The 49,151-nt window shown below is 40.7% G+C and carries 47 protein-coding genes; 11 read left to right on the forward strand and 36 right to left on the reverse strand.

Going from position 1 to position 49,151, the window contains the following annotated elements:
- Nucleotides 1-2: 2 nt before the first annotated feature.
- Nucleotides 3-1,052: a mechanosensitive ion channel domain-containing protein gene (locus F7734_RS32540; protein ID WP_347566326.1), complete on the forward strand. Its 1,050-nt coding sequence runs from the start codon at nucleotides 3-5 to the stop codon at nucleotides 1,050-1,052.
- A 37-nt stretch (nucleotides 1,053-1,089) separates the two neighbouring features.
- The gene (locus F7734_RS32545) at nucleotides 1,090-1,860 is read left to right on the forward strand and encodes a hypothetical protein (protein ID WP_155748726.1); all 771 of its coding nucleotides are present in this window, start codon (nucleotides 1,090-1,092) and stop codon (nucleotides 1,858-1,860) included.
- A gap of 56 nt (nucleotides 1,861-1,916) precedes the next feature.
- Here F7734_RS32545 and F7734_RS32550 read toward each other — a convergent pair whose 3' ends face one another.
- From F7734_RS32550 to hpnA, 4 genes are all read right to left on the reverse strand, one after another.
- The gene (locus F7734_RS32550; RefSeq protein ID WP_347566327.1) at nucleotides 1,917-2,816 is read right to left on the reverse strand and encodes an S-layer homology domain-containing protein; all 900 of its coding nucleotides are present in this window, start codon (nucleotides 2,814-2,816) and stop codon (nucleotides 1,917-1,919) included.
- Between the two features lie 456 nt (nucleotides 2,817-3,272).
- Nucleotides 3,273-4,409 (reverse strand): glycosyltransferase, encoded by a 1,137-nt coding sequence (locus F7734_RS32555; RefSeq protein ID WP_155748686.1) that lies wholly within the window; start codon nucleotides 4,407-4,409, stop codon nucleotides 3,273-3,275.
- 116 nt (nucleotides 4,410-4,525) lie between these two features.
- Nucleotides 4,526-5,542: an adenosyl-hopene transferase HpnH gene (hpnH, locus tag F7734_RS32560; RefSeq protein WP_155748687.1), complete on the reverse strand. Its 1,017-nt coding sequence runs from the start codon at nucleotides 5,540-5,542 to the stop codon at nucleotides 4,526-4,528.
- 224 nt (nucleotides 5,543-5,766) lie between these two features.
- Nucleotides 5,767-6,759, reverse strand: a complete 993-nt coding sequence (hpnA, locus tag F7734_RS32565) for a hopanoid-associated sugar epimerase (RefSeq protein WP_155748688.1) — start codon at nucleotides 6,757-6,759, stop codon at nucleotides 5,767-5,769.
- A 128-nt stretch (nucleotides 6,760-6,887) separates the two neighbouring features.
- On the opposite strand from hpnA, the gene F7734_RS32570 reads away from it, so the two are divergent.
- Genes F7734_RS32570 through F7734_RS32590 form a run of 5 tightly spaced genes read left to right on the forward strand, consistent with a single transcriptional unit; the run spans nucleotide 6,888 to nucleotide 10,144 of the window.
- Nucleotides 6,888-7,532, forward strand: a complete 645-nt coding sequence (locus F7734_RS32570; RefSeq protein WP_155748689.1) for a Uma2 family endonuclease — start codon at nucleotides 6,888-6,890, stop codon at nucleotides 7,530-7,532.
- Between the two features lie 35 nt (nucleotides 7,533-7,567).
- The gene (locus F7734_RS32575) at nucleotides 7,568-7,888 is read left to right on the forward strand and encodes a DUF433 domain-containing protein (protein WP_155748690.1); all 321 of its coding nucleotides are present in this window, start codon (nucleotides 7,568-7,570) and stop codon (nucleotides 7,886-7,888) included.
- Nucleotides 7,889-7,896: 8 nt separating this feature from the next.
- On the forward strand, nucleotides 7,897-8,250 hold the full coding sequence (locus tag F7734_RS32580) for a DUF5615 family PIN-like protein (RefSeq protein WP_155748691.1): 354 nt from the start codon (nucleotides 7,897-7,899) through the stop codon (nucleotides 8,248-8,250).
- Nucleotides 8,251-8,269: 19 nt separating this feature from the next.
- Nucleotides 8,270-9,010 (forward strand): phosphorylase, encoded by a 741-nt coding sequence (locus F7734_RS32585; RefSeq protein ID WP_166482294.1) that lies wholly within the window; start codon nucleotides 8,270-8,272, stop codon nucleotides 9,008-9,010.
- Nucleotides 9,011-9,040: 30 nt separating this feature from the next.
- Nucleotides 9,041-10,144, forward strand: a complete 1,104-nt coding sequence (locus F7734_RS32590) for a CHASE2 domain-containing protein (RefSeq protein WP_155748692.1) — start codon at nucleotides 9,041-9,043, stop codon at nucleotides 10,142-10,144.
- Between the two features lie 93 nt (nucleotides 10,145-10,237).
- On the opposite strand, the gene F7734_RS32595 is transcribed toward F7734_RS32590, so the two are convergent.
- From F7734_RS32595 to F7734_RS32730, 27 genes are all read right to left on the reverse strand, one after another.
- A complete protein-coding gene (locus tag F7734_RS32595; protein WP_155748693.1) occupies nucleotides 10,238-10,873 on the reverse strand; it encodes a hypothetical protein in 636 nt (211 codons plus the stop codon).
- Nucleotides 10,874-10,924: 51 nt separating this feature from the next.
- Complete coding sequence (locus F7734_RS32600) at nucleotides 10,925-11,965, reverse strand: formylglycine-generating enzyme family protein (RefSeq protein WP_155748694.1); 1,041 nt, start codon at nucleotides 11,963-11,965, stop codon at nucleotides 10,925-10,927.
- Nucleotides 11,966-12,018: 53 nt separating this feature from the next.
- Complete coding sequence (locus F7734_RS32605) at nucleotides 12,019-12,363, reverse strand: hypothetical protein (protein WP_155748695.1); 345 nt, start codon at nucleotides 12,361-12,363, stop codon at nucleotides 12,019-12,021.
- Between the two features lie 239 nt (nucleotides 12,364-12,602).
- A complete protein-coding gene (locus F7734_RS32610; RefSeq protein WP_155748729.1) occupies nucleotides 12,603-13,937 on the reverse strand; it encodes a serine/threonine protein kinase in 1,335 nt (444 codons plus the stop codon).
- Nucleotides 13,938-14,231: 294 nt separating this feature from the next.
- A complete protein-coding gene (locus F7734_RS32615; protein WP_155748696.1) occupies nucleotides 14,232-15,332 on the reverse strand; it encodes an ARC6/PARC6 family protein in 1,101 nt (366 codons plus the stop codon).
- A 297-nt stretch (nucleotides 15,333-15,629) separates the two neighbouring features.
- Nucleotides 15,630-16,019: a hypothetical protein gene (locus tag F7734_RS32620; protein ID WP_155748697.1), complete on the reverse strand. Its 390-nt coding sequence runs from the start codon at nucleotides 16,017-16,019 to the stop codon at nucleotides 15,630-15,632.
- A 1-nt stretch (nucleotide 16,020) separates the two neighbouring features.
- Nucleotides 16,021-16,965 carry an RDD family protein gene (locus F7734_RS62320; protein WP_207714271.1) on the reverse strand — a complete coding sequence of 315 codons (945 nt, stop codon included), beginning with the start codon at nucleotides 16,963-16,965 and terminating at the stop codon, nucleotides 16,021-16,023.
- A 33-nt stretch (nucleotides 16,966-16,998) separates the two neighbouring features.
- Nucleotides 16,999-18,042 carry a GUN4 domain-containing protein gene (locus F7734_RS32635; RefSeq protein WP_155748698.1) on the reverse strand — a complete coding sequence of 348 codons (1,044 nt, stop codon included), beginning with the start codon at nucleotides 18,040-18,042 and terminating at the stop codon, nucleotides 16,999-17,001.
- Complete coding sequence (locus tag F7734_RS32640) at nucleotides 18,039-19,238, reverse strand: hypothetical protein (protein WP_155748699.1); 1,200 nt, start codon at nucleotides 19,236-19,238, stop codon at nucleotides 18,039-18,041. Before F7734_RS32640 ends, F7734_RS32635 begins: the two co-directional genes overlap by 4 nt.
- Before the next feature lie 36 nt (nucleotides 19,239-19,274).
- Complete coding sequence (locus tag F7734_RS32645; protein ID WP_155748700.1) at nucleotides 19,275-20,612, reverse strand: PrsW family glutamic-type intramembrane protease; 1,338 nt, start codon at nucleotides 20,610-20,612, stop codon at nucleotides 19,275-19,277.
- 56 nt (nucleotides 20,613-20,668) lie between these two features.
- The gene (locus F7734_RS32650) at nucleotides 20,669-21,646 is read right to left on the reverse strand and encodes an FHA domain-containing protein (RefSeq protein ID WP_155748701.1); all 978 of its coding nucleotides are present in this window, start codon (nucleotides 21,644-21,646) and stop codon (nucleotides 20,669-20,671) included.
- A 167-nt stretch (nucleotides 21,647-21,813) separates the two neighbouring features.
- Entirely contained in the window at nucleotides 21,814-22,173 is a 360-nt protein-coding gene (locus F7734_RS32655; RefSeq protein WP_155748702.1) for a TerY-C metal binding domain-containing protein, read from the reverse strand.
- A gap of 29 nt (nucleotides 22,174-22,202) precedes the next feature.
- Nucleotides 22,203-23,462 (reverse strand): PP2C family serine/threonine-protein phosphatase, encoded by a 1,260-nt coding sequence (locus F7734_RS32660; protein ID WP_155748703.1) that lies wholly within the window; start codon nucleotides 23,460-23,462, stop codon nucleotides 22,203-22,205.
- A 12-nt stretch (nucleotides 23,463-23,474) separates the two neighbouring features.
- Nucleotides 23,475-24,179, reverse strand: a complete 705-nt coding sequence (locus F7734_RS32665; protein WP_155748704.1) for a VWA domain-containing protein — start codon at nucleotides 24,177-24,179, stop codon at nucleotides 23,475-23,477.
- Between the two features lie 304 nt (nucleotides 24,180-24,483).
- Nucleotides 24,484-24,933 (reverse strand): hypothetical protein, encoded by a 450-nt coding sequence (locus tag F7734_RS32670; RefSeq protein WP_155748705.1) that lies wholly within the window; start codon nucleotides 24,931-24,933, stop codon nucleotides 24,484-24,486.
- 55 nt (nucleotides 24,934-24,988) lie between these two features.
- Nucleotides 24,989-26,722 (reverse strand): Hsp70 family protein, encoded by a 1,734-nt coding sequence (locus F7734_RS32675; protein WP_155748706.1) that lies wholly within the window; start codon nucleotides 26,720-26,722, stop codon nucleotides 24,989-24,991.
- Nucleotides 26,723-26,749: 27 nt separating this feature from the next.
- Entirely contained in the window at nucleotides 26,750-29,290 is a 2,541-nt protein-coding gene (locus F7734_RS32680; protein WP_155748707.1) for a WG repeat-containing protein, read from the reverse strand.
- Nucleotides 29,291-29,336: 46 nt separating this feature from the next.
- Complete coding sequence (locus F7734_RS32685) at nucleotides 29,337-29,906, reverse strand: hypothetical protein (RefSeq protein ID WP_155748708.1); 570 nt, start codon at nucleotides 29,904-29,906, stop codon at nucleotides 29,337-29,339.
- A 10-nt stretch (nucleotides 29,907-29,916) separates the two neighbouring features.
- Complete coding sequence (locus F7734_RS32690) at nucleotides 29,917-30,609, reverse strand: hypothetical protein (RefSeq protein WP_155748709.1); 693 nt, start codon at nucleotides 30,607-30,609, stop codon at nucleotides 29,917-29,919.
- 24 nt (nucleotides 30,610-30,633) lie between these two features.
- Nucleotides 30,634-31,338 (reverse strand): nucleotide exchange factor GrpE, encoded by a 705-nt coding sequence (gene grpE / locus F7734_RS32695; protein WP_155748710.1) that lies wholly within the window; start codon nucleotides 31,336-31,338, stop codon nucleotides 30,634-30,636.
- Between the two features lie 36 nt (nucleotides 31,339-31,374).
- Nucleotides 31,375-32,937, reverse strand: a complete 1,563-nt coding sequence (locus tag F7734_RS32700) for a dynamin family protein (RefSeq protein ID WP_155748711.1) — start codon at nucleotides 32,935-32,937, stop codon at nucleotides 31,375-31,377.
- Nucleotides 32,930-34,918 (reverse strand): dynamin family protein, encoded by a 1,989-nt coding sequence (locus tag F7734_RS32705; RefSeq protein WP_155748712.1) that lies wholly within the window; start codon nucleotides 34,916-34,918, stop codon nucleotides 32,930-32,932. Before F7734_RS32705 ends, F7734_RS32700 begins: the two co-directional genes overlap by 8 nt.
- A 61-nt stretch (nucleotides 34,919-34,979) precedes the next feature.
- Nucleotides 34,980-35,564 (reverse strand): hypothetical protein, encoded by a 585-nt coding sequence (locus tag F7734_RS32710; RefSeq protein ID WP_155748713.1) that lies wholly within the window; start codon nucleotides 35,562-35,564, stop codon nucleotides 34,980-34,982.
- A 114-nt stretch (nucleotides 35,565-35,678) separates the two neighbouring features.
- Nucleotides 35,679-36,947: a hypothetical protein gene (locus tag F7734_RS32715; RefSeq protein WP_207714272.1), complete on the reverse strand. Its 1,269-nt coding sequence runs from the start codon at nucleotides 36,945-36,947 to the stop codon at nucleotides 35,679-35,681.
- 165 nt (nucleotides 36,948-37,112) lie between these two features.
- On the reverse strand, nucleotides 37,113-38,156 hold the full coding sequence (locus F7734_RS32720; protein WP_155748714.1) for a serine/threonine-protein kinase: 1,044 nt from the start codon (nucleotides 38,154-38,156) through the stop codon (nucleotides 37,113-37,115).
- Nucleotides 38,157-38,566: 410 nt separating this feature from the next.
- Complete coding sequence (locus F7734_RS32725) at nucleotides 38,567-39,019, reverse strand: YbjN domain-containing protein (protein WP_155748715.1); 453 nt, start codon at nucleotides 39,017-39,019, stop codon at nucleotides 38,567-38,569.
- A 52-nt stretch (nucleotides 39,020-39,071) separates the two neighbouring features.
- Nucleotides 39,072-40,340, reverse strand: a complete 1,269-nt coding sequence (locus F7734_RS32730) for an Hsp70 family protein (protein ID WP_155748716.1) — start codon at nucleotides 40,338-40,340, stop codon at nucleotides 39,072-39,074.
- Nucleotides 40,341-40,586: 246 nt separating this feature from the next.
- Here F7734_RS32730 and F7734_RS62325 point away from each other — a divergent pair, with 246 nt between their 5' ends.
- The 3 genes from F7734_RS62325 (at nucleotide 40,587) to F7734_RS32745 (ending at nucleotide 41,873) form a co-directional block, all read left to right on the forward strand.
- Nucleotides 40,587-40,745, forward strand: a complete 159-nt coding sequence (locus tag F7734_RS62325; protein ID WP_155748717.1) for a hypothetical protein — start codon at nucleotides 40,587-40,589, stop codon at nucleotides 40,743-40,745.
- Between the two features lie 130 nt (nucleotides 40,746-40,875).
- Entirely contained in the window at nucleotides 40,876-41,163 is a 288-nt protein-coding gene (locus tag F7734_RS32740; RefSeq protein ID WP_207714273.1) for a hypothetical protein, read from the forward strand.
- Nucleotides 41,163-41,873 carry a DUF928 domain-containing protein gene (locus F7734_RS32745; RefSeq protein WP_155748719.1) on the forward strand — a complete coding sequence of 237 codons (711 nt, stop codon included), beginning with the start codon at nucleotides 41,163-41,165 and terminating at the stop codon, nucleotides 41,871-41,873. Before F7734_RS32740 ends, F7734_RS32745 begins: the two co-directional genes overlap by 1 nt.
- A 338-nt stretch (nucleotides 41,874-42,211) precedes the next feature.
- On the opposite strand, the gene F7734_RS32750 is transcribed toward F7734_RS32745, so the two are convergent.
- The 3 genes from F7734_RS32750 to F7734_RS32760 form a co-directional block, all read right to left on the reverse strand.
- On the reverse strand, nucleotides 42,212-42,958 hold the full coding sequence (locus F7734_RS32750) for a hypothetical protein (RefSeq protein WP_155748720.1): 747 nt from the start codon (nucleotides 42,956-42,958) through the stop codon (nucleotides 42,212-42,214).
- A 174-nt stretch (nucleotides 42,959-43,132) separates the two neighbouring features.
- Nucleotides 43,133-45,277 carry a peptidase domain-containing ABC transporter gene (locus F7734_RS32755; protein WP_155748721.1) on the reverse strand — a complete coding sequence of 715 codons (2,145 nt, stop codon included), beginning with the start codon at nucleotides 45,275-45,277 and terminating at the stop codon, nucleotides 43,133-43,135.
- A 392-nt stretch (nucleotides 45,278-45,669) separates the two neighbouring features.
- A complete protein-coding gene (locus F7734_RS32760; protein ID WP_155748722.1) occupies nucleotides 45,670-45,990 on the reverse strand; it encodes a hypothetical protein in 321 nt (106 codons plus the stop codon).
- Nucleotides 45,991-46,466: 476 nt separating this feature from the next.
- Here F7734_RS32760 and F7734_RS32765 point away from each other — a divergent pair, with 476 nt between their 5' ends.
- Nucleotides 46,467-47,846 (forward strand): HlyD family efflux transporter periplasmic adaptor subunit, encoded by a 1,380-nt coding sequence (locus F7734_RS32765; RefSeq protein ID WP_155748723.1) that lies wholly within the window; start codon nucleotides 46,467-46,469, stop codon nucleotides 47,844-47,846.
- 158 nt (nucleotides 47,847-48,004) lie between these two features.
- Here the strand turns inward: F7734_RS32765 and F7734_RS32770 are convergent, their stop codons facing one another.
- Together F7734_RS32770 and F7734_RS32775 are read right to left on the reverse strand one after the other, a co-directional pair.
- Nucleotides 48,005-48,175 carry a DUF3368 domain-containing protein gene (locus F7734_RS32770; protein ID WP_243147212.1) on the reverse strand — a complete coding sequence of 57 codons (171 nt, stop codon included), beginning with the start codon at nucleotides 48,173-48,175 and terminating at the stop codon, nucleotides 48,005-48,007.
- Between the two features lie 45 nt (nucleotides 48,176-48,220).
- Nucleotides 48,221-48,436: a hypothetical protein gene (locus F7734_RS32775; protein ID WP_155748724.1), complete on the reverse strand. Its 216-nt coding sequence runs from the start codon at nucleotides 48,434-48,436 to the stop codon at nucleotides 48,221-48,223.
- Between the last annotated feature and the right edge of the window lie 715 nt (nucleotides 48,437-49,151).

Genomic DNA, 49,151 nt, shown 5'->3' on the forward strand with positions numbered 1-49,151 from the left:
GAATATTTCTACTGTTTTTACTGTTATCTTTTCTCATAGGAAAATATACTCCTTTTTTTATAAGATTGCTGATCGGACAATTCTTTCCAAAACAACTGACAAGAGTTTATGAAAAATTAATTCACCCTGTTAAAAACCTAGTCAAACTTGCCAGTACATTAATTTTAATTTCTTTATCTTTCAATTGGATTGAAGAGTACCAAGCTGTCTATAACTTTATTAACCCTTTTATTGATTTAGCCGTCATTATTAGCGTTGCTTGGCTAGTCTCCCGTTTATTTCGTCAATTTCTCCTTGTTTATGGAATAGACTTACTCCGGAAGTTTGGTCGGGAAGTTGATGAGCTACTATTGGTATTTGAGACTTTAGCAAATGTGATTATTGGCTTTTTTGCCGTTCTCGCTTTTGCCAAGAACCGATTTGACTTAATTGGCTTGGTTACAGGCTTGGGAATTGCGGGAGTAGCGGTTGCCTTTGCCGCTCAAAAGACTTTAGAGCAACTGCTCGGAACTATTGTATTGTATTTAGATCGCCCCTTTGTTCCTGGTGAATACATTCGCTTACAGCGTTCTCAACAAATTCCTGAAGGTCTCTTTGGTCGAGTTGAATCCATTGGTTTACGCTCTACCAAGATTCGTACAGCAGCAAAAAGCACGCTTTTTATTGTACCAAATTCTATATTAGCAAATTTAGAAATTGAAAATATTACTAGAGGGAAGAAGGTAATGGTCTTACTTTATATTGATTTTTTAAAGTTTTTAGAAGAACGAGAGCAAGCACTAGTGCAACAAGTCATTTCCAAGAGCACTAACTCTTTATTTGGAATTGACCCAGGCAGTACCAATATTACTTTAACAGACGATTCTGAAAATCTGACAACCCATGCTAGAGTCACATTTTTTATATTAGGTTCCAGTGACAATTCAATCCAATTAAGAAAGAGGTTGTTGGAGTTAGCAAATGAGAAAATTTCCAAGCAACTTCACAATTATGGAATTGCATTTAAAATGCAAGAACCGACTATCTACGTAGAATCTCCTGTCACAATATAAGTATATGTTCCTTGCCCTTGCCCATACAGCAGAATTGATGTTTGCTTCTTCAGAGCAAACGGTATCCAACTCTAATATCCTCTTGCTATCTGCAACCTGTGCGATCGCTTTAGCAATTGTACATTTGTTCTCCGGCAAACTACACTTGCTTAGAAAGACCCCACGCAATCAGTGGCTTTCTATTGGCAGTGGTGTATCTGTTGCGTATGTGTTCATCCATATTTTACCAGAATTAAATCTGGCACAGCAAACCATTGAAAGCAGTCTGGAGACTGCTCTTTCCTTCTTGGAACATCATGTTTATCTAGTTGCACTTTTGGGTCTAGCTGTATTTTATGGGCTAGAGAGATATGCTATAGAATCACGCCAGCGCAATCAAAAAGTAGGTAAAGGAGATGTGACCTCTTCAGGTGTTTTTTGGATACATATCACTTCTTTTGCTGTTTATAACGCCCTAATTGGTTACTTGTTGCTTCACCGAGAAGAACAGGGTATTCAAAGTTTGTTTCTCTTTTTCTTCGCAATGGCGTTACATTTCGTGGTCAACGATTACGGTCTGCGCGAGCATCATAAAGCAATTTATGACCGGATAGGACGCTGGATATTAGCTGCAGCAATTATTGTCGGTTGGGTTATTGGTAGTGCAACGGTAATCGATAAGGCAGCAGTTGCAGTTTTGTTTGCCTTTTTAGCCGGAGGTGTTGTTCTTAACGTTCTTAAGGAGGAACTACCAGAAGAACGAGAAAGCCGCTTTTTGTCTTTTGTTCTAGGTGCTGGAGCCTATACAATCTTACTTCTGGCTCTTTAACCGAGTCCGCGCAATTGCCTCCACTTTTCACAGCCACTTGAGCTTGTAAGCGTTCATCAGCGATCGATGCTTCGACCAACAATATAGTTAGAAGCTGGTCTAGTACTTTGAAGAGGTTCTAATCTTCCCTGATTGACCAATGCTTGATGAACAAAAGCAGCAATATCTCCACGAGTGGCATTCTTGTTTGGATTGAGAATTCTAGTATTGGGATAATTGACCACAAGAGCAGCTTGAGTGGCTGCCGCAACATTGTCTACAGCATATTGAGGAATTTTATCCGCATCTGTATAGTAATTACTAACTACAACTGATGCAGGAGGTTGAGGTGCTGTTTTAGCAGCTTTTGCAGCTACCATTGGCTGCATTAAAGAAGTCATTGCTAGGGGAAAGAAAAACAGTTTTGTAGCTCTTTGACTCTTAGCAGGTTGAGTGGTTGCTTGAGGAGTTGATTTCTTCAAATTTAAGTTTTGCGTCAAAGACACTAACACCTCAACTCTAGAAACTGGTTGCTGAGGTTTAAAATATCCTCCCGGATAACCATGCATAAATCCTGCTTCGTAGGCTTCTTCAATTGCTGATGCTGCCCAATAGCCAGCCTGAACATCTTTATAAACACTACCACTGGCTATCCGTCGCTCTTGGTTTTGGTGAAAAGCTTGACGAAGGACAGCGGCAAATTCATCTCGATTCACAGGACGGTTTGGTCTATAAGTGCCATCCAGATATCCAGTCACAATATTCCGTTCTGCCAGTGCTTCAATGAATGGCTGTGCCCAGTGGTCTGCAGTATCGGGAAAGTTGGCTGTTGGTTCTGGTGCGGCGTTCGCGTAGCCGCTGCTTTGCAGCATCGCTACCTTAGACACTGAAGTAACAAAGGGAACTACAGCAGTTGTTACTAGTCCTGTCAATAACAAACCTGCACTTGCTAATGACCAATAAGAAAGGTTAAACACAGTAATTCTCCAATAGTTTTCAGCTTTTTCTTATAAAGAAGTTTAACAATTGTATTTTCTAAAAAGATTCTATCTCGTGGTATAAAATTTGTTTTTGCATATTTACATTGGATTGAAAAAGTCATGCGATCGCATTAAAAAAAATCTCATCAATTTCTCCACGAGTTTTCCACTATTTAAGATTAATGTATAAATATGGCATCCTAAATAAGTTACAAACAGTTAGAACACCGACTTCTTAAAGAAGTTGGGGTTCTGGACAACAGAATATTCACAAATCAAATAGGAATGCTATATACTAAAGGAGCAACAAGATAGCTTAAAAAGCTTATAAGCTCGTGCAAATGTCAATTTGGTAAAAAAAGATAGGTTTAATTTTGTTAAAGTCTTCATTTCAGGGAAGAAATGAAGTTTTGTAAGAAAATTCTACAATCACAACTTAGGTGATCGTAACCGCTAACCAAGCACAATCAAACCATCACCTTCAATTCGGAGTTTTCTTCCACGCCAATACACGTTTCTTCCAAAGCCACCTACAGCCCAGATAATAAAACTGAGTGCATCTCGTAACGGTACAATCCAAAGCCAAAGCAGGAGTTTGGGGCATTTCATACTAGAAATAGAGACAAGCACTTGTAGATAGCGGATGAGTAGTGTTGTCAGGCAAAGAGCGATCGCCCAACTCGAAAAGTGACAAAGCAGCAGTAGAGGAAGACAATACACAGTACCGTAACAGAACGCCATAGAGTAATACACAAAACCGCGATTAAAACGAATCGTTCTCGCCCAACGCAATTCTCGGTCATATAACTGCTTGATGCTTTCGTTTCCAGTGTCCCAATCAAGAATATAGTGGGATAACTCAACTTGATAGCCTGCTAATGCTGCTCTCTTGCCTAGGTTATAATCCGAACCTATGCGGTTTAATTGTAATCCTCCAAAGCTAGCGAGAGTTGCTTTATGTGTCGCAATGGTAACTCCTATAGCTAACTGAAGACTGCCATCAAGAATACGGGCAATTAAGAGACTGGGAATAAAGTCTGCACAGCGTCCAAGAGAAGCTAAAGCAGCTCCTAAAAATTGAGGTTTGTAGCCTACGTAGGCACAGGTAATAACACTAGCTTTCTCAGTCATTAAAGGAGAAATGACACTTCGGATATAGTTTCGATTGACTCGAATATCACCATCAGCAAAGATAATGAGTTCGTGCTGAGCTTGTTCTAGTAAATAACTTAAATTGCTATCCTTAAGATTGACGCCACGAGGTTCTAAACCCACAAAGAGCTTCACGCGGTTGGGAAAAGTAATAGCGAGCTTTTCCAACAGGGGGACAGCAGGATCGTTGGAATCGGTAACACCAAAAAGAACTTCATAGTTTGGATGATTTTGAGTGCATAAAGAAGTCCAGTTTTCCCACGCTCCCTCATCAAGACCTCGGATAGAGACTAAGATAGAAACTGGGGTACTTGTAGCGATCGCAATTTCTTCTTGACTAGATGTATGAGATGAAAAAAACTGATAGGTGCTTAAAGCACACGCTAGGTAGAAAATAATTGAGCCACCTATCAGTATGAGGAACGCAATTTCAAACATTCTGTTGAAGGGTTAGTTGTTAGTGGTTAGTTGTTAGTGGTTGGTGGTTAGTAGCTGCACTTCTTCAACTGTATGGGCGCGGCGGCCTTGCGCCCCTACTAACAACTAACCACTAACTAACGCCCAAAGAGTGCTTTAACAGAACGTCCTATATTATTGGGTTGCATGGCATCCATTGCAGCAGTTGGTTCGTAACCACAATGAACCATACAATCCGCACATTTAGGATTTCCACTCTTACGACCGTATTGATTCCAATCAGTTTTGTCTATGAGTTCTTGAAAAGTCTTGTAGTGACCTTCATTAAGAAGATAGCAAGGCTTTTGCCAACCAAGAACGCTGTAGCTAGGACTACCCCAAGGGGTACATTCATAATCTTTTTCACCAATTAAAAAGTCTAAAAATAGAGGATTGTGATTAAAGTTCCAGTTTTTTTGACCTGTTTTGTAAGGGGTTAAAATTTCTCGGAAAAGAGCTTGAGTTTGTTCGCGCTTGAGAAAATGGTCTTGGTCGGGTGCCCACTCGTAGCTATAGCCAGGGGAAATCATCATACCATCAATTCCAAGGTCGTTAAGGAAGCTAAAAAATTCTTGGATTTCTTTTGGGTCTGTTCCCTCAAAAATGGTGGTATTTGTTGTGACGCGGAACCCCTTAGCTTTCGCAGCACGAATTGCTTGAACGGCTGTATCAAACACTCCTTTACGGTCAACACATTTGTCGTGTAGTTCCCTCATACCATCCAAATGTACGCTAAATGTCAAGTATGGAGAAGGTTCAAACTTATCAAGACTTTTCTCTAACAATAAACCATTTGTACAAAGGTAAATAAACTTTTTGCGTTCTACCAATCCTCTGACAATCTCATCGATTTGAGGATGAAGTAGGGGTTCTCCTCCAGGAATTGAAACAACAGGCGCACCGCACTCTTCTACTGCAGCAAAGCATTCTTCAGGAGATAAATGTTGCTTGAGAATCTCTTTAGGATGCTGTATTTTGCCACAACCAGAACAAGCTAAATTACATCGGAATAGCGGTTCCAACATGAGCACTAAAGGAAAGTGCTTGCGTCCCAACAGGCGTTGAGTCACTAAGTACTTACCGACTTCCATTGCTTGTTGTAAATGAATTCCCATAATTCTCCTCTACACCTTGACATGGACTCAAGCTAAAAACAGTTTACATTTAACAGATTGACTGATTTCATCTGTAACAGGACTTACCCAAAGCCCCTTTTTAAGGGGGGTTGGGGGGATCTCCAAAGCGTGAGATCCCTAAAATACCGTTGAGGTTGCGTCAGTCCTGTGTAACTTTGGCAATTGTTTGGCATTACTAAAAAAATAGTAAAAAATTACTAATTTTATGCTATGTCAACGTATTTCTGAGCTATAAACCAATTTACGGCATCTTGTAAAGCATTTATAATAGGGGACTGGGGCAAACCCAGTTCTCTGACTGCCTTTGAAGCATCGTAGTACATCGTTTGACGTGCCATGCGAACCCCATCTAAAGGAACGGAGGGAGTTTTGCCCAAAGGAGCCAGCATTTTTTCATCTACCCAAGCAACGCTTAACGGTATCCAATAAGGAACGGAGATTTGAGGGGTGGGTATACCTGTAATTTCAGCAAGCTGTTCCAAGAGGGCTTTGAAAGAAAGGTTTTGGTGACCTAAAATATAGCGATCGCCTGTTTTTCCTTTTTCCAAAGCTAATATATGCCCCTTTGCGACATCGCGCACATCAATAAAATTCAAACCTGTATTCAAGTAGGCAGACATTTGCCGTCGGAGAAAGCGTAAAATTATATCACCAGTGGGAGTCGGTTTGATATCCATCGGACCAATAGGACTGCTAGGATTCACTATGACAATATCTTGACCGGAACGCACGGCAAGATGAGCTTCTTGCTCGGCAAGATACTTAGACTTTTTGTAGTAACCAATAAGTTCCTCAAGAGGACTTTGATGAGTTTCATCCACAATTTTTCCCGATTTATCGACACCAATAGCTGCAACAGAACTCGTATAAACTGTTCGTGCAATCCCTGCAGTACGAGCAGCAGCTAAGATATTGCGAGTTCCCAGGACATTATTTTGGTATAGTGTATCTTTGTCAGATTGCCACAAGGAATAATGAGCTGCAACGTGGAAAAGAACTTGGCAACCTCGAATTTTGCCGTGCAATTCCGAATCATTCAAATCGCCTCGAACAATTTCAACATCTAAGTTTTTTAAATTGTCTAAATTGCTGCTCGATCGCACAAGCGCTCTGACATTATAGCCCTCTTCAAGTAACAACCTAACTAAATTGGCTCCAACAAAGCCTGTTCCACCAGTTACAAATGCTCGTGTCATCAGATAAAAATCCTTATCAACTTATTGTTCGTTCTTTATCTTTGCCTTTTTTGGTCAAATCATCTGTCGATTGGAAAGCTAAATGTAGTAAGGTAGATACAAGGATACCACTTTCCTAACTCCGTACTATGACTGCAACGCTCATTCAAAGTCCTGACAGGGTATTACTGAAGAATATTAGCTGGCAAACGTATCAATCTTTAGTTAAGGACTTTGAACAGCAGCCAGCTATCCGTCTTACCTACGATCGCGGTTTGCTAGAGATTAGAATGCCATTAGACCCGCATGAAACTTATAAAAAACTACTCGGACGTTTAGTTGAAGTGCTGACAGAAGAACTAGGAATTGAAATCCGAAGTTTGGGATCTAGAACCTGCAGTCGCGAAGATTTAGAAAAAGGGCTTGAACCCGACCAATGTTACTATATCCAAAACGAACCAGCAGTTTGGAATAAAGAGCAAATCGATCTGACAAAAGATCCACCCCCAGACCTTGCTATTGAAGTCGATATTACCAGTAGTTCTATTGACAGACTAGATATCTACTTAAATCTAAGCGTACCCGAAGTTTGGCGCTATGATGGTCAATCAATAATAATTTACTGTTTGGAAAATAATCAATACCAACTACGAGATCGTAGTATTGCTTTCCCATCATTAGCAATCCAAGACCTTGAAAGGTTTTTGACTCTGAAGAAAACAACTAAAGAAAATGCTCTCATTCGCTTGTTTCGCGAATGGGTGAGGGAAAAGATGACGACGAACAGGTTATAGTTTAATATTTAAGAGAAAGAGTATTCAGTAATTTTATGACAGGATCGCCAACTGTAGCAAAGCAGTACGTTGAACAACGAAACAAAGGCTATTGGATTGAAGGGACTCGTATTTCTCTAGATTCGGTAGTTTACGAGTTTTTAAACGGTGAGCCTCCTGAAAGTATTGCTAAAAACTTTCCGTTGCTCACTCTAGAACAGATTTATGGTGCTATTACCTTTTATCTTGCTAATCAAGAGTTAATTGACACTTATTTAAAAGAGGCGGAAGAAGAATTTGAGAAATTGCAACAATCGCTTAGAGAGAAAAATTCATCCTTATATCAGAAATTGAAAGCTGCTCAAATGCAAAAATAAAGCAAAGCATGACAAAAGTTCGATTTCAAGCAGATGCGGATCTTAAACAAGCAATTGTAACTGGTACTACACGCAGGGAACCAAGTATTGATTTCCAATCAGCAAATGGAGCAGAGCTTGAGGGTAAGACAGACAAAGAGGTACTAGCCATAGCAGCGCTTCAGGGAAGAATTATTGTCACTCACGACCGTAAAACTATGCCTATTGAGTTTGGTGAGTTCATAATGTCACAAACCAGTTCAGGTGTGTTAATTATTCCTCAAAATATGTCAATCAGTGACGCAATTGAAGGATTGCTTCTCATTTGGGGAGCTTCTAACACTGAGGAATGGATTAATCAGATAATGTCTCTTCCTTTATAAGAAATGGAATAATAAACAAGTGCAAAATTTGAAAATTCCTATTGATACGATTCTCGTTCCTCAAGGGGCTGAATATAAATCTGTTTGCAAAGGATTAAATCGTGTTGCAGAACCGAAACCAAACGTTTTGCCAATACCCATGGGTACATTACCATTAAAGAATTATTTGGAAATCTTGCAGCAATCTGTAAACCTTCAACCACATTCGCGAGTTTTGCTGATGGGTTTATGTGGAAGTTTATCAATCCAATATAATGTTGGAAACATTGTGGTGTACAAAAGTTGTATTTATTCGGGTTTCAAACAAGATCGAGGTAATTCTCGATCTGTCTCTCAACTCTTCTGCGAGCCTGAATTGACAGCAACACTGCAAAATAAATTATCCACTAAAAAAGCTTTTACAGGTATTGGCTTAACAAGCGATCGCTTCATCTATTCTGCCAACGAGAAACTGCATCTAGGTCAAACGTACAATACCAATGTTGTAGATATGGAAGGATTTGTTGCATTAGAACATCTAAGTCAATTGGGTATTGCTGTAGGTATGGTGCGAGTTGTTAGCGATGATGCACGCTATGATATACCGAATCTCACCAATGCGTTAAATTCTGATGGTTCCTTGCAACCACTTCCATTATTCATGGGACTACTTCGAGAACCAATTGCGGCGGCGCGACTCATTTTTGGTTCACTACGAGGACTACAGGTATTGCAAAAAGTGACAAATACTTTATTTGCAGGAAATTCTCCAACGCAGTAGGCTTGCTTTTCTCATACCAAACTTGAATTAATGGCTTTTGACCAGTTAATGCAACTGCGTCCTCAAGAAAAAGCAGATAAGCGGATTTTAATAGTAAAAGCAGAAGAGCAAGATATTCATAAATATGGCTTTCCATTACCGGATGGTATTCTTGCTCAAGCAATCGGTAAGTTAGACCAGTATCAACCACAGGTAATTGGTTTAGATATATTTCGCAATGTCCCTAGAGAACCTGGTTCTGCTCAATTAGCCAAACATTTTCAAAACAACCAGCGCTTAATAGCAGTTTGTCGAGTCCCTGAAGCGAGAGATCCTAATAACCCTGGTATCGCCCCACCTAAAGCAATAGCAGCAGAGGGTGTTGGCTTTGCAGATGTGCTCCTCGATTCTGATGGAGTTTTGCGCCGCCATCTTTTATTTCTCAATCCAGAGGAAAATTCTGTTTGTACCTCCAAAAATTCTTTTAGTATTTTGCTAGCACTTAATTACTTGGCAAAAAAAGGTATACAGCCTTTACAAAGTGCAGAAGAAAGAAATTTAAATTTGGATTCTGTGGTTTTTACACCTTTACCCTATGAAGGTCGTGCTGGTGGGTATAGCAATATTAATGGAGAAGGAACGCAAATATTGCTAAATTATCGGGCTATTAAAGATGTAACTCAAATAGCAAAAACAGTCACTTTATCACAGGTTATCAACAGTCAAATAAAGAGGGAAGATGTAGAAAATCGAATTGTCATTGTAGGGATAACAGATAGAACTGCTGGTGGTGATTTTATAAATACGCCATACGGAGAAATTCCAGGGGTATTGATGCAAGCGTATGCAGTCAGTCAGATACTCAGTACAGTACTGGATCGACCAAGGAGACCTTTGTTGAGGGTTTGGTCGTTGGAAGCTGAAATATTCTGGATTTGGGGTTGGTCTTTGGTGGGAGGAGTTTTGCTGTGGCGTTGGCGATCGCTCTTCTTTGTTCTGGGAGCGGTGACAATCACGACTGCAGTGATGGCGGAGCTGTGTCTATTTCTGTTAATTCAAGGGAGTTGGGTACCTCTTGTACCATCAGCTTTGGCATTAATTATCTCTAGCGGGTGTGTTGCCATTTATCAACACAATGAAAGTAAGTCGGCGTGAATAAATAGAACTTTCAGTTAGGGCTATATGCTAGAAGCTTGTTGCAAGCGATTTGGTCTTTATCTGCTTCTGCAAAAGCCCGTAACTTGATTATTAGTGAAAGAAGATTGATGCTATAAATAAAATAACTGCGTAAGCAATTACGTTATATAGTATCGACAGCAGCATTTTTTGGAAAATCCGACCAGAGAAAACACCAGATTTCCCCCCTACAAACTGAAGAATATAATTATCTGTTTGAATAGCAGGGTTTACGAAAAAAAGGTGAGTAAGAAAGCTCCTTAATTCCCTTGTCTTCATTGAGCCTACAGTAATTGCGCCAATGTAATCGTAGTTTTTGTCCAGAAATACAATGGCATTTGCTGTCGTTACAGAATAAGCAATAACGAGGAAGAGAAAATTTGCTTTTGCATAATGAGTAACAAAAGAGACATCATCAATATAAAAATCGAACGACGTAGGAGTTCCTTGGGAATTTACGATATTTTTTACCATAACTCTAGGACCTTCTACGTATATTCCATCTCCTGTTTTTTGAGAGGTGGGGAAGTAGAGAGAGCAATCGATGTTCTGAATATTTAAGCGTGAAAGCCTTTCTCTAATTTGACTAAGTTCATCAGAGAATTGATGCTGAGGAATTCTGGATAAATACTCTTCAATTGTTGCAGTTTTCTGTTCTTTGGCTGCTTGTACTGATTCATTAACATGAAATCTTTCTTGTCCTTTCATCAGTTTACTCCTTTTGTAGTAGTAATAAAATTTGCAAAACTATTGTTTTTGTTATTGCTCTCTAAGCACTCTGAAACCAAGATGATCGTATTTACTTGCTAACCAGAAAAAATCTCTAGTAAAAATCTTTGATTTATTATCAATATGCTTCCAACTGCCTCCTCGAACAACCTTATTTTCTCCAGCCTTCGGTCCTTTAGGATTAGTTTCAGGTTCTGGAGAATATTCACCATACCAATCAAAACACCACTCGGACACATTACCACTCATATCAAATATTCCTAATTCATTAGGTTGTTTTTCTCCTACAGGATGACTGCTAGAACCTGAGTTTTTATCAAACCAAGCTACAAAATTTGGATTATTACTACCTGCCCATTTAAATTGATTGCTTTTCAAGCCTCCTCGTGCAGCAAATTCCCATTCCGCCTCTGTCGGAAGTCGAAATTTTAAACCAGTAATTTGCGAGAGCCAAGCACAATAAGTTACGGCTTCATACCAGCAAACCAGGATTATGGGGAAACTTTCACCTTGATTCCAACTTGGTAAAGAAGGCATTTGATTTCCTGTTGCATTGCAATAAGCTTTATATTCCTTCACAGTAACAGGATATTTACCCATCCAAAAATTACTTAGAGTTATAGTTGTTCTGTTATCAAATAATCCTCTCTCACCTCTTTTGAATGTGCCTCCCTTGACAAAAATAACCTCTGGCACAACTTCCTGATTAATCTGCTTGCGTTCCCCTTTTACCTCAACCTTAAAGTGGTTTTCCTCTATTTTTACTATTATCCCCAGAGCCAATGCCCAAGATTCTACAGCCCATTTAACTGCATCTTCAGCGAGGTATAATCTATCATGTATTTGCTTGGTGAGCCGAGCTAGCAACATTTCAGTTGGTATATTTTTTTTGGATGATAGCAATTCCTTTGCAACTCCATTTTTTAGCGCACTCATCAAAACGAAAATTTCTCCAGAGTATTGACCACATAGGTCTCGCAAGAGAGCCTCACATTGCTTTGGCTCGTCACATAAAGACTGACCGTATTTAGAAATTACTTCGCAGAGCTTTTGTCGGGGGAGGTTATTCATTATTAGTTCTCTTCTACAACTGAATCAAAATGGCTCTTGGTTTAGCTGAAGTTTTATGGATTGACATAAAAGTTACTAATTGTACAAAGATTAACTTTATATTTCTCGTTACTTTGTCTGTTAGCAAAAACCACTTTGATATCAAATAAACACGCATTAGATGAACCTGAAAAACGGATATTTATATCTTTGCCCGGTTTGAGAACATCACGACCGAGAACATCCTCTTCCCAAATACCAATGTCTGAATCCGAGACATAGACTTGCACAATTGTTAAATTGGTATGATTGTGAAGTTTAAAATCGAGTTGGTCAGCCCAAGCGACTTGCATATTCAAGGCAGTCGTAGCGAGACAAGTAAGAAAAATACTAAGTTTTTGTTGGTAGTTGAGTGACATAATGTACCTACCTTGAGAAATTTTATTTCTTTTCAATTCTGAAAATTGAGTTCTAATTACAAATGCTCTTTAGCTGTTTGCACGCAATAGAGAGTGGATTTTAGAAGCAAGTCAGAACATATGCAAATTTAGTGTTTGGAGATCGCCTCTATTGTTTTCACTTTCTTATCAGGAAGAAAACAGGGATTTATGCACGCAAAGGACAAGACAAATATAAAGTTTGAGTATTACATCAATATTCAACGCCGAATTTCCCCCTCTACTTGACCAAAGTTTATCTTTGTCCCTGTAGCAAGAGAGACACTACGCCCTGGTTCTACATCTTTGACCGTACCATCAGCCGTCGTAGTCACCCATTTTTGCTGAGAAAGGTTTTTCAGTCCCCAAAGATTGGGGTTGTTTGGGTGCTGAGTGACTGATGCGATCGCTTGAGAAAAATCCCATCGCCGATGGTCATCCACATGGTGGGGGAAAAGCTCTGTATTGTAGTTCAACATGACAATGTTTTTATCAATCCGAATTCGAGGTGGTACTGGAATTTCTTTGCGACATTGTTTATTCCAGCAAGGATTGAGTTGGCCTCCTGATGCTTTGAGAGAGTCAGCATCATAGAAATTTTCATGACCGCAGTGAGGGCAATAGATAATTGAGTCGCGCAAACGAATCATGGCGAGCCGCCACTCTGTTTCTTGGATTCGTCCACCACTGGGATTGCGAATGCCATCAGTAAAAGCTTTGGTAAATAGTTCCCGCAGAAATTGGGGGTATATTGACCAAAAGACAATGGCATTATCTTGGTAGCCAGGGACAGGACGATTGGAATCGTCTTTTGGATCGAATATAAAAACAGGCTCTTCGCCGTAGAGCTTTGTCATGGCAGGCAAGTCAAAGCACTTAATCTCCGCTTCCTTTCTGCCTTCCAAGGGATGATGCACCATGAACGTATAGAACAGTAGCACCGCTAGTGAAAATAAATCTGTTTGGGTACTAGGTCGCTCCTTACCGCAGACAATTTCTGGAGCCATAAAGCGTGGAGTACCACTAACAGCACTTTTCCCAACTTTATTAACATCAACGTTATCGTTATCGCATATAAGAATATGTCCAGTCTCTGGTTCAAAGAAAACATTGCCAAAGGAAATATCGCAGTAACACAATCCCTGAGCATGTAGTTGAAAAAAACTATCTGCCAATTCAAATCCTGCTGTAGCTAAAGAACGAAATGTTGGCTCAATCCGTCGTTTCATTAAATCAATGAGACTCTTGTAGCCAGGTTCTCGTAGCGGCATGATATAGCCAAAACTCTCAACTTCTGGAGATGAAGTTAGCTCCATTGGCCAAAGAAATCTCTCGCTTGGTGGTCCAGTCTCAATCGCTGTCTCTAATCGTTCCCGCAGATGACGATCTATTTGCAGATAATGGGGGAAATACCATTTCAGGGCCATTTCCTTCCCACCCAAGTTAACGCGGTAGACTTCTCCCTGACCACCACCCCCAAGAAATTGCTCCACCATACAGGGAATTTTGGAGGACTCCGTATAAACGGTTTGCCCTGTTTTCAGGATTTCATTCATTTTATTGCCCCTAATATCATCATTTCTGCTATTTTTGTGAAACAAATTAATTGTCAAAAGGTAATAGTCTTTTATTGAGTAAATGGAACCTTTAGTGAATATTTCGTGCTTGTACAAAGACTTGAACAGCACGAGATGAACCTTAGCAGTTTGCCAGAATAAATTAGGCAACCATAATTGCATCAGCAATATGCCACATCCCACTACTCCCAAAGACACCAGAGTGGTGATTAATAAGAACTTGCTTTGAGGGAAAAATTGTTTTATTGACCTCATGGCTTTTCACTCACTCATCTATTTAGGCTTAACGGGTGTGCGGTCAGAAATTTTCCACCGCCCATCTACAAGTTGGAGATTATATCTGACTGTGGAGATTTTCACGCCGCTTTTGCTGAGATTCTTTTCCCCATTTGCATAAAGTGCCAAATCTTCAGATACTGTTACTTGAATTACAGCTTGATCACCATTAACAGAAAAATTATCTATGCTGTCAATTGACTGGGAGTAGTACTTCCAATAACCATTTTTTGACTCTAGCTGATTGATTTCATCTATGGTGTCGAGATATTGCTGACCTGTTGCGATCACAGCAGGAATTTGGCGATTATAAGGAGGAAAATACATGATACGCTTGGCTAAAAGCCAAGTTTTAACTAAATTGATGGCTTGTTCACGGGTTATTTGTACAGTTTGGGTGGTTGGTGGGTTTGATATTACTGGTGATGGTGGCGTAGTTGACCTAGGTAGCGCAGTTGATTGAGGTACGGAAGTAGAGGTTGCTGTTGTCGTTGGTGTGACGTTCGGTGATGAGGTAACAGATGGACTACCGAATCTAGTAATGATGAAACCAATAATAATAGATGCACCGACTAAACCACCTGTAATTACAGCCCTCAGCCAATTATCTTGTTTGGCAGGAAGAGTCGTTGGCGGAATTGGTGACGAAGGAACTGGCTGGTTCAAAGCAGATATTACTGTGGGTGGTACAACAGGTATATCTCTAACTGTGTTTTCCACAGCTACTCCTGCTTTAGTTCTACTTGAAGTTGAATATTGCTGAGATTTATTAGAGTCGCATTCAATAGCAGTAATTACGCCTAGTGCTAATGCCCAACTTTCAACTGCCCACTTTGCAGCTTCTTCGGTGAGAGCCAGGTTATCTTGCAAGCGCCGCGTTAGCCGTGAAAGCAAAACCTCTCGTGGCATGGTGTTCTGCGATGACATAATATCCGCAGGTACTCGCTGTTTGACAGCATCAACTAAAACAGCAATTTCTCTTTGATATTCACCGCAGTAATCTCGCAATAACCCTTCACAGTATCGCGGGTCTTCAGCCACAGAAATACCGTGTTTTGTAATGATTTGACCAAGTATTTGGCGGGGTAGGTCATGCATGGTTAAATCCCCCACGGCTGATTAAGTCAATTTTGAAACTGTTATTTGATTGAGGCAATTTACAGCATCAATCTGGCTTTACTCCTCACACACAAGAAATCTGATTTTATCGCTAAAGTTATGAATGCCTTTCTAGAGAAATTTTCTATAGGAAGGAAATTCATCAGAGACTGCAAAGCTGTTAGCCCATGAGCAATTGTGTTAGTTAATCAACGGATTTGGCTCTATTTTCAGATTAGGGAAAAAATGTGAGGGATTTGTGAGGAAGTAAAATTTTTTTGGACATGTTGAGAGTTGCTATTGGCTAATGCTAAAACCAGATTTACCCTGGTGAGACACTTTCCACTTTCCTGAAAGATTATTATTAGTTAGAGGTGAAGTGGTTGGCTGTGTGGTAAGAGGAGGTGAAGTTGAAGTAATTGGGGGTGAAGTTGAAGTAATTGGGGGTGTAGTATTAGGAGGCTGAGTACCCTTTTTTGCTGAATCTGAATCTGACTTTATGTCTTGGTTAATACCGATAATTAGAAAGATGACACCCAAAATACCAACTAACCAACGTTGCCATCTGTAATTTAATTCAACCCAACTGCTGAGTTTACCAACAACAGCAGTAATAATGAAAGCCAAACCAGCAACAACAAGTATAGTTTTTATCGGTGCTTCTAGCAGAGACTTAATCCAATCCATATTACCTTTTTTTTACGACTAAAGTTCCAGCCATAATGTCATGAAGGGCTTGTTTTTTCTCAGTAAATACTGCTATAAGGAAACCAATACCTAAACTGAATGCGGAAATAATCTTGCCAAAAAATCTTCCTGTAGCTCTTGCAAAAGAAATTCTATTACTATTCAGGTCTGTGATCATAATTCCTACTATCATTTTGCCAGGTGTGGCTTGTTTTGCAGAACTTTCCCACAAGGCATACCAAAGCCAATACACAATAGTACCAATAACAGACACAATTACTACTGACATCTCACTATCGTCTGCCATAATGTCAAAATTAACGATTAAGCCGACTAAGTAAATAGTACTTACATTTAAGATGCCTGCGTAGAACCAATCGAAAAATAATCCTACAAACCTTGTAAAAAAACCTGCATATTCAACTTTCTTTGTTCCGTATTGAGCAGCATTGGCTTGAGGGGGAGGATTGACAATAAATGGTGTAAGTACTGGTGTATTAGGTTGATAAATATTTTCCCGACGATGGGGTTCTAGTACTGTTGGTGGTGGGGAATATCCTCCTGAATTAACTTGAGAATTTGTAGGCTGTTGGGGTATTGATTGTGAATTGGAATGCACATTTTCTCCTCTAGGGTGAGAAATAATTCCCAAAGCTAAAGCCCAAGAATCTACTGCCCAATGTGCTGCATCCTCTGCTAAACCAAGATTATCTTGCAGTCGATTTGTTAATCGAGCTAATAATATATCTGGTGGGACACTGTTTTGTGAACGGAGTAAATCGGCAGGAATTTGCTCTCTTAATGCACCGATAATTACAGAAATTTCTCTGCGTTGCTGTCCACAAAAATCGCGTAACAGTCCTTCCAAGCGTGTGGGATTGTCGCACACTGAGCGACCATATTGAATAATAATTTCATGGAGTTTTTCTCTAGCTATATCGTTCATTTTCACCTTCTATTTATAGATAAAATTGAATGTTTATAATCCACAAATATCAAGCCTCTTAAATAGCCCTTTCATATTGTTAAGGTGGGTTTTCTTAATGGTTTGACCACTCGATGCAAAACTTCCATCAGCAGAGTCTACCTGGACTAACCAGCCAAGAGGAAGGTGTGCTTTGGGAGCATTTGACTCAATATTTTTTCTGTTCCAGGTTAACCAAAGTACATTATCCTCTTTTGAAAGCCAACCAACCCGACGAAAGAAAATATCAAGAGCCGTATCATTTTGGGACTGACTTTTAATAGTCTTCCAGACTTGATTCTGAATACGGAATCCAAAACGTCCATCACTATTTTCTTCCCAAAGTCTGTTTATTTTATTCAAATCTTCACAAGATATATTTTGTATAGACTCTGGAGTAAGGTAGCTAAATTTTGTCCGGTTGGCAGCTTGCAGCATAATGTCCGTCGTTTGCATATCAGCATCTGCCCAATTTTTCGTTTTCAAGAGCCATTGAAGGCGCGGATAACCTGCCTGCCAATACCCATAAATTTGAGTTACTCCTAATCCCAATAACAAAACTCCACCCGCAGTAAGTAAGGCTTTTTTCCATCTATTTTTTGGAATTGTAGGCAGTTTTGGAAGGGTAGTTTGTAATAATTTGGGTGAAGGTTTTTTCTCTTCTGTTTCCAATCCTTGCTCATCAAATTTAAGGTTAGGAAAAGATGGGGGGTATAGTTCGGGTGGCTTCTGTTGGTGAGAAGTTGTACTGGACAAAACTCCAAGGGCTAAAGCCCAAGACTCCACAGCCCAACGCGCAGTGTCCTCAGCAAAACCAAGATTCTCCTGAATGCGCTTGCTCAGTCTTGCTAACAAAACCTCTTGCGGTACGCTGTTTTTTGATGATAAAAGCTCCGCAGGCACTTTTTCTTTGAGGGTGCTGACCAAAATGAAGATTTCCCGTCGATGCTGTCCACAAAAATCGCGTAACAGTCCCTCTAAACGTAGGGGATCGTCGCACACTGAGCGACCATATTGAATAATAATTTCACAGAGTTTTTGTCTGGGTATATCATTCATGATCTGATTTCTCCTACAACTGAACCGAAGTTGATTTTTGTACCCGCAGCTAGTTTGATGCTGCGCCCGGATTCAATTTGCTTTTGCTCGCCACTGGTGAGTGTTGCTGTCCAAACTCGGTGTGAGCAGTTTTTTAATCCCAAAATAGTTGGGTCTTGGGGGTTATTATTCACCTGTGCTACTACACCACCAGCTACTTGCGGTTCTAAACCGGGAATTTCTTTTCCCGTTAACTGCGCCCCATCGGTGAGGGGAATGTCCTGATATTTGACGTGCAAAGAAAAATGATGCGGGGGTTGAGGTACAGTTTTGGGGGAGTTTTGAGCAGATATGTTTGGTTGTGGTAAGGAATTGGCAGTGCAGAGAACAATTGTCACTGTTCCCAAGGTTTGTTTATCCCCTGGCTGAAGTGGATGGGTAGTGCCTGTTGGTATATCTTCACACAGGATTTGTCCTTGATCAAGTTGGTAACGCAGCGCCATTGGTGGTGCATTATGGACGTAAATTGTGCAGAGATTGGGGTCGCCGCCAATACTGACAGGTTGAGAACCAAGGCTAACTGTCCGTACTTCTCTGGGGTTGTAGTGAATTTGTAACCAAGCTTCTCGAAATGTGGCTTCGACGATCGCAATCATTAAACCAATGCAAAATCCAATCGCAGAAAAGCCAGTTAAACGACCTGTTATTAATGACGTATGATTGACAACGGCGAAGAAAACAAATAAACACCCACCTAATAAACCACCAGCTAAACCGCCTCCTAAACCACGCGATCGCCCTAAGTTGGGAATCCGAAAACTCAAGCCTAATCCCAGCAAGCCGCCAGCAATTCCCCAACAAATCACTCGTAAAAATTCTGTCGGTCCCACACTGAGGTATGTGTATTCGGCAATAGCACCAGCGATCGCACCGGCGACAAAACCCAGTAATACCCCATCTTGCAGGGCTTGCTGAATCTGCAACCCCCGTTTCAAATACTGAGCCGAGGCGATTAACAATGATACGGCAATGCCTGCACCAATGATGCCAAACCATAAACTAGAATGAATCATTTCCTCAATGAGCGAGTTTGAGCCACGGTAAACTCCCAGAAAAGGCTCACTCACTATGTCACCAATCGCACCACCAATTCCTCCCCAAATGGCAAACCGCAGTGCTTTATCAAATCGGGCAGTAATATTTTTGGCTAGTGTCATAGTTAAACCTCCAACATGGAAGAACTACAGCATGATTTAGGGATAGTTCTGGGTATGAAAACGAGTGGCTTGGTTTTGCGATCGCGTGGGTGAAAGTTGACGGGCTTTGAGGATAGCTGCCATGAGGAATGCGTAAGCCAAAACTCCTGCTACGGCTGTGACTAATTTACCTATTGCATCTGATGCATTCCAAAGTGCGTGCAACCCTGATGCGGTTAGATAGCCAATTCCTAAGAGTTTCCAGCGTTTAGCAGGTTTCAGTACACTTAAACCGATGAAATAACCGAAGTAACCACTGTATGCCATGTGTCCGGCGACTGAAGCGATAATTCTCGGAATTAATAACTGTATGCCGAACAGTTCTCCTGCTCCTTCTCCTGCTTGAGCAGCTACATTGTGAACTATCCCAGGTACATACTGTCCCAGAGTTTCCAAGAGGGTAAAACCAGCTGCAGAAGCTGTCCCCAATAAAATACCATCTAAGGGTTCCCACACGCCTATTCGCTCTCGCCAAGGTGATTTAAGTTGCGTTCCTAGCCACAGCAGGGCAAATACTGGCAAGGCTTTGAGTAATTCTTCCATTAAGCCTGCACCAAAAAACATCCTAAGTAGTACGGTAAAAAAATCTACGTTTTCACCTCTGGATATTTCACCTGGAAGGATTTCACGAAAAACAAAGATAAATAAAGATAAAATTGGGCTAAGTAAAATCAAGATGGTGGACAAAGCTGAACCTGCTAGCAACCACCAAGGCTTAGGTTTGCCACTGAGTTTATATATAAAGTAGTAACCTGCAACAGTTAGATAGATTGCTAACAGAGCGTTGAAAGTTTGAGGTTGACCAATAGAACTAAACAATCCCACCACTAAGAGAATTGTAATTACACCCGGTATCAGGTAAGCTTTCTTGAGTAAATCCTGCTTTGTGGAAACTATCGGAAAAATTTGGCTCAGGTGCAACGCCGAATCACTTTGTTGGATTGCCAAAGGACGCGCATGGGGGACTGGTGCATTGACATGACATTCAAAGATAAATTCGGGGCCATGCAAACCAAGTTTTATGCGATCGCCTATTTGCAAAGTTTGACATCCTTGCAAGCGTTGACCGTTAACATAAGTGCCGTTAGCACTCCCCAAATCACAGACTTGCCAAAGAGGCATACCACTTGTAGACTGAGACACCAAAGGGCGAATTTCTATATGTCGCCGAGAAACCCCTTTGTAATGTTTAGAGTCTAGCAAAATCTGACAACCAGCTTCGCGTCCAATGATAATTGATTGGTTGCTTGAAAGTGGATAATGAGTTTGTCCCTGTCCAGTGGCATTGGGGTATATTTGTTGTAAAAATGCTCTGTAATTTTGTGAGCCTGTCATGGTTAGTAATTCAAAATTGGAATAACCTACAAACATTTATTCGTGCAGTAGTTAAGTTAACGTTCAAAGGACATCACTTTAACCTGTGATCTGACATTTCGAGGCGGTAATTCAAACCAAACTGTACTTTTTGTGCCTGCTGTCCACTGTTGGGGGTCTGGTTTATAATGAAGACCCTTAGGGTTAGCGACTTGATTACCTTGTGCATCATAAAAATGCACTACAAATTTGACTTCTGAAGTAGAAAAATTACCCTTTGCTTCTACATCAGAAACTAAAATATCTGCTTGATGTTCCTCTCCTGAGGATTTGTTTGTAATTGTCACATCTTCGTGACGTTTGGGATCGCCAACGTTAAAGTACCGATCAAATACTTCTGCTCCTTTTACAATCACACCTGAATTTTCTTGAGTAGAAGTTGTTGCTGGTGCTGGTTCCTGTGTTTGTCCCGAAGATGCAGTAGTTGGGCGTGAAGTTATCTGTGGTGTAGGCCGATAATTATTAATTAAATAGATCACAGCAATGCCAGCAGCAATTCCTGCTAAGGTTTTCCAAAGAATAGAATTGGGTTGTGACGGTGGCGGGACTGCTGTTGGATAAGTTGGAGGAGGCGAAGAGCCATACTCATATACTGTGGGTGGCGCAAGCTGAGGATCTGGTAATGGCATCACCCCATAAGCAGACTGACATTCAAAGATAAATTCGGGACCATGTTGACCAAGTTTGATGCGATCGCCTACTTGCAAACTGTGACATCCTTGTAATAGCTGACCATTAACATAAGTACCGTTTGCACTGCCCAAATCACAAATCTGAAAAAGCGGTAAACCGTTGGCACAGTTAGATCCTAATGGACGAATTTCTGCATGGCGACGAGAAACCCCTTGATAATGTGCGGAATTTAGCACAATTTGACAGTTTGGCTCTCGTCCAATTACTGTTACTTGATTGGGTAAAATTTGATATTGAGCTTGTCCAGTAATAGGAGGGGAAATTTGTTTTAAGCAAGCCTTGAATTGATTTTGTACTGCCATAATATTTGCCTCTTAACGTCAAGTTGGGTTCCCTTCATCAGAAGGGCATGTAAGGTTTAATGTATAATCACCATCATTGTCGGGAAAAGAAATATTGGCCTTCATTGGTAAGGAAGGTTTTACATACTGGACAATGATTTTGTGGAGTTCTTCTCGTGGTATATCGTTCAAAGGTCTTTTCCCACACTCAAGTTTTTGATTGAACCGCTAATTTCTGTTTTGCATCCACACCAGGGGCAAGTATGAGTTGTGCGCTTTCCATCCCAGCAAGCGACTTTGCCACAGGAGCCGCACTTCACAAAACTTGATTCTTCGCAGTGAGGACAGCCAGGGTAGGCTGCATCAATCTCAAAGCTGCCAGCAATTTCACTGCGGTCATAACCTTCTCGCTTGGCTGCTGCTTCTTTGATGGCAAATGCCCAATCTGCAACCCAATGTTGGGAGGATTTTTCTTCAACACGAATACCGAAGCCTTGTTTGGAGTGGCTGCATCTTGCCATGACAATGACGACTTTTGGATGAGCCATTGGTTTGCTACTGGTGATAATTTTTATCGTTACCTTTGTCTATTTTGCTGGGAGGTTGTTTGTGGTTTTGCTACTGGCTGCTTGTTTTGATTTTGAGTTAGTTTTTGTAATTGCTCTTGGGTATTTTGCAAACTCTGTTGTACGTCAGTTAAATGCTGTTCAAAGGCTTTTTGCTGTTTTTCTAGATGATTTATGCGAAAAAAAAGCAAGGAGCTAAAGGCGATGTTAGCGATCGCTAAAAAAAAAGCCACAATTAATAACTGCCCGTGTCGAGAAACCACCTTGCTCAGTGAATTATGTTTACTACCTAAATGACTGATTTTAGTGTCAAAATCTGAGACATTTTTTTCTAAGCTATTCATACGCTTTAATTCCTCATCTTTATAACCCTGCTCAACTCGGCTGATGATGCCGAGTGTAATGTCGTCTCCACTACCACCAGAGGAAGTCTCTTTCAGGAATTCTTCTAGTTTTCGCGCTACCCGCTCAGTTCCTTCCCCTCGGATCATCCGCAGATAATCTTGACCAATTTTAAGAAATTCTTCCTCTGTGGAATAGGAATTGGCATAGCCATCTGTAGATACCAGGATCAAAGCTGGCATCTTGTCTGCTTCCCCTTGGGGATATTGCTGCAAAACAATTTGAAACTCTTTCCAAGCATCAGGCATACAAAGTGAGGTGGTTTCGTTGGCTATTAGCCTGGGATCTCGCTGTATAGGTCGAGTGACTTTGCTTTTGGAGTCCACACAAAGAATGTCACCATCACCCAGTTGCAAGTAAAGAATGAAGGAGTCTGTCACCAAAACAACTAAGAGAGTGGCTCCATAGGCAATTTCGGGATGTTTCTGAATGGCAGCAACAGCTGGCTGACCATCTTTTTCTACAACTCGCTGCCATGCTTGGTCGGTATCGGACGCTGGGTTTTCTTGCCAGTGCTTCTTAATTGCTTCCTTCCAATCACGCACTAGTTTTTGAGGCAACCAGAAATTTTGAGCTATGTCTTTGATGGCGATCGCTTTATCCCGTTCTTTCCCTAAATCACCCTCGACAAACAACTCCCTGAAGACTCTTGTCGCTGTGTCAACTGCAACTTTTGCACCTATATCACTGCGAAAATTTCTCGGACTGCCATGCCCATCGGAGACTGCCAGAATTAATGGTGGCCCTTTGCCTAAATTTGGATACCACTGGATAGCATCCTGGTTAGGTAGGTTAGTCCGCTCATGGGAGGCTCCTAGAACTGATGCACCGATGCATCGCCATTCTGGTGTGTCTATTCTGTTTTCCATAGAGTTCCTCCTCTACCACACATCCGCGCCTATATCAACCACCGTTTCCGGAACTAGAGGGATTGGGACATTCATCGACGATGCCATAGCACCCTGTTGTTGACTAGCTGGAGAAGAGGCAGACTTCACAACTGCGGTAGAAACCCATCGAATCCGCTTGACTAGATCGTCAGGATTGTTGGCAGGAAGGGGTTTGAGTTCGGGGTTACCAATAAATTTCTGCAACACTTCATAATCTGCATCTTGTCCCACTGCGATCGCAATTCGCACTGCTTTCTTTCCCCAGGGTTGTTCCATGAGTTTTTTGAGTCCACTGCCAAAATCGTCAGTGGGTTGGCCATCAGAAATCAGCACTAAAACTGGGGGTAAAGCGCGATCAGTCATGGGCGGTATCTTTAGCTGTTCTGCCACCAAAGACAGTGCTTTACCCATATCCGTCACTCCATCAGCAGTCAAATCTGTCCATTCAAAATTCTCTACAGGTGTGGGTTGAGAAACATGCCACTGCGCTCCATCAGAGAACTTGATAGCGCGAACTAATACCTGTGCATTGGCGTTATCGTCCGCAGCCTCTCGCATTAATGGTATTGTTTGTCTGATGGCATTATTTAAACTCTGGATTTTCCCGCCAACAGACATTGAGCCAGAACAGTCGCAAATCCAAACAAAGTGCAATGGGCGAGTTGATAATTCGCCTCCAGGTCTCGTACCTGCCATACTCTATGCCTCCTTTATCAAAATTTCTATTTTTTATTTCTGACAAATCTCCTAGGTAATCGTTTTAGGTATATCCTCTCAGAAGCCATATTTTATAACAATAACTGAGCAACATTTTTTAACTTGTAACTTGACTGTTTAATTGTCAAAATTAATGACAAGAATTCATGTTGAATATTTCCCCAAAAGATAAATTTGGAGATTGACAATCAATGATAAAGACAAATTTGTGAGGAACTTGTGAGGATGAAACCAATTCAGAGTTATATTGCAATCATTTCCTTCTCCTCTGCTCCCAGAGCATTTATTTTTTCACTTGTCCATCAGGATGGAAACAGGGATTTATGCAAGATAAGGACAAGAAAAATGTAAAGTTTGGTTGCTGCTTAATGAGGAAACAGGGAAAAAGAGATGGAAACAAGCGTGCAACTTGATTCACTTGACAAGAAAAAGTTACTCCTAATACCAGCGCCCACGATTCCACAGCCCAACGGGCAGCATCAGCAGCAAGCCCTACATCAGACTCTAATTTTTTCGTCAGCTTGGTCAATATAACTTCCTGTGGTAAGTTTGATGACCTCAGCAATTCATTGACAATTCCTTGTTTCAGGGCTGTCACTAACACAGATATTTCCTTTCGATACTGACCGCAAAAATCTCGCAACAATGCTTCACAGAGTTTTAGATCATCATAAATAGAGCGACCATACTGAATAATAATTTCATGCAGTTTTTCTCTTGGTAGATCGTTCATAAAAAAATAAATACTCTATTGTTAGTTCAAATAAATATTAAGAAATTATGGACTTTCATATTGAGTTTTGTGGTTGGTTCTTCAATTGCAACTTGACCTTTTCCATGTTTTGGAAAACCTCGGGAAAATTAGGATTAATGTTGAGTGCTTGTTGGTAATCTTCCATTGCACCCTGCAAATTACCTAAAGCAGAACGAGCGTTACCCCTATTAGCATAAGCACTTGCAGAGTTAGAATTCATCTGAATTGCCCGCTCGCAATCTTCTATTGCTCCTTGTAAATCGCCTATCATACAACGGGCATTGCCTCGGTTGATGTAGGTTGTCGCATGGTTGGGACTTAAAGCTATTGCTTCAGTGTAATCTGCGATCGCTCCTTGAAAATCACCTAACATATAATGGGAACTGCCACGTTTAGCATAAGCCTCAGCACTACGGGAATTTAACTGAATGACCTGGGTGTAAAGAGCGATCGCTTTTTGAAAGTCTTTTTGCTGATAGCAAGTATTAGCCTGAGTGTAATAGGCTTTCACTTCCTCTTGGCGCTGTTTTTCTTGTTTTAGTTCGAGTTCAGCTTGTCTATTTTTCCGGTCAAATTTCTCGGATTTTGTTTCCCGTTCAAATTGTCTGTTATTCTGATTTAATTCTTCAGATTTTACTTGCAGTTCAACTGGTTGGTTGTTTTGCTGAATTTCCTTAGGTTTTGTTGATGTTTCTGCACCATAAATTGCTGCCCCAAAGCAGATAGCTAATTCTGGTTCATCAACACGAATGACCTTGCAATTAAACTCTTGTTCTAATCGGCGTTGAACATAGGGAATGCGACAACTACCACCCACTAATAAAATGCGATCTACTTTATCCCAAGAAAGATTTGCTTGTCTCACCAACTGCTGACACAACTCACAACTGCGGTCAATATATGGTGTAATCATGTCTTCAAATGCCAGTCGATTGAGGTGATAAACTTGGGATGAGCCTCCAATAGGCAGGATATCTTCATACTCAGAAACTGCACTCAATTGATGCTTGAACTCTCGACACCAATCAGCGACGATTAATCGAGTGCGTAAAGCTTCTAAATCGCGCCGTTGGGAATTGATTAACTCTCCTACAGGGTCACTTGCAAAATGATGCTTGAGGTCGGCATAAATTTGGCGATCGAAGTCGATACCCCCACAGTTTTCATCACCGACAGGGGGAGAAAGAATTTTATAACCATTCTGTCGCTTTTGAATTAATGCTGCATCAAAAGTCCCTCCACCCAAGTCATAAACTAAGAGATTTTCTCCCTCCTCTAAACGATGTCCACCGCTACCTTTTTGAGCATAGTAAATAGCTGCCGCTAAAGGTTCATCTAGCAAACTGATTTCTGTAAATCCTGCCTGTTTTGCAGCTTTGAGCATCATTTGTCTTTTATAAGCTTGATATCTCGCCGGGACAGTAATAATTGCTGCTGTTAGGGGAGAATTAACCATTGTTTCCGCTTCGCTTTTCAACCTGCGAATCACTTGACTAATCAAGTCTTCTGGTAAGAATTGCCAATTGCCTAATTGATAGGGAACTGTTTGACCCAAATCCCGTTTGAACTCACGACAATAGCGAGTCGGGTCAAGGCGGTGTTGGTTTTCGGCGGCTTGACCAATAACAATTTCTCCCTGTTTAGTGACAAAGATACTAGAAGGGAAAGAGAAACCTAATTTGAGTGGTTCTTTGATGGGTCTGAGAACACCATCTAATAGTAGTGCAGCACTGGAATAGCAAGTGCCAAAATCAATCCCCAGTCTCATAGTTTTGATATTATACACAATAAATATTTAACACATGAGAGCTTCTTTTATCTTGTCTCTCTGTTTGGTGAATTTGATCGGCTCAAACCAAGTACCTGCTTCAGCAAGTACAACCTGTTGGGATTTTATCTCATAAATTCCAGGGAGTGTATATATAGCTTTTTGATAAGGCGAAGACTCCTGCTGTTTGATAAACTGTCTGTAAAGGGGTTTTTCCTTAACAATTTTCAATGCAAGAGGCGAATTAAGCTCTTCGACAACAGCAATGGGTGCATAAAAAGCAATCCTGTCAAATATTGCATTATCTCTGAAGTTAATTAGCCTATCTACAAAATTATTAGTATTACAACTATCAACGAATTGTTTCCAAGTTTCAAAGGTTGGAGCATTTAGATAAGTTATTGCAATAACTATCCTATGTCTTTGTGTAAACATACCTCCTAATTGAGGAAAATTTTCAATTTTATTAGCTACACACCTAAGAAGGTAATTACTGTAACTAACATTGACAGAATATTCAAATTCCTTATTTCTCAAATGCTGAAATAATTTTGAAAAATATAACTTTACCGATTCTGGTTCAGTTATTATATCTGTTTCAGCTTTTACTATTACTTCCGTTTTTATTTTATCTGCTTCAGTCCGGATTATTTTTTCTGCCTTGTAGAACTGAGAAGCAAAGTCAAATTGATGTGAAATGATTATTTTCCCAGTACTGTCAATGTACCCATATTTGCTATCCATCTTAACTCTACCTAGTCCCTCTGAAAATGAAGACTCAAGACCCCTACTCAAAGTTACACCGTTACAACGATTAGGATAAACATCAATACGATCAAAAACAGGTTGAATAACAAACTTACCAGTGGAATCAATATAACCATATTTGCCATTTATCCCAACCGCAGCTAGCTCTTCTGAAAATGAATAAACATTATCAAATATCAGTTGAGTAACAAACTTACCAGTGGAATCAATATAACCATATTTGCCATTCATCCTAACAGCAGCTAGCCCTTCTGAAAATGAATCAGCATCATCAAATTGAGGTGGGATGACAAACTTACCTGTGCGATCAATGTGACCCCATTTGTCATTCACCTTAACTGTAGCTCGACCTTCTGAAAAGTCGAGAAACGACCACGGGTCTGTATAATCAAATAGAGGTAAGATAGCAAAGTTACCAGTGGAATCAATATAACCATATTTGCCATTCACCTCAACCCTCGCTAGCCCATCGAAAAACGGTCTGGCATAATCAAATTGAGGTGGGATGACAAATTTACCTGTGCGATCAATGTAACCCCATTTGTCATTCACCTTAACTGTAGCTAGTACCTCAAAGGTTATATTAGCAGGGGTAGATTGATCTGGGATAATAATTGGCTTTTCAGGTTGCTCAATGTAGGGCGATCGCTCTTTAATCTCAACTATTGTAGGTACATTAGCAACAACTTGGGAATCAGCAGATGTTGAAGTAGGATCTTGCAGTCTAGAAGGTTGCCGCATTTCATAAATCGCTGCGCCCAAACACACTGCCAACTCTGGCTTATCCACCAGTAAAGCATCTCGCCCCAGTTTCCTCTCTACAACCTCTCTCACATAAGGAATACGACAACTACCCCCCACCAGTAACACTTCGTCAACCTGCTGCCATTTAATCTCCGCACTTCTCAACAATTGGTCGCAGCAATCAATAGTTTCGTCTATTAACGGTGCAATCATGCTGTTAAATGCTTGTCGAGTCAGGGAGTAAGGCTCAACCGCACCCAAACCCATTGGGATATAAATCGTTGCCTCTTGTGCTTCACTCAATTGATGCTTGAGGTCACGACACAGATCAGATACAATTGCTCTCGCTAACCATGCTTCTTTGGCATCGAGTTGTTGACGCAGAGATGCACTACACTGAGTCTTCAAATGCTGATAAATTGCGCGGTCAAAGTCAGTACCTCCACAATTGGTCAATCCTCTCGGCATAGCGAGGGCTTTGTAACCGGAATTTTGTTTTTGAATCAGTGTGGCATCAAAAGTGCCGCCTCCTAAGTCGTAAACTAGGATGATTTCTCCTTCCCTGACGTGGGAGTGATGGGAGTAATAAATGGCGGCGGCGATTGGTTCTTCTAATAACTCAACTTGAGTAAATCCGGCTTTTATCCCAGCTTCCTGCATAATTTGCCGCTTATATGCTTGATATGTAGCAGGTACGGTAATAATCACATCGTTGAGGAATTTCTCTCCCCATGCTTTGACCACCTTTTCGGCTTCGGTTTTCAGCTTGCGGATTACCTCAGTCACCAATTCTTCTGGTAACATCGGACGATTACCCAAAGTGTAGGGGTCGGAACTGCCTAAATCCCGCTTGAATTCACGCCGATATCTTTGCGGGTCTTGTTGTCGGGAGTTTTCCGCCGCTTGCCCTACTAGAATTTCTCCCTGTGCGGTTAAAAATACACTAGAGGCAAAGCAGTAACCCGGTTGCAGGGGGTTCTCGATCGCAGTGAGGCTACCATCTAGTAGTAAGGCAGCACTAGAGTAACAAGTTCCGAAATCTATTCCTAAACGCATAGTTGCTTACTTACAGCAGAAATAATTGAATTGAATGTTGTAAACTTTATTGCAAGAAATTCTTAAACTCTTGCTGAAACTGAGTTTTAGTTAATAATCGACCGTTAACATAACAAGAGTCTCCTGAACGCCAGTACCACTCGCACTTGAATTTAGTGGCAGTTAGTTTTATCTGCTCAATGCGGTGATTGAGAGATGCAATTGCTGAATTATGAGAACTATTTAGATATGGATAAACAAAAAACACTATTACCAGTAGCAATAGCAAAACCAAAGCAAAACGAATCACAAATTTTAATAATGGATGTCTATTTTGTTTGAGAATTTGTAACTCGTATTCTAAGGAATGAGCGGGAGGGTCAGTTTTACGAGTATTGTACAAAATACCCCGCTCATCGACATTTCCATGAATCTCTTGCCGATGGAACTCGCCAAAATATAGCAATTCCTGACAGTCTGACTGGGAAATTTCTAATTGACTGACAATTTCTGCTTCTGAAACACCTTTTGGATGTTCGTATAGCAAAGCATGAATAGCATCTCGATAAACAGCATATTTTTTCGAGATATTTTTGATTTGCACCGAATTATATTTCTTTTTTTGTTCTAACATCATAATTGCTCTTTCAGGTTTTTCTTAACTGGTTAAAGATTTCCTGTTCTAATCTGCCAAGCTCCATTCCATCTGTAAGTGGAATTTGCATATCAATAATTAATTTGGTGTTAGCAATCAAACTGTAGATTTCATCTCGCTCTTCTGGTGAAACTGGTGTATCGGTTTTAAGAAAATGGGATAGCCGCCATTCTTTTTGTTGCAAATAACCAAAAGTTTTAGAGATATTCTCTAATCTAGCCTCAATCCAAGCTAGATCGTGTCTGAGAATTGCCGTTCGTTCTAATAAATCACAAGTTCCAATATATTCTTGACATTTTCTCACTAATTTTTCATGGGATTCAACTCGGATATCAGACAATTGCTGACTTAAGTCTTGATAATAATTACTTGCTTCTGTAGAAAGATCTTGTTTCAATTTTTCAATTTGCTGCTGATATTTGTCAAGCGAACGAATTGTAGTTTTGACTTGTTTCAGTAGTTGTTGCTTTGTTCCATTTGATTGGATTTGGAAACTAACATTTTCTGCTAAAATTGTGTTGGATGAGAGCGCGAAACAATCCTTCGTGCCTGCAAAACCAGCAATGCTAATTAGCATCAACATAACAACCATAAGCCTCAGGAATTTATTAACCCATCTCATTGCTTCTCTTCGCCTCCTTGCAGCACTGGAATAGCAAGTGCCAAAATCGATACCTAAGTGCATAATTTTTCCCTCTTCATTTTGGGCTTAATTAACTGAATTTTCTACTGAAGAGTCGGAGGCATCAAATGTGTAGATAATTACTTCCTGTGGGCGGATCAGTTTGCCATTAAACAAGTAGCCAGGGCGTACAGTGTCACAGATACAGTCTTGTTTCTCTGAATCATCTGTGGCTTGCGTAGATATGACCTGCTGTCGTTCGTAATTAAAAATACCCACCTCTTCTATAGGTGTAACGCCTTCCTTTGCCAGAATTTGCCCTAATTTTTGATACAAAACCTCCAACATTTCTGCTTTGGGCGCTGCGCCGCCTGTTTTTGCTAACAATACCCAATCCCGCAGTTTAATTAGTTCTTCACCTGTGGCTGATAGTTTTGGTTCTGGGGCAATTTCTAGGGTTGGTACTTCAGGTATAATTTCTGGAGCTACAAGAGCTTCGACTGTAGGCAGAGGAATTTCCTTTGCTGTTATTTGCTCAGTGACGACGGGGGTATGCTTTTGATCAGTTTGCAGAAGTTGGGGATTTTCCACCAAGCGATCGAGTAATAAGCAGGTGGAATTTAACACAGAGATAATGTCACGTTCATCTGAGGAAGTTAGTGATAAACCGCTGAGTCTACGTACACTCGCTTCTGCTGTTAACGCCAATTCCTGTGCTTGGTGATATTGGGTAAACCAAGGAAATATTTTTGATAAATTGGTTACAACTTCTGACCAGGATTTACTATACATAAAACTGTTCCTGTGGTCGATAAAAGTAGAAAAAATTTAGATTTCTAGGTACTCTTTGGCTTTCTGGACGCGGTAGAGAATGCGGTCATAGGAACGAGCTAGGACTTTTGCGGCTGTGAGAGTTTGGCGATCGCCTCCAAAGAAATCGTCAGCCCTCTGATGCCAATAACTGGTGCGTTCTGCGGCTGTAGTCAACATTTCGGCAATGGTGGCGCGATCGTCTAATCCGAGACGTTCTCCGCACGATGTACCGTATTCACCCGTTACTTGCAAAAGTTGTTTGACTTCTTCGGTATCAAATTCCAGTTTCCCCTCGTAATAACTCCGCAAAACTTCCAGTTCTTTAAAAGCGTGTTCCTGTGAGTTTATGGCTTCAAACTTGCCCGCAATCTCGTCCACAATCTGCCGTAGCGTCCCTCCCAATCGCTGACGTTCTTGAAAAGCTACGGTATCAATTTGTCGCAATCCCGTACTGAGTTTAATCAAAAAAGCCCGGTGTCCAAAGTGGGAGAGAATCAAGTCGCGCAGTTCGGGGACACCACTACGTTTGAGGAGTTCGTTGCTTAAATCTGCTTGATTGTTGATTCCTTGACGGATGAGTTTGTCAGCTAAACCTACGCCATATTGCCCTAATCGTTGGAGCAAAATTCGCCGTTTTTCTGGTGGGACGGGGATATCAGGATACTCGCGTTGCTCAAAGCGTTCTACATTTTGCAACAGAGACTCAAATCGCGATCGCGAAATTTGGGTTAGCTCCAGCAAAATGGCAAATTCATCTGGTGTCAGGGTTTGCGCTCCCCAAGCCAGAAGTCCACATACGGGATAAATAGTATAAAAAAGATTAGTCACCTGCCCATGTGCTGACAACCGCCGAGCAACTCTATGTCCGTCTATCATTGGTTCTGGCACATCATAAACATCAACTTTGGTCAATACACCTATGGCGTTAATCGGTGTAGCTTGACCCACAGCAGGCCCCTGAAACTGCTCGACAATTAATTTATCTTCAGCACCAAAACTGTGACTAAACAGATAGAGTACGGCATCAGCATTGCTGGCTTCTTGTTGTGTGACTGCTGTTAATTCATCACCATGTAATTGCAAAAATTTTAGTGTATTTACAGAGTCATCTTGATAGAAAGACTTCAAACCAGGTGTGTCAATGAGGTTAAAAGTTTGCAAAATCGGATTTGGGTAATCAACCTCGATATATTTGATACTCAACAAATAATCCCGGTTTTCCTCAGCCCGCAAAGTCAGCGCCGCCAGTTCTTCTACAGGCTTAGGTTCTGGTGGGCGGCGACTATCTTTAAAATGCACCAGCAAAGAGGGTTTTTCTCCATAGCGTAGCCAGTTAACATTAAAAGTGGCTTCCACTGCACCAGTTGCTACTACTGTTTCACCCAGCAAAGCATTCATCATGGTAGACTTCCCAGCTTTGATCAAACCCACAATTGCTACCCGCATTGGTTGATTTAATCGCTGATGACATTGTTGCAATAGGTTATGAAAGTTGGTGAGTGCTGGTAAATTAGCTGTGCGCTTCAGGGCTGATGCAAACAGTTCATCCACCTGTTGGCGTAAGGTTATTTCATCCATTTGCCCAATCTCCACTATCAGCACCAGCAGTCACAGTTTGTTTAGGTGTGTCATTAACTGTTGCTTGAGGTGCGGGAGTTGGTGCTTCTGAAGAAAGCTCGGCTGTCGATGACGAAATGATAATTTTGGCTAATTGTTCTACAGCTGCTTGTACCTGGTTGAGTTGTCCCAGTTGGACTTGTAATTCCTTCGCCCTTTGTACACCTTGCTCTTGGGAGAGTTTACGGGCATCCTGGAGAGAGCGTAAAGTGCGATCGCTATTATCTTTTTCCCGCTTAATCTGTGCCAAGAAGTCATCTCGCAAATAAGTTTCTAACTCTTTGATGGCTTTGTTCAATGCCCGACTACATTGGATCTGACTGTCATCAATAAATTGTTTAATTACAATAGAAACTGTATGCTTAGTTTTTTCTTTAACCTGATCTAATCCTTCTTTTGCACCAGAAACTAGACCAACTATTCCCGCGATTGTACCTCCAACTGCTGCACCGAGAATTTGCCCAGGTATCGCTCCTACTCCTCCAAAAAGTGAACCAATTGCTGCTCCTGCAACGCCTCCAATTGTGCCAGCTGCCGACATATTGAAAGTGGCATTGCGCGTCATTTGCATGAGCTTACCTGCCATTCCTGGTTTTTTTCCTTGGATATCTTCAAAGGTAAACTGAGTCTTCTGCCGTTCTAAAGAACTAGCCTCGAAGGAATTGAGGGATAAGTTAGTTACAGCCTCCATTTGCGCTTGCAAGTTGGCAGATAAATAACCCAATTGTTGTCCTAAGTTAGACATGAGAGAATCAATATCTGCTTCTAAAAGACTGGCAATTTGTTCTGGACTTTCTAACAGAACGCGATCATCTAAATATTTACTAGACTGCCGACGAATTGCTGTAAAACCATCCTGGAGTTGTTCTAAAATTTGGGTGCGAATATCCTGAAGTCCATCACTGAGTTGACTTCGCCAAGTAGCATTATTTTCTAATAGGTTCTGCAAGCGCAGTTTAGCATCCTGAAACTGGTTTTCCCAAGCATCTAAATTTTCCTGATTATTTTCCTGGTATGCTTCCCACTCTACCTGAATTGGCTGTTTAATTTCCGCAATTACTCGCCCAAGTTCGCTCAAAGCACGTAACAGTAATAACTGACCCCTCTGTTGGCTGATCAATTGCCAAAGTTGGGTTTCTAATGAGGCAAATTGACTATCTTCCAGGTCTTCGGTATTTTGAGAAAGCAGATATTCCAGTTTGAGTTTACTGGAAACGGGAATAATGGGAATTTCACTGCTGGGACGACCTAAAACAGTAGCTAATTTTTCTAGGTTGTTCTCCACCACTGTTTTATAACCACTCACCTTATCAATTTTGGTGACAACAAAAATCAAGTTTTGGCAGTGGGGGACAATTGTATCCTGAATGAATTCTAGTTCCTTGGCAGACAGGGGCGCGAAAGCATCGCTAACAAACAGAATGGCATCAGCATTAGGGATAAATGCATAGGTAGCAGCTGTATGTTCAGCGCTGAGACTGCCAACCCCTGGTGTATCTACTAGCACCAAACCTTCTCGAAGTTGCGGGTTTGGGGATTCAATGATTAATAACTTTGCTTTGCGGGCGTTTTTTTGGTTGCGCTGTTCTGTAACGTAATCAGGTATTTCACTTCTTTGGATTTCTTTTGCTGCTTGTTTTCCAGCTTCACCCACAACAACAGTGATTTTTTCTCGCTGACCATAAGTGATAGTAGTTACTAAGTTAGTAGTAATATCTACATCTACAGGGAAAAGGTCGGGTTCATTCAGGAGTGCATTGAGCAGACTAGATTTACCTTGCTTAAACTCCCCACAAACGACGACAAAGAGTTTCCCCTCGGCTAGATGTGTCTCTGCTTCTTTGAGGCGTTTTTCTGTATCTGCATTTTTCGAGACTTGCGGTAAGGATAGGGCAGACTGGAATAATTGCAATACTTTCTGTTTTTGTTGTTGGTAAGCCATAGTATCCTTTTCTTTAATGTTGTAATGGTTGAGAAGTTCTATAGTTCGCTAGTCAACGGTTTTATTGACTGATGCCAAGAAAGCGATCGCAGAATTTAGGCGCAAGAGCGCGATAATATGCTTCTAAAGTCGGTTCCAGCAACAAGTGAAACAACTCACTAAAGCGCCTACACCACTCATCAGGAAAAGCACTACCTTCAGCCAGCATCTCAAACATCTTGTCATACATTGTCAGTAATTCTTGGCGTTGTTCTTTGTACTGAGCAATTGTCATTTGAGATACCGCCGGATGCGGGAAAATACCAGCCTCTGCTTCCCAATTCAGTTCAGGTGCGGGGTTGCGAAAGCGCAAATTCACATATTCCACAACTTGGAGATTCGACCAATCTAAAGTAATCGTGCTAAAAGGTGGATAGATATATGTCACCTTTTCTTGCCTGTTAACTATCGAGCCAAATAAAGGTAAGATGACATAAACCTTGCCCTCTTTACGCAGAGGAATCGGCAAACCAATACCAGCCTCTTGGGGGATGAGTTGACGAAATAAGGGAGTTTTACGAATATTTACAATTAACTGACCCGTTTTACTAGTCGGTTGACTTTCTTGGTAAGTCGAATTTTCTTGAGGTTGTGCTACTGTTTGCATAAAAACCTTACCTATTGTGGATTTGTTACGTAGTAAGGACTTTAGTCCTCTCTTCGAGACGCTGCGTGAATACTACGAACTTTTTAGTCATTAGTTTTTGTATGTATGCGAAAATTAAACGGTCGAATCAGTGGCGCTAGCGGCACTCTCTGTATAAGAAGCTGCTTGAGCGTACTCATTAATGGCACTCTCTGCATAAGAAGCTGCTTGGTCATATTGATTAGCTGCACTGTTGGCATAAAAAGCAGCTGAATCAGGATCGCCTAGTCCTGCTGTATAGTCACTCATCCAAGCATCCCAATCGCCTCGATTCTCTGCTTGTTGAGCATTCCAACTATCCCAATCGCCTCGATTTTCCGCTTGTTGAGCATTCCAACTATCCCAACTTGCTTGAGAATCATCTGAACTATCGCCAATACTGTGACTACCAAAACCTATATTTGCAGCAGAAGCTATAGTACCATCAGTAACATTACCAGTCGTTGCAACCATAAAGTTACCGCTATCTTCCCAAGCATTAAGGAAATTATCAGCAGGAATCATCGTTCCTTGACCGCCAGCAGACCCAGGATCATTGAGGATTACCATTGGGTTATTGGGGTCACTGCTATCAATACCAACCACTTGCACAGCGTGGTTAGCATCTTGTCCCGGCATTCCGACAAAACTAGAGAGTAAGTCATCATCATCAATACCATTGGGATTCCAGATTTCATCACTATCAATAGCAACCATTACCTTGTCTCCCTGTGCCAGTTTTTGACTGATATCATCCAACGTGCCACCGTAATTTTTTTCTACTTCCACGCCATGTACTTGCAGAATATTGCCCATACATTCCATTGGTGTACCGCCACCTGGGGTGTACCAACCGTTTTCGTAAGCTTCTTGACGCAGTTGGTCTTCGCTGAAATCATGTCCAGTTAAATCATCAAGGATAAATTCTTGACAGGAAACAGCGCAAGTATCTTGATAAGTTTGTTGATGCCAGTGTTCTAAATCATCGGCGGGATTGCCAATAATTTGCGAGTCATCGCTAATAAACTCGTTATCTGTAATATTTAATTCAGCAGTATTTTCAACTAGATAAATATCATCTGGAATGCCATTATTATCAATGTCAGATTGAATTTGCCAAACATCGATTTGACCGTCGTTGTTATTATCAAGACCTTGAATTAAGAAAGTTTCATCAGCAATGCCATCATTGTTGGTATCTGATTGCACTAGCCAAGTATCGGGTATATTATCGCCGTCTGTGTCAATGCCTTGGACAATACTTTCAAATGTGCCATTATTATCCAGGTCGGCAACAAATGGCTCAAATTGTTGGTGAAAATCGTTTCCTGTATCGGCGTAGAAACCGATGTTATCTGGTTTCATAGATTATTTCTCCGATAAAAATAGATAATGTGTTTACGACCTGCGCCAAAAAAGATAGTTGACATTTGATAGGAATTGGGCTGCTAGTCGGCACTGTTTCTCATGCCGCAGAAGACGGCATCGATATGGAAAAGAGGAAAAAAGTTAGAATTACCACCAAACTTCTCAACCAAAAGGGAATTGGATAGAGAGGAATGAAAGCCTGTCCATCAACATAAACAGTATGCCAGGTATAGGATAAGAAAACGCCCCTAGCAAACCAAGTAAACTGATACCTATGCCGATCACCCAACCCACTATGTTCAACAAAATTCTTATTAGTCCAGGTTTGGCAACCAGCTTACTTAAGAAATCACGCACCGACTGCGGTCGCTGCTCATATTTCATCTCCATTGCCTGCATCACCACATGTGCTACTGTGTCACTTACCTCTGGATTCAGCTTCCGTACAGATGGCAACTCCACTCCGCAATTACGGTTGGGAGAACTAACTGGTTCTTTTCCTGTTAACAAGTAATACAGCGTTGCCCCCAATGCGTAAATGTCTGTGTAAGGACCAGTTCGTGCCTTGCTTGCGTACTGCTCCAAAGGAGCATAGCCATCAGTGTAAATTGCTGTCATCTGTTGTGTCTTATCCGCGACGAAGGCTCTTGCAGCTCCAAAGTCAATCAACACGACCCGTCCATTATCAGTGACTATGATATTGTCCGGTTTGATATCTCTGTGCAATAAGTTTGCCTGATGCACAATCGTCAACGCTTCACCTATTTTCTCAATGTATGCTATTGCTTGCTTTTCTGGTAGTTTTCCCTGTTCTTTAACCAACTTCTGCAATGTTTTGCCATTGAGAAACTCCATAGTTATGTAAGCGGTATTGTTCTCCTCAAAAACTGCGTAGACGTTAACAATGCCAGGATGATTGAAGCGGCTTAGGGCATGGGCTTCTTCAATAAACCGTTTTTTTAAATATTCATAATCTGAAGGTTGTGTGGAACTTCTGAGAGAAACTTGCTTTCCCTGACGAGTGACAAACATCCTGGGAAATAACTCTTTGATAGCTACAGAACGCTGTAGTTTGGAATCATTTGCTAAATAGGTAATTCCGAATCCCCCTTGTCCAAGTACCTTATTAATGATGTATGTTCCTCCTACTAGCCTAGTACCAGGAGAAAGTAGCTCTTCAGGTGAATTTAAAAGAAAGTTTAGCATCTCTCATCACTCCTCAAGTGTCAGTTTTGTATAGGCTCAAAAACACAAATATGGCGTTATCTGGAACTCATTGTTACAGTCTCATTTTCATTAATTTTTGGGCAGCAGTTTGTAGATTTTGATGTCCGATTATTGAAAACCTGGAGCATTTCTTCTTCCATCATGTGTTCCCATAAACCATCACTAAATAGGAGCAAAACATCCCCAGATTCTAAATCAATTACTAACTGTACAATTGCTTTGGTCAAGCACCGATCAACTTTAAATTTGCTATTCTACTTAAAACTGGAGATTTTGCATCTAGTTTTTACTGCTATGTTTATGGTACTTGTCATTCAACTCTGTTATAAAAAGAGCAAAATCTCCCGTATTGGTTAAAATTGAGTTGATTCAATCAACTCAATTTATTCTTAAAAACCTCCTTTTTGATGAGCTTCAGTCCAAAAGTTATTAGCAGACACAAAGACTGTGTTTGTAAAATCATTGAGTAGTTCTTGGTGAATTCCAGTCTCTAAATCTATCTCTTCTTCAACAAGAATCTGAGCAGTCGTATCAGTATCAGGATTATTAATATGCAAAAAAGCTTTGCCCCATCGTTTGTGAGCATTCCACTCATTACAGAGCTTCATTGCACGTCCCCAATCTTTTTTGGAAATTCGCTTATCAGAATAAACTCGAACTGCGTAAATTGACTTGTTTTCACCCTCAACAGTCATCCACAAAGATAATTCACATCCTGTATCTTCATCACGTGCAAACTCAACCACAAAGTTACCGTTTTGGTCTTGCAAATATTTCCAACTTTGTTTGGAATCTAGGTAATTTTTAATCATGTTGCGATCAAATGTTTGAACCGTAGACATAACTGCCTCCTAATTTACATAAAAAATGTGAGAATTTTTGCTAAGAAATTGGTTAACTGAACAACTGATTTATTTGCTGTAGAACATCATCCTCTTGCGAAATCGAGGGTTGATGGCAATCTTCCACTGTAGCTTCTTGATTTTGTGCTTCATGGGACAATCCAAAAGCTTCATCAATTTGGTTGATAATCTCAGCTTCCGCAGAAGAAAGAGGATGAGATATTTGCAATTGCCTTGGTGGTGGTTGTGGAAGCTGCAAAGGTGTAACTTTGCCTATTGCTGCACCCAAACAAACCGCCAACTCTGGCTCATCTACTAATAAATGCGGTCTGCCAAATTTACCTTCCACAGTTTCCTGCACATAGGGAATGCGACAACTACCCCCCACCAATAACACTTGATTAACTTGCCCCCACTCTAACCCCGCACTCCTCACCAATTGGTCACAACAATCAATCGTTTCACCAATCAAAGGCTCAATCATGCCATTGAAAACTTGCCGAGTCAGAGTATAAGACTCCCCATCCCCAATGGGAATATAAACTTGTGCTTCTTCCGCCTCACTCAGTTGATGCTTGAGTTGCCGACAAAAATCGCCCACAATGGCTTTATTGCGCCAATCTTTTTTATCCTCCAGTCGTCGCCCCAAAGCTTCACTACATTGCTGCTTGAGATGCTGATAAATTTCCCAGTCAAAATCTTTACCGCCGCAGTTTGGCAACCCTTTCGGCATTGCCAGAATCTTGTATCCTGACTCCCTTTTCTCAATCAGCGTCGCATCAAAAGTCCCACCACCCAAGTCATAAACTAAGATGATTTCACCTTCTTCAACGGGTGCATGACGAGAATAATAAATTGCGGCGGCTACTGGTTCTTCCAGTAACTCGACTTGACTAAAACCTGCTGTGATGCCCGCTTCTTGCATCATCTTGCGCTTGTAAGCTTTGTATGTAGCTGGCACAGTAATAATGGCATCGCTGAGGGGTTGCATCCCCCGCCCCTTGACTACCTGATCCGCTTCCACTTTCAACTTGCGGATCACCTCAGTCACCAGTTCTTCTGGTAGCAGTTGGCAGTTACCCAAAGTATAGGGAGTGTCGCTACCCAAATCTCGCTTAAACTCGTGGCAATATCGCTGGGGGTCTTGTTGACGGGCGTGTTCCGCCGCGTGTCCCACTAATATTTGCCCCTGTGCTGTGACAAAAATGCTGGATGGGAAACAATAGTCATGCTTCAAAGGTTCCGCAATCCGTTTAAGTGTGCCATCCAGTAGCAGGGCTGCACTGGAATTACAAGTGCCAAAATCAATGCCTAACCACATACCCACTTCCCCAGAACTGAGTAGAGCGTTTTGTATTTGTCCTGAACGAGAAGCTTTGTCTGTTTTTAGTGAATTTTACTAGGTTTTACCTTCGTAGCTTTTCGCGGCGCGCCTTAAGGCTATGATTGCTCTCGTCTACCTTAAAAATAGAAAAAAACTTTGAGGAACTTGTGAGGATGACCAAGTATAATTGCCAGCCAGTACTAGTGTGCTATTTATAACTGCATATTTACAGCCAAGTCAACTATGCCTCTACAGTGTATCGTGATGTATTGCATCCAAATGAGAAGCGCTGTAGTCATGGAGTTGGAAGTTGGAGATGTGCGGCTCTTATGTAGCGATGGTTTATGGGAACAGGTAAGTAACTCGGCAGAATTAATTACACAAATAACTGGTAATATATAATTCAAATTCACTTTGTATAAAAAAATCCAGATAAGATGTTCTTTATCTAAAATTTACTCACAATTTCCTCAAATTTAATTTTTAGTATCAAAGTTAAAGACAAAGAAGATTATGCTTGGAGGGCTAGCTTATGTCGGATGTTGTCAATAAGTGTTCAAAATGTGGTTCTACCAATACCGAATGTCAATTCGTGATACGAAATCTCGTTGAAGTTACTAAAGACACCATAAAAGATGCGTATCAAGCAGGAGGGGAGTTAATACCGAGTGTAAAGCATTTGTTTGGAGCAATGATTGGTGCTGCTACAAGTCCTGTGACTGTTGTCCTTGAAGAAAGTCATTATCAAATTGAAGTGGCGATCGCTGAAGTATTTAAAGCTAAATTTCAAGTTCTATTTCAGAAAAAAACGTGGCGATAATGACTTTACAAAAACTGATTTTAAGTTGGGCAATATTAACGTTTGGACTCATGAATTTTACGCTTCCTCTGGTAAATGTGAGTGCTCAAAGTGCTAATAAAAATCAAACAGTTGCTCAAAAACGCCAACGTGTAACTTTTAAACCACCAAATCGAGGCGCACCAAAAAAGCGTGTAGTTGCTTCGAGTCGTAAAGGTTGTCCGGTTATCAAACAATCTTTGACAGCTTTAGTACCAGCGCGAGATGTCAATTTAACATACTCTGAACATCCAACATTTTGGTTTTATATTCCGGCTTTACCATCCCAGACAACAATTGGGGAGTTTATCATACAAGATAAGCAAAAAAATGATGTGTATCGTAATTTACTAACATTACCAGAAAAAGAGGGTATTATTCGTGTAAATATACCCACAAATACACAGCAATCTTTAACATTAAATCAAACCTATCACTGGTATTTTAAAATATACTGCGATCCCCAAGAATCTTCAGTTTATTTCTTTATTGATGGTCATGTAGAACGAGTTTCACCCAATAATTATACTCCAGAGAATATTTGGTTTGATAACTTAAATGATTTAGCAGAAAAGCTTCGTGCTTCACCACAAGATCCAACAATTAGAGAAGACTGGACAGCATTTTTAAAAGATGGAGAATTAACAGAATTTGCGAAAGAGCCACTGTTACCTTGTTGCTCAGCACAGTAGCTTAGCAATTAAAATCGCAGCTAGATAAATTTCTTGCGTGACTTTATCACGGGAAGCTCTCAAACCACGAAATAGCCTTACTTTTCCACCACCTAATTCTCAATAAATCTAAGTTAATGAAAATGGCTAAGGAAAAAATCAGGGCTTGGGAAACTCTCAACTAGGAGCTTTTCCATATGCCATGAAAAGTCAAATTTCTTACGAAATGAATTAATTCACAGGTTCTTGAAGAAATCGACTAAAAATACGAAAACATGTAGGTTGGGTTGAGACACGAAACCCAACATTTATCAGCATTTGTTGGGTTTCGCTGACGCTCAACCCAACCTACAATTTCCTTATCCGAGCAGTATTGGTAGTTGACTAGTTAATTCAGGATCTTTAATATAAAGTGTATCTACAGAATCTAAGGGTGAGACAGTATCAATAGGAGCCGAAATTTGTCCTAGCGCAATTTTCCGCTCGACGAAATCCTGAGAAGATTTTTCTGCTGGGTTTTCGACAACATTCCACAGATCGTATAAGTAGGCTTCACCTATTTCATTAGCATTAAAACTCTGATAAGAATTAGATGAATTATTGCCGAGATTTACAAATGTGTAATAATAGTTAGTTATTGAATCTAAAGAACCATCAATATCCTTGTCAGACGATACTTTAGTCAAATTACCAAAAACATCGTAGCTATAACTGGTAAGAAAATCCCAATTGCCATTGCCATCAAAATCAGATAAAATACTCGTCACTTTGCCCTGAGTATCATAGAAATAGTAATTAACTAACTCAGCAATCCCATCAGCTTTTTCGTCAAACCACTCACTCGTCAATTTACCCTGAGCATCATAGAAATAGTAATTAACCAACTCAGCAATCCCATCAGCTTTCTCATCAAACCATACCTTAGTCAAATTACCAACAACATCGTAGTTATAATTAGTCAGAAAATCCCAAGTACCATTGTTATCGATATCAGACCATATGCCCGTGAGATTTCCTATAGTATTGTAGGTAAAAGAAAAAACCCGATCGATAATTCCATTCCCATTCAAGTCCGAATTTATTTGATAAAGTAAAAATGTAGACATTGTTCTTACTCCTTTGAAACACTGTTTTAACCCTTTTTAAAATGGGTTATTTGGAAGTTGAAATTTTAAGCACTCAGTTCTCACTCTCTTCTCAGGATAGAAATGCAGAATTATGCACTGGAGTTTAGATGATATTTTAAAAGTGGGGTGTATTGTAAGAAAACTCACATCCAGTCAAGGAATCAAAAAGCCTAAATGCTCACCGGGCAATTGTTGTAACTCTTGTGGGCTTCCAAACAACTTCAACCTCCCTTGCTCAATCATCACAACCCAATCAGCTCGATGAATAACTCTCGGGCGATGGCTAATCAAAATAGTTGTTTTACCCTGTCGGTAATGTAAAAGTTGGTCTAACACCGTGGCTTCTAAAACTGGGTCAAGTGAACCTGTAGCTTCATCTAAAATGAGTATGGGTGGATCGGTAACAATGGCTCTGGCGATCGCTAACCTCTGCTTTTGACCACCACTGAGATTAGCGCCAAATTCTCCCAAGATCGTTTGATACTTATCAGGCAACTCACTAATAAATTCATCAGCACTGACTATCTGGCAAGCCTTGACGATGTGCTCAAATGTAATATTGGGATAGGAAAAGCGGAAATTATCCAAAATTGAGCGACTCCAGAAATGGGGTTCTTGAGGAACGAGTACTACTTGTTGTCGCAAGAATTCTAGAGACAGGTCTTGCTGATTATAGATACCATAGCGAATGTTACCCGATTGTAGTTCATATAAACCAGCAATTAATTTAGCGAGGCTACTTTTACCACAGCCAGATTGACCAATTAACGCTGTAACTTTTCCTCCTGGAATTGTTAAGTTAAAATCATTCAACAAGTCAACTTTCCCAGCATAGTGGAAAGTAAGATGGGTGCAGATAATTTCTGCATTGTCAAGAATAGATGCTTGCGGCTTGAGTGCTTGAGTATTGTCTTCTGGAGTCGAGTCTAGGACTTCAGAAAGGCGTTGAATAACAACCTGAGCAGTCATAAATTCATCCACTAGCCCAAGTGCCGAACCTAAAAAGTCAAGAACGTAGTTATTTAAAGCATAAAAAGCCAGCAACTGACCAATAGTTAAAGTACGCTGGATGACGAAGTAACCACCTAACCAAAGTAAGCCGACAGTCGTAACACCGCTTAGGAGCCCTGTCAGAGTAGTGCTATATAGTTGCACTTTCATGGTTCCCCAGCTTAAATTGGCAAGGCGACCAAAATTTCGCTGATACTCTTCCCAAGCTTGAGGAGTCGCTTGAGTTGTTTTCAGAACGAGAGATCCACGAAAAGTTTCTACTAGAAAGCCTTGATTCTCTGTTCCTTCAACAATCAAGCAACGAGTTTTTTGCTGCAAACTAGGAACGAATAACAAGTTGACAACCGCGATCGCAACAAAGGCGGTAAGGAAAGCGAGGGTCAACTGCCAACTGTAAAACAGCATCAATCCTAGGGAGACAAAGGCAACAAAAAACTGGCTGGGCAAACCAAGAACGATTTGGGAAACAAGAGTATTGACTTTTCTAATGTCGGCAATGCGACTAACGACTTCTCCACTACGATGGGCATCAAAGTAGGATAAGGGCAAGCGCAGAAGTTTATAGCCATAATCAAGAATGAGTCCTAGCTGTAGGCGCTCGCTAAAATGACCGATCAAAAAAGATTGAATTAAGCTGATAGTGCTTCTGAACAAATTTACAGCGATAACTGCGATCGCCACAGTTGTCAAAAGTTGTAAATCTCCCCGTACTAAAACCTCATCAGTGAGGAGTTGCATCATCATTGGCAGAGCCAGGGCGAGCAGACCGATCGCAAGGTTAATAGCAATAGCTTCTGCTAAGAGGTAACGATAAGGCCAGACTCGTCTGAGGAAGCGCCCAAAGCCTCCCACTTTATCTTCCGGTTGCTCGAAAAAGCGAGTGTCATCAGGCAGCAAAATTAACATAGTACCATCCAGCCAACCTGTCATCAACTCTTGATAAGTGAGGTAGCGAATGCCAACAGCTGGGTCAGAAATGACATATTTTTTACCCTGCTTACCATACAATACCACCCAGTGAAAACCTTTCCAGTGGATAATAGCGGGAAGCGGGGCTTCATTGAGTTTATCAATGAATTCAGTCGTAGCTCTGACTTGACGGGCATTGAATCCAAGAGCTTCTGCGCCCCGTCGCAACCCTAATAGAGTGGTGCCACTTGACCCGGTACCAACGGCTGACCGGATATGATTAAGGGCAAAGCTACGCCCATAGTATTTAGCAACAGTAGCAAGGCAAGCAGCACCACAGTCTTCCTCGCTGTGTTGACGCACGCTCTCGAATTTCATGTGTTAACTACCCCTTTGGGTTTACTCGCTAACAGATAAAACTATGTCATTCTAGATTTTGACTAGGAGATCCAAACTTATGATTATTATTCGCCCAGAAAATAATACTGTTCATTGAGAATATAGGTTCCCAGGGACAATACCTTCGCCATTTTTGAAGGGTAAAGTGGTGGTGCTTTAACCATGAAAGCCCGTTCTTCTGTGACAAGGCAAAAATCATTAGCCTTGAAAAACAGCCTCAGTTTTCCGGAAAGAATTTTGATTCAATAGCCTGCACAGTAAGAATTGAGATTTTGGCATTTGAGCGCAAAAACACACATGGATAAGAAATTTTCGTTGAAAATGGCAAAAGTTTGTGTACTAGGCAAAAATGGCAAAATTGGTCTAGGCTTCTATTTTAGCGGAGGTATTGCAGGGAACATTCTTATTGCCGTATCTGTAAAAGTCATCCATGAGCTAACCCGACCAAAAACAGGTCCAAGCTCATTAGGTGGGTAAGAGCCAAAGTATACCGTGTTTACGGAACTGGGGTTAGGTAAGACCTGAAAATCTCTCATTCCAAACAAACCCTTGGGGGCAGAGGTGTATCTAAAGGTAGGCGGCAACTGACCCCCAAGCATAGTAGCAGCAGCTTCATTGGAAAGCTCTGATACTCCTGCAACGCGATCTAGGTCTTGATAAGAATTGCTTTTGAGGCTGTTGTGCTTCAACATATCTTTAGTCTCCTTATTTCCTTTGAAATCTTTACTTCACTCTTGTATCAGGAAGGAAAAGCAAAATTATGCAATGGGAGATCGATGTAAATTTTAATTTGACTTAAAAATTGCAACTCGTGGGCAAGTGCGATCGCATATTTCAGAAAAGCTAGGTTTGTCTACGACAAATCAAGGTTTCTAAATTGTACGATTTCCAAGAAACTTAGTCTTTGAAGCTAGTGCTTGAGAAAAATTGCTTTTGAGGCTATGTTTTAACATCTCTTATACCTCCTTATTTCCTTTGAAATCTTTAGTTGGATTCTTTTTCTTTCCGTAAGAATCTTCCTTTAGACTAACTCCAAATTAGTTGCATTTCTATCTATTTACAACAGTCTTGGTTTAACTTAGTGTATTTACTTATTACTTTAAAAACTTTAATAAAAGCTTTATTTGCCAAATTATGGTAGTATTAAGTCATCATAGCCTATTGTGTTATGGATAGCGTAAATTTTCCTTCAAAACAACAAGTTTCCTCGTCCTACCTCAAGCAGGATCTTAACCCCTCTTCTCTTCATCCCTCGACTCCTGAAGAATTTTTGCCTTCGATTGGTCGATGGGTAACCCTAGGAGGGCTAGTTTTCCTCATTGGCTTTGGTGCAGCGATCGCTCTTGTTAGTGTCTTGAAATACAAAGTTACTGTGAAAGCCCCTGCCACGATTCGCCCTGTAGGTGAATTGCGTCTCGTACAAGCAGCTACAGAAGGAACTATCAAAAGCCTCAACGTGGCAGAGAATCAAACAGTTCAAAAAGGGGATGTGATTGCTTATATTGATAATTTCCGTTTTCAGACGAAAAAGAGTCAACTACAAGGTAATATTCACCAAGCTCGACAACAGTTGACTCAAGTTGACGCTCAAATTCAGGCAATCAACGAGCAGATGACTGCGGAAGTTGAGCAGACGAAACGCACTCTTGCTTCTGCCCAAGCTCAACTCACTCTTAAACAACGTAACTATGAAGATAAGCTAATTACTACAGCCGCCGAAGTGGAAGAGACAGAAGCTGCCTTAGAATTAGCTAGAGATGAATTGAGTCGATACTATCAACTAGCTAATACAGGGGCAATCGCTCAGTTACAACTGAAAGAAAAAGAATCCGCTCTCAAAGCTGCCATCGCTAGACATAAACGTGTCCGCTCTACTCTCAATCCTAGTAATGCAGAGGTAGTCATGGCACAAGAAGAAATTGCCCGCGAAACAGCCAGAGCTAAAGCAACCCAAGCAACATTAAAACAACAACGAGAGCAGCTTATTCAAAGGCGGGTTGAAATCCAGAATCAACTCAACAGCGATCGCAACGAACTCCAACAAATCGAAACCGAACTAAAAAACACTATTATTCGCGCTTCTACATCTGGCATCATTCAAAAACTGAATTTACGCAATCCAGAACAAGTTGTACGTCCTGGAGATGTCATTGCCCAAATTGTCAAGAGTCAAGCTCCTTTAGAAATCAAAGCATTAGTCAGTTCTCAAGATATTAATAAAGTAAAGATAGATCAACCAGTACAAATGCGAGTATCAGCTTGTTCCTACACAGACTACGGCACCCTTAAAGGTACTGTTAGCGCTATTTCTCCAGATAGTATTACTTATGAAAGCAAGGATGCAGATAACTTACCTATGAAAAGTGGGGGGGAAATAGCTAGTGCTACTTACGAAGTGACTATAAACCCAGAAACACTGACCTTAAGTGCTGGAAAAAATAAATGTGCTATTCAGTCAGGGATGCAAGGTCAAGCTGAGATTCTTGCTCAAGAAGAGACAGTTTTAACCTTCATTCTTAGAAAAGCCAAACTGTTAATAGATTTGTAAACACAATCTTCTTTTAGAATACCTTCGCCACAAATCTCAACAACTTGGTGGAGAAAGAGCACTGGAATAGCAAGTGCCAAAGTCAATTCCGAGTTTCATTCTTCTGCTTGTTGTTTGAGGAACTGAATTAAATCAACAGATAGCCATAAACCAGCATCTTATATAGCTTGAATTTGTTCTGAAATTTCAGTAATTAAACCTTGTTTCTTTGCCAAGACAAGCATTCCTAAAGTTCCCATAAATGGAATGTTTAAGGTTTTAGCTACCCGTCTAGCAGCAGCATCATCAATAATTGCCCGATAACCAGTATTTTCTAGAGCAAAGCTCAAAACTTCAGATTCTCCACGATCTAATCCCCAAGCTAGGTAAATAAACTAAACGCTAAATTTTTCTTGGAGACGTTGTGTAATTAATTTAATTTGTTCTTCACTGGTAAGGGTTTCTAGTTCATTGACACTTAAGATCGTTTGCTTGGGATGTTGATGTTTTCGATTTAGGTAAGCATAAAATGCGTCTCGATCATCCTTGTGATTGAGAAAATATTGCTTCAGTTCTTGCTCGCTCATTTTGGTATAGTCAACATTATTCATTAGAATATTTCTCCATCGGGTGCAATTTCAATTTCGATGTTTTCCTGATGTCCCGCTAAAATAAACAGGTTATTAGTGCGTTCATCTATTCGGACAATGTGAATAGGTTTGAACATAATATTTGTTAATGTATAACACATTATATATAAACTTTTAAGCTGTTTAATCGTCGGTGCATTCATATTAAGCAAGTAGGCAAAATTAAAGTTACACGTGTTGACAATGAACATGGAACAGGGATAGGTAACCAATTTTACACAGGTACTTAATCTGATGAGTCTTACCTATATTCTACCCTAAAAGTCCTGAAACCATACATCATCCCGAATAGTATCAAAATCTGTGTTGGTTTTTGCCATTTCTTGATGTTTAACCTGTAGGGGCTTAACACTGTTAAATCCTCAATATTTAGATTTCTTGTTGCAACAGAGACTTAAATCCCGATCGCGGGATTGTGGTTAGCTCTATCAAAATGGCAAATTCATTTGGTGTTATGGTTTGTGCTCCCCAAGCCAGAAGTCCACACACGTAATTACTTGTATAAAGTATTACATAAAATCCATACCCTGACAAACGCCGAACAACCCTGTGTCCGTCTTTTTTTAGAAAAATCTAAAATTTACTCACAATTTCCTCAAATTTTAAAATATACTGCGATCCCCAAGAATCTTCAGTTTATTTCTTTATTGATGGTCATGTAGAACGAGTTTCACCC

The organism is Scytonema sp. UIC 10036, from assembly GCF_009725235.1.

Coding starts and splice junctions, on each gene's coding strand:
- F7734_RS32665 (WP_155748704.1), bottom strand. CDS start 24,179: ATGGCAGGTACGAGACCTGGAGGCGAATTATCAACTCGCCCATTGCAC.
- F7734_RS32605 (WP_155748695.1), bottom strand. CDS start 12,363: ATGTCACTCAACTACCAACAAAAACTTAGTATTTTTCTTACTTGTCTC.
- F7734_RS32600 (WP_155748694.1), bottom strand. CDS start 11,965: ATGAATAACCTCCCCCGACAAAAGCTCTGCGAAGTAATTTCTAAATAC.
- F7734_RS32575 (WP_155748690.1), top strand. CDS start 7,568: ATGACAGGATCGCCAACTGTAGCAAAGCAGTACGTTGAACAACGAAAC.
- F7734_RS32700 (WP_155748711.1), bottom strand. CDS start 32,937: ATGGATGAAATAACCTTACGCCAACAGGTGGATGAACTGTTTGCATCA.
- F7734_RS32675 (WP_155748706.1), bottom strand. CDS start 26,722: ATGAGACTGGGGATTGATTTTGGCACTTGCTATTCCAGTGCTGCACTA.
- F7734_RS32555 (WP_155748686.1), bottom strand. CDS start 4,409: ATGTTTGAAATTGCGTTCCTCATACTGATAGGTGGCTCAATTATTTTC.
- F7734_RS32620 (WP_155748697.1), bottom strand. CDS start 16,019: ATGGATTGGATTAAGTCTCTGCTAGAAGCACCGATAAAAACTATACTT.
- F7734_RS32615 (WP_155748696.1), bottom strand. CDS start 15,332: ATGCATGACCTACCCCGCCAAATACTTGGTCAAATCATTACAAAACAC.
- F7734_RS32725 (WP_155748715.1), bottom strand. CDS start 39,019: ATGTCTACGGTTCAAACATTTGATCGCAACATGATTAAAAATTACCTA.
- F7734_RS32680 (WP_155748707.1), bottom strand. CDS start 29,290: ATGCGTTTAGGAATAGATTTCGGAACTTGTTACTCTAGTGCTGCCTTA.
- F7734_RS32685 (WP_155748708.1), bottom strand. CDS start 29,906: ATGATGTTAGAACAAAAAAAGAAATATAATTCGGTGCAAATCAAAAAT.
- F7734_RS32580 (WP_155748691.1), top strand. CDS start 7,897: ATGACAAAAGTTCGATTTCAAGCAGATGCGGATCTTAAACAAGCAATT.
- F7734_RS32740 (WP_207714273.1), top strand. CDS start 40,876: ATGTCGGATGTTGTCAATAAGTGTTCAAAATGTGGTTCTACCAATACC.
- F7734_RS32635 (WP_155748698.1), bottom strand. CDS start 18,042: ATGAATGATATACCCAGACAAAAACTCTGTGAAATTATTATTCAATAT.
- F7734_RS32670 (WP_155748705.1), bottom strand. CDS start 24,933: ATGAACGATCTACCAAGAGAAAAACTGCATGAAATTATTATTCAGTAT.
- grpE (WP_155748710.1), bottom strand. CDS start 31,338: ATGTATAGTAAATCCTGGTCAGAAGTTGTAACCAATTTATCAAAAATA.
- F7734_RS32760 (WP_155748722.1), bottom strand. CDS start 45,990: ATGTTGAAGCACAACAGCCTCAAAAGCAATTCTTATCAAGACCTAGAT.
- F7734_RS32690 (WP_155748709.1), bottom strand. CDS start 30,609: ATGCACTTAGGTATCGATTTTGGCACTTGCTATTCCAGTGCTGCAAGG.
- F7734_RS32705 (WP_155748712.1), bottom strand. CDS start 34,918: ATGGCTTACCAACAACAAAAACAGAAAGTATTGCAATTATTCCAGTCT.
- hpnH (WP_155748687.1), bottom strand. CDS start 5,542: ATGGGAATTCATTTACAACAAGCAATGGAAGTCGGTAAGTACTTAGTG.
- F7734_RS62320 (WP_207714271.1), bottom strand. CDS start 16,965: ATGAACGATATAGCTAGAGAAAAACTCCATGAAATTATTATTCAATAT.
- F7734_RS32710 (WP_155748713.1), bottom strand. CDS start 35,564: ATGCAAACAGTAGCACAACCTCAAGAAAATTCGACTTACCAAGAAAGT.
- F7734_RS32570 (WP_155748689.1), top strand. CDS start 6,888: ATGACTGCAACGCTCATTCAAAGTCCTGACAGGGTATTACTGAAGAAT.
- F7734_RS32595 (WP_155748693.1), bottom strand. CDS start 10,873: ATGAAAGGACAAGAAAGATTTCATGTTAATGAATCAGTACAAGCAGCC.
- F7734_RS32750 (WP_155748720.1), bottom strand. CDS start 42,958: ATGTCTACATTTTTACTTTATCAAATAAATTCGGACTTGAATGGGAAT.
- F7734_RS62325 (WP_155748717.1), top strand. CDS start 40,587: ATGCCTCTACAGTGTATCGTGATGTATTGCATCCAAATGAGAAGCGCT.
- F7734_RS32590 (WP_155748692.1), top strand. CDS start 9,041: ATGGCTTTTGACCAGTTAATGCAACTGCGTCCTCAAGAAAAAGCAGAT.
- F7734_RS32755 (WP_155748721.1), bottom strand. CDS start 45,277: ATGAAATTCGAGAGCGTGCGTCAACACAGCGAGGAAGACTGTGGTGCT.
- F7734_RS32715 (WP_207714272.1), bottom strand. CDS start 36,947: ATGAAACCAGATAACATCGGTTTCTACGCCGATACAGGAAACGATTTT.
- F7734_RS32545 (WP_155748726.1), top strand. CDS start 1,090: ATGTTTGCTTCTTCAGAGCAAACGGTATCCAACTCTAATATCCTCTTG.
- hpnA (WP_155748688.1), bottom strand. CDS start 6,759: ATGACACGAGCATTTGTAACTGGTGGAACAGGCTTTGTTGGAGCCAAT.
- F7734_RS32650 (WP_155748701.1), bottom strand. CDS start 21,646: ATGGCAGTACAAAATCAATTCAAGGCTTGCTTAAAACAAATTTCCCCT.
- F7734_RS32645 (WP_155748700.1), bottom strand. CDS start 20,612: ATGACAGGCTCACAAAATTACAGAGCATTTTTACAACAAATATACCCC.
- F7734_RS32730 (WP_155748716.1), bottom strand. CDS start 40,340: ATGTGGTTAGGCATTGATTTTGGCACTTGTAATTCCAGTGCAGCCCTG.
- F7734_RS32765 (WP_155748723.1), top strand. CDS start 46,467: ATGGATAGCGTAAATTTTCCTTCAAAACAACAAGTTTCCTCGTCCTAC.
- F7734_RS32720 (WP_155748714.1), bottom strand. CDS start 38,156: ATGCTAAACTTTCTTTTAAATTCACCTGAAGAGCTACTTTCTCCTGGT.
- F7734_RS32775 (WP_155748724.1), bottom strand. CDS start 48,436: ATGAATAATGTTGACTATACCAAAATGAGCGAGCAAGAACTGAAGCAA.
- F7734_RS32610 (WP_155748729.1), bottom strand. CDS start 13,937: ATGAATGAAATCCTGAAAACAGGGCAAACCGTTTATACGGAGTCCTCC.
- F7734_RS32640 (WP_155748699.1), bottom strand. CDS start 19,238: ATGACACTAGCCAAAAATATTACTGCCCGATTTGATAAAGCACTGCGG.
- F7734_RS32655 (WP_155748702.1), bottom strand. CDS start 22,173: ATGGCTCATCCAAAAGTCGTCATTGTCATGGCAAGATGCAGCCACTCC.
- F7734_RS32745 (WP_155748719.1), top strand. CDS start 41,163: ATGACTTTACAAAAACTGATTTTAAGTTGGGCAATATTAACGTTTGGA.
- F7734_RS32660 (WP_155748703.1), bottom strand. CDS start 23,462: ATGGAAAACAGAATAGACACACCAGAATGGCGATGCATCGGTGCATCA.